Consider the following 51,227-nt stretch of genomic DNA (forward strand, 5'->3'; position numbering starts at 1 on the left):
TATAGGAAAAGAAAATGCGAATATTTTACTCGATAATGCTACTCATTTTATAAAAAAGGATTATTTTGCCAGAAAAAATGATGATACTCTTTCTAATTTAATTTCTTATTTTGTAGTTGAAAAACTAAGTGAGCTAAAAGAAAATTTCAGTATAGAATATGAAGGCCATAAAGGCATCTTAACTTCAAATATAGGCAATACTTCTGTTATTGGAAATGATTTTTTAGTAAAAAATCCTGATTATGACTTTTTTATTGATGTTAGTTCTAGAAAAACCTTAAGTTTTCGTGCAAATGGAAAAATAGATGTAAGTTTAATGGCTAAAAATTTAGTAGGTGGTGGTGGACATAAAAATGCTAGCGGTGGACTTTTTGCGACATTTAAAGATGGAGCAAATTATAATCATATTAAGGCTCAAATTATTGATTTAATTAAAAGCAAAGAACTTAAAAAGGAAAACAATGAATCAAAACAATAATAAAACCTTAAAAAATGAACTAGAAGATTTACAATATGAGCTTAGCATAGTTTTAGAAGCTATGCTTTTATACGCTGGAGTTAAAAGAGAAAAATTAGAAAATGCAATAGAAGCTTATATCGATAATATAGATAATGTGCTCGAAAATTCGAACAAAGAAGGGGTTGATGAAATTTTAGAAGTCGTGGAATTTCTAAAAAATAAATACAAAGATTTTTTTCAATGAAAAAGTGTATTTTATTTTTTTTTAGTTTATATTCTTTAAGTTTTGCTAATATTTACGAAAAATTAAATGATTTTGCTTATGAAAAAAAACCGAACAAAGATTTTAAGATTCAAGAAGTTAAATTAGTACAATTTTCACAAGAAAATAAAGATTGCCTTGAGCTTTTAATAGAAGCTGGTCAAGTTAGAATTTTAAATAGCTATAACTCTTGTCAAAAATTATCTAAAGATAAAAGTTTTCAAAAATTTCTTAATGAAGATTTTTTAAAACTTTATAAAAATAATGGATACTTGATTAATGAAAATTTACAAAATTTGAAAAATACCATGCAGGATATTATGATATATTATAAACTCCGATATTCTTTTAGTAAAGATGTAAAAGATATGAGTAAAGATAAGAATTTGGATGTTTTAAATATAGATGAAAAAGATGGCGGTACTTTGCTTTATAAAATCAACAATCAAGCTTGCGTTGGAATAGAACTTACAAGACATGACTCAAGAATGGCTATGAAAATATACGGAATAGAAAATTTGGATAAAGAGTGCAAACTATTTATCCAATCGCCTTCTTTTAAAGATCTTTCTTACACAAAAAAAGATTTTAAGTGGTATTATTTAGAATAAATAAATGCTTTAATTTTTAAATAAAAATTTTTAAAAATCACACTTAAAGTAAAAGTATCTTGCCTTCCAAGATTTTGAAAAACGCAGTTATCTAAGTCTTTTTTTTCTTGAATGCTTAAATTTTTCATTAAACCAACCTTTAAAAATATTGCAAGCTTCAATTTTATCAAAAAAAACTTTATTTTTATTTTAAAGTTTTAATTATAAGGCAAATAAATATTGTTTTAAGAATTTGAAGTTTTTTATTGAAATATTATTAACTTTTATTGACTTTTTTGAAGCAAAGTTATATACTGAATTCGAATTAGACAAATTTAAGGAGGAAAAACGATGAATAAATTTTCTATAGTTTTAACTTTGTTGTTATGTGGAAGTTGTGCTTTAGCCTTAGATCCAAATTTGGAAAAAACTAAGAGTGCAACAGGTATTGATCTACCTACTGCCAAATGGAATTTACCTAAGGCTTTAAATGAAGATGGTACTATAGATGAAACTAAAATGCCAAAAAATTCAGAATATAGCAAAATGGTTATTTTGGGAAATAAAATTCTTAATGAAACAAGTAAATATGTAGGTCCACAGGCCAAAGATCCTAAAAAAAGATTTGCGGGAAATAATCTTTCTTGTTCAAGTTGCCATGCTAATGGTGGAAGTGTACAAAATCAATCAGGTTTTGTAGGAATTTGGGCAAGATTTCCACAATATAATGCCAGAGGAGATAAAGTAATTACCTTAGCAGATAGGATCAATGGCTGTTTTGAACGCTCTATGAATGGCAAAAGAATGCCTAGTGATGCGCCTGAAATGAAAGCCATGCTAACTTATATGCAATGGTTATCTCAAGGAGTTCCAGTAGGAGCTAAGATAGAAGGGCAGGGGCTTAAGAAGATAGATTTCATCTCGAGAGCAGCTGATCTTAAAAAAGGTAAGGCAATTTATATGGATAAATGTGCCGTTTGTCATCAAGAAAATGGATTAGGGCTTAAAAATGAGGATAGTGCAGGGGCGTATTATCTTTATCCACCACTTTGGGGCAATGATAGTTATAATACAGGAGCTGGAATGTATCGTCTTATCAAAGCTGCTTCTTATATTAAAGAAAATATGCCTCAAGGTGCGCCTGACTTAAGTCTTGAAGATGCTTATGATGTAGCAGCTTACATGAATTCACAAGCTCGCCCTATTAAAGCAAATAGAGATAAAGACTTTCCAGATAGAAAGGTTAAACCTTTAGATATGGATGTAGGACCTTATGATGATAGCTTTTCTACAACCCAACATCGCTATGGACCTTATACAAATATGATCAAAAAATAATTTTAAGGCAATTTTTATTGCCTTAAAAAATTTATTATTTCATATTGCTTAATTTTTTAACTAGATCTTCTAAATCTTGCATCGAATTGATTGCACTTGGGTTAATTTGATATTTTCCATTAACAACAAAAGCAGGGGTGCCATAGGTTTTAGCTATATCATTAGCTCTTTGAAACTCGCTTAAAATTTCTTTAGCTTTTGGGGTATTTAAAAAATTTAATACTTCATTTTTATTTACATTCATAGCCTTTAAACCTATGTCGTAAAATTCATCTAAATTCGAAAAATTTCTTTGCTTGTTTAAAAAATAAGAAACAAAATAAACATCAGCAAGTTTATGAGATAAACTATCAGAATAACTCGCGTCTTTACCATTTTGCTCATCTTTGTATTGAGCAAAGGCAAAAAGATCATTCATTTCTTTGGAAAAATCTCCATTCATTAAACTTACAGGATAGAGTTTAAAATGCAAATTTGGAAAAGCTTCTCTTAGTTTTTCAAGGGTTCCAAATTTATGATGATTATAACAATGTATACATTTATAAGAAAATGCTTCTATTACACTATTTTCGGAGTTGGGTAAATTTGGATTAAGAGTAATAAAACTATTATTTGCTAACGCAAAACTTGAGCAAAATACAAGCGCTAAAACAAATTTGCAAAAAAAATTACGCATACTATATCCTTGATTAAATAAAATTTTCAGAGATAATTTTATTTAAAAAAAATAAATAAGCCCAAATTTATTTTTGGGCTTATTGTTTTATTTTTTAGGATTGAATGCTTGATCAACGCTAAAAGGCATTGCTTGATAACCCGTGCCTGAACCGCTAAATTGAATTTGAACCGAAGGCTCCTTAGCACCCCAGTTAAATTCATCAATTTCAGGTTTTGGCTCTCCAAGACTTACACCTTTGCTAAGATCAAAAGCCATTCCAGCTGTTGCGCTATAAACCATAATAGAATCTTTATCTGGTTCATATTGAGTTAGAGAAGTTACAGGAGAAAACCATTCATTTCCACGATTTTTACCATATTCCCAAATTTGTTCCACAGTTTTATTTTGCTGATCGATTTTATAAATTACAGCACGAGAATATTTTTGACTTGCAAACGCAGGTTGTTCAGCTCCTCTTGCATCACCATTATCAAAAACACTTATATAAATATAACGCTTGTTTGATTTACTATCAATTCTCCAGCCTGTATGTTGCGTCCAAGTGAAATCAAATCCACCATTGTCATTTTCATAACCTGGGCATTTGCTATAATCATCATCACAAACAATTTTTTTGCCATTTTTATCTACAGGTTGCAATAAATATTTTTGAAATTCTTTATTCCACCCTTTATGTGCCCCTAAAATCCATTTTATTTTTTTTATCACGACCAATTTTAACAACAGCACTTTGATGGCGACTAGAAATAATAATACTATCATCACTTGGATCATAATCAACGCTATTTACATGAGCCCAATTCCTACCTATACCTGTACCTGCTATATCTCCAAATTTGTCGCTTTCATCCATTTTGGCAAGTTCTTCATCGCTTAAAGTTTTACCCGCTTTGCTTGCATCTATATTTAAACACACTGCACCTTGATCTAAAGCTTTGATAATAGTACTTCTATAAGGATCTAAAATCTCATACAATCTCCAATCATCAACAACATTACCATTCTCATCTACTTCTATAATAGTATCACGCACTGTGCGTACATGCTTACCATCTGGACGCAAAGTATTTGCTGAAGCTACTCTTAATAAATAATGCCCATTTTGCATATTGTCCATAGCATGAGAAAAATCTATATAGGTAGCAGGTAATTTGCGATTGAAAATTTCTCTTCCTAAGATATCGTATTTTACATATCTTTGACCAAATCCCCAAGTTAAAGCTCCATCTTTGTTTTGATGAAAACCCATCATAATTCCACGATTGTAAATATTATCCCAGTTCATTAGTTTATCGTTATCAAAATACCATCTGATTTCACCCTTAGTATCTATGATAAAGACATTTGAATTTTCATCCCATTCCATAGCACCACCTACAGGATTATTCCATACAGATTGTGAGCCTTTGCCAGATTGTTTTCCAGGAGCATTATTTACTAAATATAGCCTATCTGAAAATTTTGGATCCATTTTTAATACTTTCACATTTTCAAAAGGAGTTCCTCTTTGATCAGTACTTCCACTTGGTTCTATGCTAACCCCTGGAGTTGTAATTTTATAAATCTCATCAATGACTTTTTGACTTTTACCATTTGCAGTTTTAGTATAACTTACCTTTACTGTATTTAAATAAGAAGGATAAAGTCCAAAAATAGGAATTCCACCATAAGTCTTAGCCATTTTAGAATTCACATTATAAGAAATAGTTTGACCATTTGGTTTAGGAACAATGGTTACTTTTATATCACTTAAGACATAACCATTATCCATAATAATAGCGGTCAAAGGAGACAATCCATAAGGATTCATTTTAATCGCACCTATTTGTCCTTGAATTTGCCAATCTATTTTCGCTCCACTAGGACCACCCATGGCCATTAAAGCATTAGGTGCAAGTAGGGTAGAACCCGCCAAAAGTGCCATACAAAGAGTTTTGCTAAGTCTCATGATCAATCCTTTAAAATTATTTAAGCCATCCTAAGATAGCTTAATAAAATTTTAATAATACACAACAAAAATAATTTGTTGCGTATTTTAAGAGTATCTTTAAATGATTTGATTTAAATGATTTAAACTAGCTATATTTTGATTTGGATTTTTTGGTTCGCCTATAAATTTAAGCATCAAAACCAAAATAACAATCACCAATGCAAAAATTTTAGCATTAGGTTTATTTTTATCTAAAACATAGACTATAAACATTGCAAAAAGCACAATAAAACAACATAAAAATGCTATAAGACAGCAAATTGCCATATTCATAAACTTTAAACTAGGAATCAAATACCAACCATTGCTATAAAGCCCATTTTCAAAATTAGGTGGAGTTCCTATAAAAAATTTTTGAAAAGCATTAAGATGATTATAAGCATTTTCTGGAACTACAGGGGTATCCATCCCACATTCTCCTGTTGGCAAAAACCAACTAGGAGCCCACTCATGCAAAGGTAAATTAAATGGATAAATAGGAATTTCACAACATCCATCTACACCTGCAAAAGGATTTTCAGAATGAACCACTTCATGAATATGATTTAAAGTTATACAATGCTCCAAGCCAAGCCAAATTCCATAAAAAGCTAAGCCATAAGAAAAAATTTTTATAATATTATTTTTAGGGTTGATTAATGCAATCATACCACCTATAGCCATAACAAGCATATCAAATCTTATATACACACATTGTTCGCAAGGTTCCATAAAAAGATATTCTTGAAATAAAAAATGCGCTATACAAGTAAGCCCTATAGTAACTATAATCAAAATTAACCAAGGTTTGCGCGTATCTTGCCATTTGGAAAGTGAAAAATTTCTGCAATTATCTTTCATTTTTATACAACTCATTTTTGCTTGCTAAGTTCTTTAGTAATTTCAATCAAAGCCTCTGGAGAGTTAATTGCACTTGGAACGATTTGATATTTTCCATTAACAACAAAAGCAGGGGTGCCATAATTTTGCGAAATAGGATTGGCAATTTCATAACTTTTTAAAAGCTCTGCAGCCTCTGGAGTTTTTAAGAAATTTTCAAAATCAGCTTTACTTACATTCATTGCTTTTAAACCGACACTATAAAAAGCTTCAGGATTTTTACCATTTTCCCATCTTTGTTTTTTCTTAAAATATGCATTAAAATAAGCTTCAGCAACTTTATGAGTTAAGCTATTTTTATCCGTAGGATCAGCTTTATTTACACCATCTTTAAATGCCGCAAAAGCAAAAATTTCATTAGCTTGCTTTCCATAATCTCCCATAGAACTTACAGGATAAAATTTATAAGTTAAATTAGGTAATTTTTCTTTAACTTTACCCATGGTATTAAATTTGTGATGATCATAGCAATGAGTACAGCGATAAGAAAAAATTTCAATCAATGAATTATCAGCGTTAGCAATAGGATTTTTAAGAATTACATATTCTTTACCTTCACTTAATGCACTGGCACTTATACCTGCTAAAAAAGCACATACAACAATAGATCTTGCTAATTTTACTGGAAATTTCATTACCTTCTCCTTGAAATTTGGTTTTGATAAAACTTTTTATTAAGTTTTTATGTAATAACCATTATAAAACTATTAAAATAAAAATATTCTTAAAAATTTTATAACTAAGAATATTTACTTTAACTAAAAATCAAGAATAGGGGATTAAAAAATTTAATGCACAAGTTATCATTTTTATGTATATTTTGATAATAATATAAAATCATTTAATTTTTAAATATTCTTTATAGTTTTCAAGAAAAATAAAATATAATTTTAATTTACAAAATAAAATTATCAATTTTTTACATTATATTTTATGGATAAGTTTATTTCACTCAAAAGGTAAAATCATAAAAGTATGTAAAAATAGTAGCTTAATCTATATCAAAGTAGAATAATCTAGGTGTATATAAAAAAGTTTGAAAATTACAGTTTTCAATACAAAATTATAAATTTTACATATTTTTACCTTTTATCATATCTTTTTATGATTGATATAAGATTTATTTAAAAAAATATTTCAATCTTTTTGGCTTGCATATAAAAACAAACTTTTTCCTAAAAAAGCTTTTTTTTACTAAGTTAATACTAAAATACCTTTTCTAGTTAAAAAGCTAAAATTTTAGATTTAGGAAAAGTTTTTATGAAATACCCTTTAGATTGTGAAGAAAATTTTGAAAAATCATTCTTATTTTGGCTAGCAAAATATGTAAAATTTAAACTCAACTCGCTATCTAACAAAGAATTAAAAAATCCACAAGCTTTAGCAGAAGTTAATTTTGCTCTTGCAAAAGGTGTAAAAAACATTGAAGAACTTGACGCTCTAGCAAAAAAAGCAAGAAATGCTGGTTTAAGTGGAATTAATACTTATTTTAATCCTTTAAAAAAAGTATTTGAATATTTAAATTTTTACAAGCTTTACTCTTTAAAACAGATTGATGAAGAACTCATTGTAGAAGTTTTAGCAAGTATAACAGGTGCTTTATCAGATGCAAGTAAAAAAAATTACCGTATTGCTGTGATTAATTTTTTTGATTTTTTAGACAAGCAAAATGAAGAAGATGAAAAAGCGCATATTTTCAATATCAATCTTAAAAACTGGGCAGGTATAGCGGGTTCTAAAGGGGTAAAATTACCTGAATTTATGAGTGAAGAAGAACTTAAAAAATTTCTTGATGCTATTGAAAATGCAGATTTTAAAAACAATACCATACGCAATAAACTTATTATTAAAATCATCATTTTTACAGGCATACGGGTAAGCGAAGCTATCAATATCAAAATGGGTGATATTAGCGAAGAAAACGATCTTTATATCATAAGAATAAGAGCTAAAGGCAATAAATATCGTGTTGTAATGATAAAAAAAGAACTTATTTACGATTTGCTTAAAAATGTAAGTATTAATTATATGAGCAAAGACGCCCTGCTTTTTGTCAATAAAAAAGGCACTCCACTGACCCAATCTTATGTCAGTCGCATAGTAGAACAGCTTTTATTTCGTGCAGGAATTCGCAAACAAAAAAATGGTGCTCACATGTTGCGTCATACTTTTGCCACCCTACTTTATAAAAAGCAAAAAGATTTAATTTTAGTTCAAGAAGCTTTAGGACATGCGAGTTTAAATACTTCAAGAATTTATACTCATTTTGATAATGATAAATTAAAACTTGCCGCACAGGTTGCAAAGGAATTAAGTGACTCTTGAAAACTATGCTGTTTTTGGTGGATATTTTTACTATGATTTAAAACACACTTTAAAAGCCTTTAACCACAAAGAAAGTAAAAAGTGCTTTAAATTTATAGAAAAATATAAAAATGATTTTTATATTTTAATGCTTGCTGATTATGAGCTATATAGATATTTTCAAGATAAAAATTTCACAAGTAAAAAAGCTTATTTGTCTATATTTGCTTTTAAAAAAAGAAAAAAATTTCAAAAAGAAGATATTGATGAAGAAAAATTTATTCCTGAATTTATAAATTTTTTAGATCAAGATAATTACAAAGAAAATTTCATCAAGGTTAAAGAGGCAATCTCCAAAGGAAGAGTTTATCAAATCAACCTCACTCAAAATTTTAAATTTCATAGCAAAATGGATTCTTTTGAACTTTTTAAACTTTTGCTTTCTAGACAAAATACTGAATTTAAAGCTTTTATAAAAGATGAAACAAGAGAAATTTTGTCCTTCTCACCTGAACTTTTCTTCAAGACCAAAAAAAGAAAAATATTTACAAAACCTATGAAAGGCACAATTAAGCGTGATAAAGATCCTATAAAAGATGAAGAAAATAAAACCTTCTTGCAAAATGATACAAAAAATCTAAGTGAAAATGTTATGATTTGCGATCTTTTACGCAACGATCTTTCAAAAATCATCACAAAAAAAAGCTTAAAAACCAAACTTTTTGAAATTCAAAGTCATCCTACTTTACATCAAATGACTTCAAGCGTACAAGGAAAACTTAAAAAAAATATTTCTTTATATCAAATTTTTAAAGCTCTCTTTCCTTGCGGTTCTATTACAGGTGCTCCAAAGCTTGAAAGTATCAAATTTATTAAAGAATTAGAACAAAGAGAGCGTGGTATTTACTGCGGAACCATAGGTTTAATACACAAAAATAAAAATAAATTTAGCGTAGCCATACGCACCTTAGAAAAACAAGATGAAATTTATACTTATAGCACGGGTAGTGGCTTGGTTTGGGACTCAAATTTCAAAGATGAATTTGAAGAATTAAAACTTAAAAGCGCGATCTTAAATCCTTGTGATTTTCATCTTTTTGAAACCATGTATTTTAAAAATTCTCAAATTTTATTTTTAAAAGAACATTTATTAAGGCTTATAAATTCAGCTCTTAAATTTAATTTTAATACTCACAACATCTTTAAAGATTTTTATAATATTTTAAATCAAAAAAATTCTTATAAAGAATATCAAAATTTTACACTTTTTAAACTCGATGAAAAAATTTTCCATAAAAAACACTCTTTATTTTATAATTTTCCCCTACCCTTTAAAAATCCACACAAAGAAGGAATTTTAAAGCTTATTTTATACAAAGACGGAAGATACGAATTTCAACAAAGTGCCTTAAAACAAAATTCAAACGATATTTTGCTTTTAAGTGATGATAAAATTAACTCAAAAAGTGACAATCTCTATCACAAAAGCTCTTTGCGTACTTTTTATAATCAACACTCATACAAATGGCATCAAAACTTGTGTTATGACATAGCTTTTTTTAACGAAAAAGATGAACTTTGCGAAGGTTCAAGAACCAATCTCATCTTAGAAAAAAACTCTCAATTTTATACTCCACAAATTCAAAGCGGTATGTTAAATGGCGTATATAGAAATTTCTTAATCAATCTTGGTTTGATAAAAGAAAAAGCATTATTTAAACAAGATTTATTTGAAGCAGAAAATATTTATTGTATTAATTCCGTGCGTGGTTTAAAAAAGGTAAAATTACAATGAAGAAAATTTTATTTATAGATAATTATGATTCTTTTAGTTATACCATCATCTATTATCTTAAAGAACTTGGTTTTGAATGTAAAGTGATAAAAAATGATACCTTTAAAAAAGCTAAAGAATTAGAAAAATTTGATTTCACTCATCTTATCATCTCTCCTGGCCCTCATTCTCCCAAGGAATCTAAATTAAGCTTAAAAGCAATCAAATATTTTAAAAAAAATAAAAAAATTTTAGGTATATGTTTAGGACATCAGTGTATAGCTGAAGTTTTTGGCGGCAGGGTTTCTAAAATACAAAATCCCATGCATGGTAAAATTTCTAAACTTTATTTTAAAAAAGATCCTATTTTTAAGGGTATTAAAAAAGAAATTGAAATTTGCTTATATCATTCTTTGTATATTAGTTCTATGCCTAAAAAATGCAAAATTTTAGCTCATAATTCAGAAAATATTATTATGGCAATTAAACATAAAAAATATCCTATTTATGGATTGCAATTTCACCCCGAAGCGGTTTTAACTCAAAAAGGTAAAAAAATACTTAAAAACTTTATGAAGCTTTAGTCTTTTTTGCATTTAAAATATAAATATGAAAATCTAAAATAAAATATCCTTAAAATAATTATCATTAATATAAATTTATAAATAAAAAAACCGATAACAATATAAATTAATTTAAAAAGATTTAAGATGAAAATAGATACTTTGACAAAAAATTTTAGCAATTATCAAACACAAATAAACAAAGACAATGATTTGGTAAGTAATGTTCATAGTGACAATGTGGTTAAAATTCAAATTTCAGATGAAGCAAGAAGTTTAAGTCAAACAAATTCAAAAAATGAAAAAGAATATGAAATCAAAGTAAGTCAAGAAAAAATAGAAAACCACAAAGACCAAAATTCCATCCAAAGTAGCAAAGGTGGCGTAAATCCCGCATTAGAGGCTTTAATAGCAAAATTAGCTGAAATTTTAGCTAAAATTGCAGAACTTACTCAAAAAATGACAAACGCTAACGAACAAATGAAAACGACATTTCAAAAACAAATTGATGTGCTAAAATCTCAAGCAGATGTAATTCAAGCTCAAATTCAAGAACTCCAAAGCCAACAAGCTTGATTATATTTTTTCAAAAGTTTAAGAATGCTATAATGATGCATTTTTAAACTTTTTCAAGGAAAAATATGACTTATCTAGAAATCGAAGGCACAAATCATCTAAGCGGAAATGTTACAATAAGCGGAGCAAAAAATGCCGCCCTACCCTTGATCGTTTCAAGCATACTTGCCAAAAACGAAGTAAAAATCAACAATGTTCCTAATGTTGCTGATATAAAAACTCTTATATCTTTACTAGAAAATTTAGGAGCTAAGGTCAATTTTGAAAACAATAGTGCTTTATTAAACACAATCACTCTTAATCAAACTATAGCCAAATATGACATTGTGCGTAAAATGCGTGCTTCCATACTTACTCTAGGGCCTTTACTTGCTCGTTTTGGACATTGTGAAGTATCTTTACCTGGAGGATGCGCTATAGGACAAAGACCTATTGATTTACATCTTTTAGCCTTGGAAAAAATGGGGGCAAATATACAAATCAAACAAGGTTATGTCGTAGCTAGTGGAAATTTAAAAGGCAATGAAATTCTTTTTGATAAAATCACGGTTACAGGTAGCGAAAACATCATCATGGCAGCAGCTTTAGCTAAAGGTAAAACTAAACTCTTAAATGTTGCAAAAGAACCCGAAGTAGTTCAACTTTGCGAAGTTTTAAAAGACGCAGGACTTGAAATCAAAGGCATAGGTGCAGATGAGCTTGAAATTTATGGTAGTGATGGGGAACTTTTAGAATTTAAAGAATTTAGCGTTATACCTGATAGAATTGAAGCAGGAACTTATCTTTGTGCAGGGGCTATTACAAATTCTAAAATTACTTTAGATAAAGTTAACGCCACTCATCTTAGTGCAGTTTTAGCAAAACTTCATCAAATGGGTTTTGAAACTCTGATTGCAGAAGATGGTATCACCCTACTTCCTGCTAAAGAAATTAAACCTGTAGAAATCATGACAAGTGAATATCCAGGCTTTCCAACCGATATGCAAGCGCAGTTTATGGCATTAGCCTTAAAAGCTAATGGAACTAGTATTATCGATGAAAGACTATTTGAAAATCGTTTCATGCATGTAAGTGAACTTTTAAGAATGGGTGCGGATATTAAACTCAATGGTCATATTGCTACTATAGTAGGCGGAAAAGAACTTAACGCTGCTGATGTCATGGCTACAGATTTGCGTGCTTCCTCAGCCCTTATCTTAGCAGCTCTTGCAGCTAAAGGTACAAGCAAAGTCCATAGAATTTACCATCTTGATAGGGGGTATGAAAATTTAGAAGAAAAATTTAAAGGTTTAGGTGTAAAAATCACAAGGCTTGAAGAATGAAAAATATCTTTGAAACCTTAAAAGACTTAGAAAATCAAATTTCATGCTTAGATGAAAGTGAACTTATTAGCCTTGAAAAAGCAAAAGATAGAATTTTAGCTAAAGATTTATATGCTAGAAAAAATCTACCCAGTTTTGACAATGCTGCTCTTGATGGCTATGCTTTTAATTATGCTGATATCAATGAGGCTTTGGAAATTAAAGGAACTATTTTTGCAGGAGATAAAAATTTTTATACAGTTGCTAAAAATGAATGCTATAAAATCATGACAGGGGCTAAAATGCCCAAAAATGCTGATACTATCTTAATGCTAGAAGATGAGTATATAGAAGAAAATAAACTCATCATTAAAAAAGCTCCTAAACAATACAATGCCTATCGTTATAAAGGCGAAGAATTAAAAAAAGGTGAACTTTTACTTCAAAAAGGCACTAAACTTAATGATAAACATATCGCCCTACTTGCTTCTCAAGGGCTTTATAAAATAGAAGTCATAAGAAAAATTCGCATAGGTATTTTTTCAAGTGGAAATGAGCTAAAAGAACCTTGGCAAGAATGTGATGAAGAAAGTATTTATAATGCCAATGCTTTGCCTTTACTAACCATGCTTCAAAATGCTTCTTATTTAGGTATTATCAAAGATAATTTTAAAAGCACTAAAGAGGCTTTAAAAAATACAAATTTTGATCTTTTAATCACTTCAGGAGGTGCAAGCGTTGGCGAGGCTGATTTTATGGAAAAAGCTTTAGATGAATTAGGCTTTACTCCGCTTTTTAAAGGTTTAAAAGCACGCCCTGCAAGGCCTACTAAGCTTTATCAAAAGGGTAAAAATTTCGTATTGATTTTACCAGGAAATCCTATGGCAGCTTATCTTTCTTGTTTTATTTTTACTAAAAAAATCATTGATTTATTAAGTGGAAACCTAGATAATCCTTTAACATTTTACGCCAAAATGGGTATGGATTTAAAGCTTAAAAGTGGAAGAAATAATCTCATCTTAGGAAATTTAGAAAAAGATATTTTTACACCATTTAATGAAAATAAATTTGGATCTGGTATGATACTTCCACTTATTAAAAGTGAGTTTTTACTTATAAGCGAAGAAAATACAAGTGAATTAAAAAAAGGTGATGAAATCACGCTTTTAAAAATATAATGTTTGTGTTTTTCACAAACATTAGCTTAATTTATCCTCATCATCATGATCATGGATATATTGTTCATCATTTTCCAAGGTGTCAACAAAACGCCCTATCCTTTCCCAGCGAACATTTTTATCTTTATCCCAAGAGAAATATACAAACCAAGGTTTACCTACTATCAACTTATAAGGAACAGAACCCCAAAAACGACTATCATAAGAATAATCGCGATTATCACCCATCATGAAATACTCATTTTCAGGTACATCAAAAACATAAGCATTTCCGCCGCTAAAACCTATATGATTTCCAAGTTCTTTAATATAAGTTGGAGACATAGCAAAATCACCTATGCTAAGAAAGCGCAAGATATCACTTTCTATATCTTTTTTTGGATCATAATGAATGCCTTTTTGTTTATAAGGTTCTTTTACATAAATTTGCCCTCCAAGAGTAACAAGATCATTTGGATAATGTTCTTTCATAAAATCATCACCTTCATGCATTCTTACATAAAGTGTTTTATTTGCATAAACTATCCTATCTCCTCCTGTACCTACACAACGCTTTACAAAGTGTTCTTTTTCATTTCTAGGGTTTCTAAAAACAACTATATCTCCTCTTTGTGGCCCTTGTGCTTTTATCAAATGTCCATTTTTATTAAAATCTGGCAAAACAGGAATTTCCAACCAAGGAATATGAGGAGTTGGGATACCATAGCTAAATTTTTTAACAAATAAAAAATCCCCCACTAATAAGGTGTTTTTCATAGAACCAGAAGGAATAACAAAAGCTTGTATAAAGAAAAAAATCACCAAAAGAACAATAACTACAGTTCCAGTCCAAGACTGCGAAAATTTATATAATCTCTTTAAAAATTCCATAGATTTTTCCTAATTAAGTCTATTTTTAGCAGATTTAACTGTATTTTCTAAAAGCATGGCTATAGTCATAGGACCTACTCCACCTGGAACAGGAGTTATATAACTAGATTTTTTAGATACTTCTTCAAAATCTACATCTCCAACTATCTTTCCACTTTCAAGACGATTGATTCCAACATCAATAACAATCACTCCTTCTTTTACCATATCTGATCGAAGTAAATTCACACAACCTGCTGCTACTATAATCAAATCAGCCTGTCTAGTATAAAAGCTCAAATCTTTGGTTTTGATATGACAAACGCTTACTGTAGCTCCAGCATTTAAAAGCATAGTAGCCATAGGACGACCTACTATATTTGAAGCACCTATAATAACAGCGTCTTTTCCTTCTAAATCAATTTCATAAGCCCGTAAAAGCTTCATAACTCCAAGTGGAGTACAAGGCAAAAACCCAGTTTCTAAGCCTAAATTTAAATATCCTACATTAATAGGATGAAAACCATCAACATCTTTACTGCTTATAATGCTTTCAAGTATTAAATCTTTACAAATATGATCAGGCAAAGGAAGCTGAACCAAAATTCCATGAACACTATCATCGTGATTTAAGGTATTAATCAATGCCAAAAGTTCATTTTGCGTAGTATTTTCATTAAGATGATAAACTAAAGATTTAATTCCACATTCTTCGCAGGCTTTAGCCTTAGATTTTACATAAGTTTGACTTGCAGGATTATCTCCAACCAAGATAACAGCTAAACAGCTTTCAATCCCTTTGCTTTTTAAAAATTGATTTTTTTCTTTTAATTCTTCTTTAATTTTTGCGCTCAAAGCTTTACCATCAAGCAAAGTCATTATTTTCCTTCTATAAATTTAATCACTTTTTTAAAGTAAAAATTGTATCATATTAAAACTTCATTAACAAGGTGAAACTTTGAAAATTGTTTTAATGTTTTTTTTATTTAGTATTAGTCTTTTTGGTGCTGATTTTATCACTCTTAAAGAATACTCTAAAATGCTTTATGAAAATCCAAGGGGTATTAGTTGTAAAGAATGTCATGGAGCAGATGGAAGCGAACAAATTTTAGGATATTATATGAAAAATGGTATTAAAACAGCTTATAAAGTTCCAAGTATACAAAATCTTAGTTTTGAGAATTTTAAAAATTCTCTTAATCAGAGTAAAGACGCAAAATCAATCATGCCAAATTACTCTTTAACAAATGATGAAATTGTAACTTTATATAATTACATCAAGCAATTTAGCAAGGAAGAAAAATGACAAACAAAAAAGCTTTTAAAGAAGCGTGTAAATTCATCGCAGGTGGTGTAAATTCTCCAGTTCGTGCTTTTGCAAATGTTCAAAGTGAGCCAAAATTTATTTCCCATGGAAAAGGTGCTTATATTTTCGATATAGATGGAAATTCTTATATAGACTATGTTCAAAGCTGGGGGCCTTTACTTTTTGGACATTGCGATAAAGATATACAAAAAGCTTGTCAAAAAGCACTTCATAAAGGTTCAAGTTTTGGAGCTCCGACTTTATTAGAAACTGAACTTGCCAAACTTGTTTTATCTGATTTTCCTCATTTAGAAAAAATCCGCTTTGTAAGTAGTGGAACAGAAGCAACCATGAGTGCTATTCGTCTTGCCCGTGGCTTTACTAAAAAAGATAAAATTTTAAAATTTGAAGGATGTTATCACGGGCATTCTGATTCATTATTGGTGAGTGCAGGAAGTGGTGCTGCTACTTTTAACTCTCCTAGCTCCTTGGGTGTTTTAGAAGATGTAGCTAAACACACTTTAGTAGCAAAATATAATGATATAAATAGCGTTAAAGAGCTTTTTGAAAAAAATAAAGATATTGCATGTGTTATCATTGAGCCTATTGCTGGAAATATGGGGTTAGTTCCAGCTAAACAAGATTTTTTAGAAGAACTTGCTAAGATCTGTAAAAACAATCAAACTCTGCTGATTTTTGATGAAGTAATGAGTGGATATAGAGCATCTTACCTTGGTTCCTATGGAATCAATCATATCCAAGCAGATATAATTACTTTTGGCAAAGTAATAGGAGGCGGTCTACCTGCAGCAGCATTTGCTTCTAGAGCTCAAATTATGGATATTTTAAGTCCTTTGGGTGGAGTCTATCAAGCAGGAACTTTAAGTGGAAATCCTTTGGCAATGGCTGCAGGTATAGCAAGTCTTACAAAAGCCAAAAAGAAAATCAAGCTTTATGACAAGCTTGGAAAATTAGCAAAAAAACTTACCCAAGGAATGAAAAAATTAGCAGATGAAAAAGGACTTCCGCTACAAGTTTGTCATGTAGGTTCTATGTTTGGATACTTTTTCACCAAAAATCCTGTATCAAACTACCAAGATGCATTAAAATCTGATCTAGCATTATTTTCAAAATTTCACAAAAATATGCTTGAAAATGGAGTTTATTTAGCGCCTTCTCAATTTGAAACAGGCTTTATATGTTCAAAAATGGATGATAAAATTATAGATACAACATTAGAGGCTGTTAGGGAAAGCTTTAAAAGAATATGAGCAATATTTTAAAAGAAGAAAAAAATCACTTAGAAAATTCCAACAGCAAAAGACAAAAAATCATTCGCAAAACTCTTGAAGCTGCGGATGGTTTAAGTCTTGGTATCTCTATGGTTATTGCTGTATTTATAGGTGTGGGAATAGGATATTTGCTTAAAAAATTTACTCCTTATCCTTGGCTTTTTTGGCTTGGAGTTTTTTGGGGGATCAGTGCTGCTATACTTAATGTTTATAAAGCTTATAAAGTTCAAGTAAAAAGCTATGAAGAATTTAAAGAAAGAGATGAGTTGATCAAAGAAAAAATTCAAAAAGAAAAGAACAAATAATGGAACATAAAAAAGCTCTATTTTGTATTTTTGCCATTATTCATTTATTTTTTTGGATCATATTTTTATCGTTAAATCATTTTAAATTAGACACATTTTTAAGCTATGAAATAGCTTTTTTTAGTGTTTTATTGATTATTTTTGCTTCTTATTTAAATTATAAAAAAGTCATTATAAAAAAATCAAAAAATTATGAAAAAGATTTTAATTTCATTTCATCGCTTTTTATCAAAAAAAAACAAAATTTATCAAAAATTATTCATTTTAAAGTTCTAAAAGACGATTTAAAGCCAAATATTAAAGAGAAAATCCATTTTTTTACTATGTTTTTTACTCTCTTTAAATTGATGGCTTATGTAATATTGGTTGCTGGATTTTTATTTTTACATCGCCAAGATAAATTAGATATCTTTGCTTATATTTGTGGAATTTCATCCTTGCTAGTTTGTGTGTTTATTTTTATTTTATATATAAAAAAGTATGAGTCCAAAAAAAATTATTAAATCAATGACAGCACTTTTTGCTGGTATGGCATTTTTATTTGCAGGTAATGCCTTGATAGTAAGCTCTATAGGTGTTATATTAAAAGAAAACGGAGAAAGTTCTTTAGCTGTTGGAGTAGTAAGTTCTTGTTTTTTTATAGGCGCTCTTGTTGGAACCATCAGTGCTCATAAAATTATTTCTCGTATAGGTCATATACGCTCTTTTGGGCTATTTGGGGCTATTTTTGGAATTTCAGCTATGCTTCATACAGTAAGCGAAAATCTTATTTTTTGGGCTGTTTTAAGATTTTTCATAGGAATTTGCTACTATGGTCTTTTAATGGTCATAGAATCATGGCTTAATGAAAAAAGCAAAAATGCCATTCGATCTAGAATTTTAGGTTTTTATGAAATTGTTTTTTATCTTGCATTTGGTATTGGAGTTTTAATCATAGCGTTAAATTTAAGCAAACATAGTGTATTTATCCTCAGTGCAACTTTAATTTTACTTTCATCTTTACCTTTAAATCTAATTAAAATCAAAGAACCTGTTTTGCCCGCATCAAGTCCTATTTCTATACCTAAAATTTTTGATATAGCTCCTTTAGCTATCGTCACAAGCTTTATAGCCGGAATGCTTATAAATGGCTTTTTTTCTATGGCATCTTTATTTATACTTTTGCAAGGTTTTGATACAAAAGCGGTTTCTTATTTTATATTTTGTGGGGTTTTAGGTGGTTTTATTGCACAAACCATCATAGGAACTATTTCAGATAAACTTGGTCGCAAATTTGCCATTATCACTTGCGCAAGCATAGGATTTATCACTATGCTTATATTTATCTTTTTTAAACTTCATTTGTATATGCAATATTTTTTAGGAATTACTCTTGGTATAGGAATATTTTGTTTATATGCTTTAGCACTTGCTAGAGCAAATGATGTTTTAGTAAGCAAAAATAAAGGCGTAGAGTTAGGTCGTGGGGTTCTTTTTTGCTATTCTTTGGGCTCTTTGTTTGGCCCTTTAATTTTAGGTTTTTTAATGCAATACTTTGAAATCAAAGGTTTTATATGGTTTTATATAGTTTCTTTAGCATTTTTAATTCTTTTTGCTATCAATAAACCAAATATTTTAAATAAAAAATTTAAGAAAAAGCCTGGAAATATGGTGATATTTGATGATTAATACTCAACTAGCAAGTCAAATTGCCAATACGCAAAAAAATGATTTAAAAGTAGATAACTCTACTTCAAAAGATAAAACAAATTTAAAGGACAATCCAAAAGAAGCACTTGCGCAAGCTTTAAAGCAAAATTTAGGTTTAAGCAAGGACGCTAGCAGTGAAGAAATACTAGCAAAATTTGTTCAAAATGAAACAGGCACCAAATTAAAAGAACTTGTTAATAAACTTTTAGATCAAATCAATGCTCAAAAAAACCCCGATTCCCCTGTGCTTAAACAAGGAAAAAATTTAAATTTAGCTCCTAATTTTGCTAATGAATTAAAAACTTTAAGCACAGAACTTGCAAAAAGCGATACTTTTACACAAGTTTTAGACAGATTAAATCAAATTTTAAAACCTGCCAGTGAAATAAAAAACAACAACTTAGCTCCTTTGTTTAAAAATTCAGGCGTATTTTTAGAAGCTAAATTAAAAGATGCCCTAAACGAAGAATTGCTGCCCAAAAGTTTTCACTCTCTTTTAAGTACAATCAAAGGTCTTAGTAGTGAAAAACTAAGTATTCAGATAGCCCAACTTGCAAATGCAAATTTAAACCCAAAAGAAACTTTAAAAGAATTAAAAAATATTATTAATTCTAGCAAAAATGAAAATAAGCAAATTTTAAATCAAAGTTCTTTTAAAGCACTTTTAAATTTAAGTTCTAAATTGGAAAATTTTAAAAATTATATAAGTAAAAATCCCAGTCATGCTCAAGAAAAAATCACCCCTATGGCTAATAAAATTTTAAAAGAATTAAATTCCATCAAAAATGATTTTTTCAAAGCTCTTAATAAGCCAGAAAATTTAATGATAAAAGATCCAAACATCCTTAAGCAAACTGCTACCGCCTTTGAAAAACTTGAAAATACTTTAAAAAATATACTAGGCAATCAAGCTTCTAAAATACAAGATAAAGAAAATATTTTAGAAAATCTTTTAAGTAACAAAGAAAATATCAAAGAAGAAAAACTTAATCATAACACAAAAAACCAAGATGAAGAAAAACATATAAAAGCATCAAAAGAAGAAAATCTCACAGATGATACCAAGCAAGATTCAAAATTAGATTCTGATATAAAAACCCACGAAGAAGATACCCAAGATACAAAAAATGATATTCAAAACAATGAAACAGAAAATAATCCAGACAATGATATAAAAAATTCTACTCCAAACCAAGAAAAAATTAAAGATGAAAAACAAGAAAAATCAAAAGAAAATATCAAAGAAAATCCAAAATTTTATGAAACAAAAACAGAAAACAAAACTTCAATCAATACAAATAATCCTAACACAAACAATATGCAAAATTTAAATAATTCTCAAAATATTCAATCTAACAATAACCAAACTATGCAAAATATTTTTAAAAATCAGGAATTTATAAAACAAAATATTGTAAAAAATTTAGCATTTAATGTAGAAAATTTAGATCTAGAACAAGTGCAAGATTTAAGTAAAAATTTAAGCAATCTTTCTCGTAGACTTAATGAAAGCTTAAAAGAACTTGAACCCTATACTCAAAATGCCAAGCTTAATCAAGCAGAACTTAAAAATCTCGAACACAAACTCAATCTTTCTATCAAAGATCTAGCGCAAATTAAACCAAAAACAGAACAAGATATAGCTGAATCTTTACATCATGATGTAAAATCAACACTTTTGCAAATTTCAAATTTAGCTAAAAATGAAGGCAATGAAGCTGTATACAATCAAGCTAATCGTCTTTTAGCGCAAATTGAAATCAATCAGCTTATGTCTTTAGCTAATGATTCTATCAATACTTATCTGCCTTTTTCTTGGGATGATTTAAATGATTCTAAAATTATGTTTAGACGCGGAAAAAAGGACAAATTTTTTGCTCAGATTAAACTCGAATTTGCAAAACTTGGGGATTTGGAAATTCTTATTTCTTTAAATAATGAAAAATATATAGATATTAATATTATGGCAGAAAATATTGAATTTAGAAAAACCATCTATGAAAATGCCCATGAGCTTAAAAGAAATATCAATAAAGCAGGACTTTTAAGTGCAAATTTCTTTGTAGGTGATATCATAAGAAGTAAATTTGATACTAGAAATATGAAAAATTTAGATCTTGAAATGGGTATGGATAAAAAAGTATGAGCAAAATCAAAAGATCGATTAAAAAAGCTGTAGCTCTAGGCTATCAAAAAGAAAAAAACTCTGCACCAAAAGTGCTTGCAAGTGGCAAAGGCGAAAGTGCTGCTAAAATTATTTCTTTAGCCAAGGAACACGGAGTTCCTATTAAAGAAGATGAAGATTTAATAGAAATTTTAAGCAAGCTTGACTTAGGTGATGAAATTCCACCTAATATGTATAAAGCTGTAGCTGAAGTTTTTGCCTTTATCTATCAAATGGCAAATAAAACTCCTAAAAACTAATCCGCTATTTTTTCTCCAAATTTAATACCCTGCCCTACTTTTAAATTAAAAGTTAAAAGTCCTTTTTGAGAGATTAAAACTATAGTAGAACCTAGCTCAAAATTTCCTAGTTCTCCGCCTTTTTTGAAATTTAAATTTTCATATTTTCTAGTAAAATTATGAGAAATTTTAGCATTGGTTTGTATGCTTGCATCAAAATTAAAACGCATTTTTCCTACATTTTGCGCTCCTACAAAAACAAGCCAAAAAATACCTTTTTCATTTTGACATTTTAAACTCACTCTTTCATTTTTTACATATAAATTACTAATGCGTTCTAAATGTTTTTCATTTACGCTATAAAGCACTCCACTTGTGTAAGTTGCACTTAAAATTTGCATATCACAAGGGCTGTGATAACGATGATAATCTTTTGGAGAAAGATAAATATTGACATAATCAAGCCCATTTTTAAGTTCATCTTTTTCAAAGCTATCTTTTAAAAGCTCCTCAACGCTATAAGCATGTCCTTTTATAGAAAAAGCAAAATGTTCTTCATTTGCTAAAAAAGTACTTCCACACTCTAAAATTTTACCATCACTTGGACTGATAAAACCTTCTTCAAGTTTCCTTGGAATTTGCAAAGTTCTTGTAAAAAGAGCATTTAAACTCTCGTATTCACAAGGAGCTTTAAATTCACTCATATCGATATTAAAATACTTAACATAATTTTCATTAATAACTTTTTGTATCATTTTGGGAAATTTAATCCCCGCTACAAAACCAAAAAGCCTCGAACTTTCTTTTGAAAAACTCATTTTTTTCCTTTTAAATTTAAAATCACTATTTCACTCGGAGCAAAAACTCTAAGACTTAGCCCCCAAAATCCTGCTCCACTACTCACATAAAGCTTAGTTTTTTCTCCTAAATCATAAAGCCCATGAACAAAACCTTGCTGAAGTTTAACTAAAAACATAAAAGGGAAAATTTGCCCTCCATGCGTATGCCCACTTAAAACAAGGTCAAAATCACTTAAATCATAAAGCAAAGCTGTTTTGGGTTGATGTGTGAGTAAAATACTAGCTTTACTTGTATTTAAATCCACTTTTATTCTTGCTAAATCAGGAGCATATAAACCCTTATCAAGTCCGGCTAAATCTCCAAGTCCAGCAATATTTATAAAACCTAAATCTAAATTTTGATTGACTAAAATTTTCATATTAGTATGTTTTCTAAGTAAATCCAAAACTTTATTGATACCATGATAATACTCATGATTTCCCAAGGCATAAAAAGTTCCATAAGTGGAATTAAAATCATTAAGTTTTGAGATGTAATTTTTTAAATCTTTAGGATTAGTATCAATCAGATCTCCTACTATTACAACCATATCAGGACTTTGCAAATTCACTTTAGTGATGAGCTTATCTAAAAAATTTTCATGCAAATTTTTACCCAAATGTATATCAGTAAGCATGACAATTTTTAAATCTTGTTTAAGATTTGGTATTTCAACATCAACACTCTTTACTTCAGGTGTTTTTAGAGCATTATTTATACTTATATAAATTAAAAACACACTTAAAACTATAAGAGAAAGCTCAAAAATCAAACGCAAAATAAGATTATATTTTTTATCTCTTTTACCCATAAGAGCTAAAATCAATTTAATAAAATCCCAAGCTAAAGTCATAAAAAACAAACAATAAGTCGGCGCATAAAGCATGGCTAAAATTTCATACCAAGTATCACTTAAATATTCATCTCTACGAAATATTAAAAACACAGCTTGGGCTAAAAAAAGCACAATAAAAATAAAAGCAAAAATTTTATAAAAATACTTGAAAAGAGTAATTTTCTTGATTAATCTTTTATAAATATAAACATTTGCTAAGCCAAAAATCAATAATACAATGAAAGAAAAAATTAAAAATATCATAAAAGTATTATAACCAAGTAAAATTAAATATCCGTATAAATTTTTCTGTTATAATAAACTTTTAAATAATTTTAAAGGCTATAAAATGTACCGTTTTGCACCTTCTCCCACAGGTGATATGCACATAGGAAATTTACGCGCAGCAATTTTTAACTATATCTGTGCAAGACAAAAAAATATGGATTTTATCTTACGTATTGAAGATACTGATAAGGCTAGAAATATAGCAGGAAAAGAAGAAGAAATCAAAGAAATTTTAAATCTTTTTGGTATTTCATGGCAGCATTACTATATACAAAGTGAAAATTTAAAATTCCATCGCCAAATGGCTTTAAAACTTGTAAGTGAAAAAAAAGCTTTTGCTTGTTTTTGTACTGAAGAAGAACTTGAAGCAAAAAAAGAGCTAGCTAAAAAACAAGGTAAAGCTTATCGCTACGATGGCACTTGTGAAAAACTAGCCGATATCGATGTTTTAGAATGTGAAAAACCCTTTGTTATCCGTCTTAAAAAACCTACTCACACTATGAAATTTACAGATTTTATCAAAGGTGAATTAAGTTTTAAACCTGAAAACATAGACTCTTTTGTGATTATGAGAACGGATAAAACTCCAACTTATAATTTTGCTTGTGCGGTTGATGATATGCTTGAAAATGTTACTTGTATTATACGCGGAGAAGATCATGTTTCAAACACTCCAAAACAAGAACATATCCGCGCAAGTTTAGACTATAATAAAGCCATAACTTATGCGCACTTGCCTATCATTTTAAACGAAGAAGGTGTTAAAATGAGCAAAAGAGAAGCACATTCTTCTGTAAAATGGCTACTTGAAAGTGGAATTTTACCTAGTGCAATCGCAAATTATCTGATCATGCTAGGCAATAAAACTCCTTGTGAAATTTTTACCTTAGAAGAAGCTATAAAATGGTTTGATATTTCTAAAGTTTCAAAAGCTCCCGCAAGATTTGATCTTAAAAAACTCTTACAAATCAATCGTGAACATATCAAAATGATCAAAGATGATGAGCTTAATAAAATTTTAGATTTAAACAAAGATCTTGCACAACTTACTAAATTTTACACTCAAGAAGCAAGCACCATAAAAGAACTTAAAGAAAAAATGCGAGCTATTTTTAGCACAAAAGACTTTGGCGAGTTTGAAGTAGAATGTAAAATTTTAAAAGAACTCTTAAAAGATATTGAACTTTTTGAAAACTATGAAGATTTTAAAAATGAACTTTTAAGCAAAAGCGACTTAAAAGGTAAAAAATTTTTCATGCCTTTAAGGATAATTTTAACAGGAAATATTCACGGACCTGAGCTTAGCGATCTTTATCCTTATATTAAAAATTTTATTCACGAATTAGCAAGGATTTAACTATGGTTATAGACTCTTTTATTATTTCTATTTTTCAAGTACTACAAATTGTCATTAACATTTATACTTGGATTATTATCATCACAGCACTTTTAAGCTGGGTAAACCCTGATCCTTATAATCCCATAGTGCAAATTTTATATAAATTAAGTTATCCTGCTTACGCCTTAGTTAGAAAAATTCCAACACGCATTGGTAATATTGATCTTGCACCTTTGATTATAGTCTTAGCATTGCAGTTTCTTGGTATTTTTCTTGGGAATATCTTAAGGAGTATATTGTGATAAAAAAAATACTCATTTTTTTATTTATTTTTTCAAGTTTAAATGCTACACAATATAGCATAGAAAAACTCAAAAAAGAAGAAAATTCACTTGCTAAGGATTATTATATTTATAGGCTTTTAGAAAAAAATAAAATCAGTAAAAAAGATGCACAGGATTTAAATTCTCATATTTTTCGCTATATAGGAAAAATTAAATCCGAACTTGAAAAAATCATTCCTTTAAAGCCTTATATCAACCCAAAATATGCTAAATGCTATACCTATACAGCAAATACTATCTTAGATGCAAATTTAACTTGTCAAAGTGTGCGCTTAAATTCATTAGTTTTTATAGCAAGTTTAAATTCCAAAGACCGAACTACTTTAGCTCAAACCTTTAAAAATCAAAGACCTGATTTGACAAATTTATTGCTAGCTTTTAATACTTCTGATCCTATGAGCTATATAGCACAAAAAGAAGATATTAATGGTTTTTTTAAACTTTATAATTATTCTAAAAAATACGACTTAGATTTAAATACAAGTTTAGTCAATAAACTACCAAACCACATTGGTTTTAAAGATTTTGCACAAAATATTATTATTAAAAAAGAAAATCCAAAATTTAGACATTCTATGCTAGAAATAAATCCTGAAAATGTAAGTGAAGATTCTGCTTTCTATTTAGGAGTCAATGCCTTAACTTATGATAAAACAGAGCTTGCTTATGACTTTTTTAAAAAGGCGGCACAAAGTTTTAAATCGCAAAGTAATAAAGACAATGCTATATTTTGGATGTGGTTGATTAAAAACAATGAAGAAGATTTAAAAACTTTATCGCAAAGTTCTTCTTTAAATATTTATAGTCTTTACGCAAAAGAACTTACTAACACACCTTTTCCAAAGATAGAAAGCCTTAATCCAAGCAAGAAAAAAAATAATTTTAATATGCAAGATCCTTTTGCTTGGCAAAAAATAAACAAACAAATTCGCGATGCTAACGCAAGTCAACTAGATGTCTTGGCAAAAGAATTTGACACACAAGAAACCTTGCCTATTTATGCTTACATATTAGAACGCAAAAATAATTTTAAAAAACATTATTTTATAATGCCTTATTATGACAATATAAAAGACTATAACAAAACAAGACAAGCTTTAATTTTGGCTATTGCCAGACAAGAAAGTCGTTTTATTCCAACTGCTATTTCAGTTTCTTATGCTTTAGGCATGATGCAATTTATGCCATTTTTGGCCAATCACATAGGGGAAAAAGAATTAAAAATTCCAAATTTCGATCAAGATTTTATGTTTAAACCTGAAATAGCATATTACTTTGGAAACTATCATCTAAATTACCTTGAATCACGTTTAAAATCTCCACTTTTTGTCGCTTATGCTTATAATGGCGGTATAGGATTTACTAACCGTATGCTTGCAAGAAATGATATGTTTAAGACAGGCAAATTTGAACCTTTCTTGTCTATGGAGCTAGTTCCTTATCAAGAAAGCCGAATTTACGGAAAAAAAGTTCTAGCTAATTATATTGTGTATCGACATCTTCTGAACGATAGTATAAAGATTTCGGATATTTTTGAAAATTTAATTCAAAACAAGGCAAATGATCTAAACAAATCTTAGCTACAAGCCTAGTCTCTTCCTTGACACTAGGAAGAGATGCTTTAAAATAATCAGTATAGTTGTTTTGTATTATATATTTTAAATACTCATCATCCAATTTTTCAATATTGGCTTTTTTATTATTGATAAAAACTTCTAAATTTTGAATTTTTAATGTATTTGGAGTAAAAGATAAAGCTAATACATCATCTTTACTTGTCTTGTCTAGAATTGGGTTTAAATAAGACATAGTTATAATGGCATTAATCTTATCTTGTGTGATTTTGTATTTTTGAGTAAACATTAAAGTTTGAGATTTTAAATTTGTATCCACAATCGCCTGATCTTTTAAAGAACAAGCTCCAAGCAAAAAAGTACCTAAAATTACACTATAAATTTTCATTCTTTTTCCATATTTTTTAGTATTATTGTAGCCTTTTAACCCTATTTTTTGGTTTAAAAAGATATAATTTTACAAAAAAAATTAAGAGTATATTTTATGAAACAACTTATCATAGCTTTTAGCGGGCCTTCAAATTCAGGAAAAACTACACTCATCACCAAAATAGCTGATAATTTTTTGCAACAAAATTTAAAAGTTTTAATCATTAAACATGATCCTGCCGATAAATCTCAATTTGATTTTAACGGTAAAGATAGTTTTAAATTTTTTCAAAGCGGAGCTGAAGTCATGGTTTTAAGCCCTACAAGAACAACTTTTTTTTCTCATGAAAATAGAGATATTTTAAAAGCTTTAAAATTAAGCCCTGATTTTGACATTTGTTTGGTTGAAGGATTGAAAACTCTTGATTTACCACGCATTAGCGTATTTTGCAAAGAAATTGATGAAAGTTATTTTACTTTTTCAAACGCCATTGCAAGCTATGAAAAAATTTCTCACCCTTATCTTACTTGGCTTGATTTAAACGATATACAAGCTATTTGTCAATATATACTTAAAAATGCTAAAAATTTACAAGGAGAATTATAAAATGCAAGAAGTGATTTCTTATATACAAAAAGCTGTTTTAGAAATTTCTAACGCTTTAAAATTTCCCGATACAAGCTACAGTCAAAATCAAAATTTTACAGGCGATACCCAACTCAAATTTGATGTTTTAAGCGATGAAATCATCACAAAAACCCTAAGTCAATGTTCAAGCATTAAAGCCATCATAAGTGAAGAAAAAGACGAAATTTTAACGCTTAATAAAAAAGCAAATTTTATCGTAGCTTATGATCCTTTAGATGGTTCTAGCTTAATGGATGTTAATTTTGCTATAGGTTCTATTTTTGCCATCTATGAAGAAAAAGCAAATGCCAAAAATTTAAGAGCTGCACTTTATAGTATGTATGGAGCGCGCTTAGAACTTGTGATTTGCAAAGATCAACCAAAACTTTATCGCCTAAATGCAAATAATGAATTTATTTTTATAAAAGATCTTAAAATGAATGAAAAAGGCAAAATTAATGCTACAGGCGGAACGCAAAAATTTTGGGAAGAAAAACACGCTAAATTTGTCAAAAGTCTTTTTGATGAAGGATATCGCTTAAGATATTCTGGGGCTATGGTAAGCGATATCAATCAAATTTTATTAAAAGGGGGTGGGATTTTTAGTTATCCTGCAACACAAGATGCGCCTAATGGCAAACTTCGTGCTTTTTTTGAAGTCTTTCCTTTAGCCTTTATTATAGAAAAAGCAGGCGGAAAAACCACAAATGGAAAAAATCACTCCTTACTTGAACTTGAATTTGATAAAATCCATGCTACAACTCCTTGTTTTTTTGGCTCAGAATATGAAATTTCAAAACTTTTAAAGGCTTACAATGAGTGAGATTAGAGATGAATTTGAACTTGATATGGATAAAAAGAAAGAAATTTTACTTTCATGTCAAAACTCAAAAAACCTAAACTCTTGTTATAATTGCAATGAAATTTTTAACTGCCAAACTAGAAAAAATTATGTTGATGCAGTCTATAATAGTATGTCTAAGGGTAAAACCGAAGGCGGATTTGACTTTTAAAGGAAAAAAATGCGTTATATTACAACACCAATTTATTATGTAAATGATGTACCTCATTTAGGTCATGCTTATACTACCATCATAGCCGATACTTTAGCAAGATTTTATCGTTTGCAAGGACATGAAACAAGATTTCTAACAGGAACAGATGAGCATGGACAAAAAATCGAAGAAGCTGCCAAACTAAGAAATTCCACTCCTCAAGAATATGCTGATAAAATCAGTTTTGAATTTAAAAAATTATGGGATGAATTTGAAATCACCTATGATATTTACGCAAGAACAACTGATACAAGACATATTGAATTTGTTAAAGCTATGTTTTTAAAAATGTGGCAAAAAGGTGATATTTATAAAGATGAATACGAAGGACACTATTGTATTTCTTGTGAAAGCTTTTTTACTCAAAGTCAGCTTATCAATGATTGTTCTTGTCCGGATTGTGGCAAACAAACTAGAATTTTAAAAGAGGAAAGCTATTTTTTCAAACTTTCAAAATATCAAGATAAAATTTTACAATGGTATGAAGAAAAAGATCCCATCCTACCAAAAAACAAAAAAAACGAACTTATAAATTTTGTCCAAAGCGGCCTTAAAGATCTTTCTATTACAAGAACAAGTTTTGATTGGGGGATTAAACTGCCTCAAGAAATTAATGATGATAAACATATTATTTATGTATGGCTTGATGCACTTTTTATCTATATAAGTTCGCTTGATTTTCAAAGCAAGGGAGAAAATGCTAAATTTTGGCCTGCGCATGTGCATTTAGTAGGAAAAGATATCTTGCGTTTTCATGCCATTTATTGGCCAGCTTTTTTAATGAGCGTGGATTTGCCTTTGCCAAAATTTATAGGTGCACATGGCTGGTGGACTAAAGAAGGTGAAAAAATGAGCAAATCTAAAGGCAATGTTGTAAAACCTAAAGAAATAGTTGATGCTTATGGAAGCGAAGCTTTTAGGTATTTCTTGCTTAGAGAAGTACCTTTTGGTAATGATGGGGATTTTAGCGAAAATATGCTGATAAATCGTATCAATGCTGAACTAAGCAATGAATTTGGAAATTTACTTAATCGCATTATAGGTATGAGTACAAAATATTCTCAAGGAAATATTTCAAAAGAAAGTGTTTTAAAATTTTACAATGCTGAATTAAATCAAGTAAAAGAACACTTAAATTTAGCGGTAGAATTTTTAGAAAACTTACAGTGTAATCGTTATTTAGAAGAACTTTTTAAAGCCTTAAGTGTGGCAAATTTAGCCATTAGCAAATACGAACCTTGGAATTTAATCAAAGAAAACAAACACGAACAAGCTAATGCTTTAGTAGCACTTTGTGCAAATATTTTAGCTAAAACAAGTCTTTTGCTAAGCCCTGCTCTACCAAAATCTTGTCAAAAAGTAGCTTTGGCTTTAAATTTTGAAATTTCGTCTGCAAATTACGCAAAAATGATACTTGATAATAAACTTTTAGATTTTAAAGCAAATCCTTGTGAAGCTTTATTTCCAAAAGTAGAAAAAGCTCTTTTAAAACAAGAAATTAAAGAAGAACCTAAAAAAGAAGAAAGTCCTAAAATAAAAATCGATGATTTTGCAAAAATTGAAATCAAAGTTGCTAAGGTACTTGATTGTCAAAATATAGAAGGGAGTGAAAAACTTTTAAAATTTCAACTCGAACTTGACAATAAAGAGATCCGTCAAGTACTCTCAGGCATAGCAAAATACTATAAAGCCAGTGATTTAATCGGTAAACAAGTATGTGTTATAAGTAATCTTAAAAAAGCTAAAATTTTTGGACATGAAAGCGATGGTATGATACTTTCTGCAAAAAGCGGAGATAAACTTGTTTTAATCACCCCTGAACAACTTGTGCAAAACGGTTCTTTAGTAGGCTAAAATATGCAAATTAGCAATTTAGGTGAACTTTTAAACGCGACACTCGTTCATGAAGGTAGCGTTTTAAGCGTGGAAGGTTTTGCCATAAATTTAAACGAACTTAAAGCAGGCTTTGCCTTCTTTAATAACGATAAAAAAGAAATTACCCAAGCTGTAAAAAAAGGCGCTTATGCTATAATTACAGAAAATGACATTACTATTGAAGATAAAGACATTTTTTACTTTAGAGTAGAAAATCTAGAACAAGCTCTTGTAAGATTTTTACGCTTTTTTTGTGAAGATAAAGAATGTGAATTTTTACTTTTTAAATCTTACGAACTAAGTCTTTGCAAGGCTTTTTATTTTAACATTTTAAAAGGAAATATTTTTGCTGATTTTGAAAAACTAATCAAAGCAAAAAAGGGTGAAATTTTTTGCTACTGTGAAGAAAATTACTTAAATAAACTTTGTGCCTATTCTCATAGTCTAAAAGATGCTAATTTTACTTTATTATCGCGATCTAGCTTTTTTTTTACAACTTTGATTTGTGAAAATTTATATTTTAAAAATCTTAATTTACCTTTTTTTTACGCAAATAGTTTTGCAAAAATTATTTCTTTTTTAAAAGAAAAAAATCAAAAAATAATATTTGACTTTAATAAGATTGATGATTTTAAAATTTATTTTATTGATGATAAATTTGAAATCACTCCTTTTGGTTCAAGCTCTCAAGCGTTTATTGTAAGCAACAACCAAAATACCTTTGAATTCTGGAAAGAAAAATTTAAAAACATAAAAGACTTTAAAATTGCTTCTAAAAATTCTTTATTTTGTGATTTTTCCTATAATCAGCTTTCAGATTTAAGAAAATTAAAAAATTTTAAATATTGTTTAATTCTTGAAAATTATGATATTTTTGAACAAGAATTTGAAAACAAAGAAAATCAAACCCCAAGCTTATTTTAAATTCACTCCTTCATTTTCAAGCAAAAATCTTTTTATTTCAAGCCCTCCATTATATCCTCCTATGCCATTGCTTGCAATAACTCTATGACAAGGTATAAAAATAGGAATTTGATTTTTAGAATTTGCATTTCCGACAGCTCTAAAAGCTTTTGGATGATTAATTTTTTCTGCTATATCTTTATAAGTAGCTATTTTACCATAAGGAATTTTCATTAAAGCCTTATAAACCTTTGATTCAAAATCTGTACCTTGTATCAAAACAGGAATGCTAAATTTTCTAAGCTTATGAGTAAAATATAAATCAAGTTCATATTTTGCTAAGTCAAGCAAACTACAATTTTTTTCTGATCTTTTATTATCACAAAAATCGACTCTAGTTAAAAATTTTCCATCACTATGTAAAGATAGGTAACATAAAGGCATTTTATAATAAACTTTAAACATTTTTTATCCTTCAAAGAGCTACAATTATAATAAAAAATATTTAAGGAGTAGAAAATGTCTTTTATGCAAGAATACAATAAACTTGTTGAAGAAAGAGCCGCTTTGGGTATACCACCCCTTCCTTTAAATGCAAATCAAACTAAAGAACTTTGTAAACTACTTGAAAATGAAAATAATGAAGAGCTTGCAAATCTTTTAGAAAATAGAGTAAATCCTGGTGTTGATGATGCAGCTTTAGTAAAATGTGAATTTTTAGATTCTATACTTAAAGGCAAAATCAGCGCTCCAAATATAGACAAAAAAAGAGCCTTAAGAATGCTTGGAACTATGCTAGGCGGATATAATGTTAAAGTTTTAATTGATGCCTTAAAAGATGAAAACATAGCCAAAGATTCTGCAGAAGTGTTGAAAAATATTATTTTTGTTCATGATAATTTTCATACCATAGCTGAACTTAGCAAAAACAATCCACACGCTAAGGAAGTTTTACAAAGCTGGGCAAATGCGGACTGGTTTAACAAAAAAGAAAAATTACCTCAAGTGATTAAATGTATAGTTTTCAAAGTAGCAGGTGAAACAAATACCGACGATCTAAGCCCTGCAGGAGATGCTTTTACAAGAAGCGATATTCCTTTGCATGCAAATGCCATGCTAAAGGTAAGACAAGCAGGATCCTTAGAAAAAATCAAAGAGCTTAAAAAAAGCGGTCGCGAAGTAGTTTATGTAGGTGATGTTGTAGGAACAGGTTCAAGTAGAAAATCAGCAATAAATTCTATACAATGGCATTTAGGAAAAGAAATAGAAGGTGTGCCAAACAAGCATAGCGGTGGTATAGTAATGGGTTCAACTATAGCACCGATTTTCTTTAACACTGCTCAAGATAGCGGGGCTTTACCTATTATCTGTGATGTAACAAACTTAGAAATGGGCGATGAGTTTGAAATTCATCCTTATGAGGGAAAAATCATAAAAAATGGCTCTACAATTGCAGAATTTACACTCAGTCCAAACACTCTCTTAGATGAAGTTAGAGCAGGAGGAAGAATCCCACTTATCATAGGTCGCGGGCTTTGTACTAAGGCTAGAGAATTTTTAGGAATGGAAAGTGAAAATATCTTTACCAAACCTGAACAACCTAAATCTTCAAGCGGTGGTTATACCTTGGCTCAAAAAATGCTAGGTCGTGCCTGTGGAGTTGAAGGCGTGCGTCCAGGTATGTATATAGAACCTATAACTTTAACTGTAGGCTCTCAAGATACCACAGGTCCTATGACTAGAGATGAAATTAAAGAACTTGCAAGCCTAGGTTTTAATGCAGACTTTGTGATGCAAAGCTTTTGCCATACAGCTGCTTATCCAAAAGTAAGCGATTCAAATTTACATAAAACCTTGCCCAATTTCATGACAAGTCGTGGTGGGGTAAGTTTAAAACCAGGTGATGGGGTTATTCACTCTTGGCTTAATCGTTTTGTATTGCCAGATACCGTAGGAACGGGTGGGGATTCTCACACACGCTTTCCTATAGGAATTTCTTTCCCTGCGGGAAGTGGACTTGTGGCTTTTGCTGCAGTTACTGGTTCTATGCCTTTAAATGTCCCTGAAAGTGTTTTAGTGCGTTTTAGCGGGGAATTACAAGCTGGAGTTACCTTAAGAGATTTGGTTAATGCTATACCTTATTACGCAATCAAACAAGGACAACTTACCGTTGAAAAGAAAAATAAGAAAAATATTTTTGCAGGAAAAATTTTAGAAATAGAAGGCTTGCCAAACTTAAAAGTCGAACAAGCTTTTGAACTTAGTGATGCAAGTGCTGAAAGATCTGCAGCTGCTTGTAGTGTGGATTTAAGCATAGAAAGTGTAAGCGAATATATCAAATCCAATATTTCTTTAATTGAAGCTATGATAGAAGCAGGATATGAGAATAAAGCTACCCTTGCTAGAAGGGCTGAAAAAATGAGAGAATGGCTTAAAAACCCTACTCTTTTAAGAGCAGATAAAGATGCAAAATACGCTTATATTATAGATATTAACCTTAATGACATTAAAGAGCCAATCCTAGCTTGTCCAAATGACCCTGATGATGTAGCAACCTTAAGTGAAATTTTAGCCGATGATAAGCGTCCAAAAAATATAGATGAAGTTTTTGTAGGTTCTTGTATGACAAATATAGGACATTATAGAGCTTTGGGAGAAATTTTAAAAGATAAAGGCATACTTAAAACCAGACTTTGGGTAGTGCCTCCAACAAAAATGGATAAAGCACAACTTACCAATGAAGGTTATTACAGCATCTTTGGTGCAGCAGGTGCTAGAATAGAAGTTCCTGGTTGTTCTTTATGTATGGGTAATCAAGCTAGAGTAAATGATGGAGCTGTAGTTTTCTCAACTTCTACAAGAAATTTTGACAACCGTATGGGAATGGGTGCTAAAGTATATTTAGGCAGTGCAGAACTTGCGGCAGTTTGTGCGATTTTGGGTAAAATTCCAAGCAAGGAAGAATACTTACAAATTGTCAGCGAAAAACTAAGTGATGAGCATAAGGCAAATATCTATAGATATTTAAATTTTAATGAGATTGAAAATTTCAAACTTGAAAATTAATTCAAATTTAATACTTATTTGGATTAAATAACAAAATTAAAATTTTCAAAGGAAAAATATTGAAGTTATTATTCACTTCCTTTTGTTGTTTTGCAAGTTTAATGGCTAGCGATGCCATTAACTGCGACAACATTAAAAATAATAAAACATTGCTAAATAAAAGTTCAAATTTAGATTATTTAAATATAGCTTCAAGCTGTAAAGAATCTTTAAAAAATCAAGATTTTACAAAAAAACTCTATGCGATTTCCAATGAAATTCGCGGAAGCAATAGCTCTTGTAATGGTGTGGCTTATTTGCCCAAATTACAACAATTTGATTTTTTATTATTAAAAATAGCTATCGATCCCATCGCTTATCAAAAAACTTTAGATACACCCGAAAATTTAGAAAAAAAATATGATATTTTAAAATCTTATTTTAGATATTGGGCATATCAAAGTATAGGAAATTTTAGACTTTACAAAGCTTTTTGGAAAGAATATAACAATGCTATAGAACCTTTAGAAAAGTATTTTGAAAGTAATTTTAATTTTGACAAAGGTAGTAATATTTACTATACTAGCAATGCTTTAAACGAATTTTTAAATTGGGCTGTTGGTGAAACAAAAATTTACAAAGACATTAGTCCTTTAGCAAAAATCATGTCAAATAAAAATTATTCGGTATCTTATATACAAGATTTTATTTTTTCAAATAATCCAAGCCAAGATGATCTTACGATAGCCTTGCAAGCAGCGCTTCTAAATCAAAGAGAAAAAGAAATTTTAGAACTTTTGATTCGTTTTGGTGCTAGGATTGACGAAGGTTATGAAAGTGCTATTTTTTACGCATTGGAAAATTATGAAAATACAAATTTTTTAATCCAAAATGGAGCGAATGTTAATCAAGCCAATGCCTTTGGTAAAACCCCACTTTTTTATGCCATAGAGTTTAATCGCCTTGATATCATAAAACTACTTCTTGATAATGGAGCAAATTTTAATCAAAAATATATTAATAACAATGAAAAATTAGCATTAAGTGCGAACATAGGTTCAAATACGCCTTATTTTATTACATTTTGTGCTCTAGAGCACACTTCAAAAAATGTTTTAATGCATGCTGCAGCCTATGGAAATGTTGAAATTTTAAAACTTCTTATTTCAAAAGGAGCAAATTTTAATGCTGTTGATGATCTTGGTTTTAATGCGCTTGACTTTGCGCTAGCAGCAGGTAAAAAAGAAAATGCTGATTATCTAAAAAGCTTGGGTTTAAAAGCAAACGAAAATCTATTTTACGGAGGTAGTTTAGAATGAAAACCGCATTTATTACAGGAGCTAGTTCAGGTTTTGGTAGAGCTTGCGTTGAAGCTTTTATACAAAAAGGCTACAAAGTAATCGCCCTTGCTAGACGCAAAGAGCGTCTAGAAGAGTTAAAAAATGCTCACAAAGATAAGATTTATACGCTTTGCATAGATGTAAGAAATCAAAAAGAAATCTTTGAGGCTATTGAAAATTTACCCAAAGAATTTCAAGAAATTGATGTGCTTTTTAATAATGCAGGTTTAGCTTTAGGGGTAGATGAATTTGATAAATTAAACCTTGAAGATATTAACACTATGGTAGATACAAACATCAAAGGATTTTTATATGTTGCAAAAGCTGTTATTCCTATACTTCGTAAACAAAAAAATGCTTATATTTTTAACTTAGGTTCGGTTGCAGGACGCAATCCTTATTTTGGAGGCAATGTGTATTGTGGAACCAAAGCCTTTGTAGGACAATTTTCATTGGCCTTAAGAAATGATCTTAGAGGAAGCAATATCAAAGTAACAAACATTGCTCCAGGACTTTGCAAAACTGAATTTAGTGAAGTGCGTTTTAAAGGAGATATCCAAAAAGCTGATGCAGTGTATGAAAATACGCAATTTATCAGTGCTAATGATATTGCCAAAGTGGTAATGTCTATTATTAACCTACCAAGCCATATTAATGTTAATGAAATCGAGCTTATGCCGGTAACACAAACTTGGAATGGATTTTATATAGAAAGAGATGAATGAATAAATTTTTAGTTTTATTGTTTTTACCTTTAGTTGCATTTGCAAACTCCTCAGAAGCAGCTGCAAATGCTAATTTATTTGGAGTTTTTACGCTTATACCACCTTTAGTTGCTATTGCTTTAGCCTTTATCACAAAAGATGTTATTTTGTCACTCTTTGCTGGAGTTTTAAGTGGAACTTTTCTACTTAGCCTTTCTGCAAATATTTTCAAAGCACAACATTTAGCTTTTGTAAATTTTTATAATACTGCAGTAGAATCTTTTTCAAAGATTATTTCTTATATCTTAGGTTCAACTTCTGATCCAGTAAATGCGGGAATCATTTTACAAATTCTTTGTATAGGTGGTCTTGTGGCGCTTATCACAAAAATGGGTGGTGCAAAAGCTGTAGCATTAAAATTTGCCAAAAGAGCCAAATCAGCTGTATCAGCTCAAGTTAATACTTGGTTTTTAGGGCTTTTAATATTTTTTGATGATTATGCTAATTTACTGATCGTAGGTCCAATTATGCGTCCTTTGACGGATAAATTTAAAATTTCTCGTGAAAAATTTGCCTTTATTATCGATTCTACTGCCGCTCCCGTAGCAGGAATAGCTGTAATTTCTACTTGGATAGGCTTAGAAGTTTCCTTAATTAAAACCGCTTATGAACACATAGGCATTAGCGATATTAGTGCTTTTGGAATTTTTGTCGAAACCATACCTTATCGTTTTTATAATATCTTCATGCTTTTTTTTGTAATCATGACTGCAATCATGGGGCGTGAGTTTGGTTCTATGTACAAGGCTGAAGTGCGTGCAAGAACCACAGGGCAAATTGCTCCTCTACCTAAATCAGGCACACTAGATACTGCTGAATTAGAAGATCAGTTTTTAGCACCAAAAGAAGGTATTAAAATTCGTGCTTTTGATGCTATTATTCCTATTTTTACTTTAATCATTTTAGCTATATTAGGATTTTATTTTAATGGACTTAGTACTTTAGAAGGCGAAGAACTTGCAAAAGCAAATGCCAATCCTTTGTCTTTTGAAACTTTTAGGGCTGCTTTTGGAAATGCTGATTCTTCTGTGGTGTTATTCCAAGCTGCTTTGTTTGCTGCTATTGTAGCGATTTTTATCGGGGTGCGTCGTAAAATTTTCAATCTTAAAGAAGCGGTAGAAACTTGGATATATGGCTGGAAAACCATGATTTTTACTATAGTCTTACTTTTATTTGCTTGGTCGCTTTCAAGTATAATAAAAGATCTAGGAACTTCTTTATTTATCACCAGTCTACTTGCAGATAAATTGCCTGAGTTTATTTTACCTGCTACTATTTTTGCTTTTGCTTCAGCCATTTCTTTTGCCATAGGAACAAGCTATGGAACTATGGGGATTTTAATGCCTTTGGCTGTGCCTTTAGCTCATGAAATCGCCAAAATCAATGGTATGGATGCAAATGCTATGCATCATTATATGGTCATTAATATAAGCTGCGTTTTAACAGGTGCGATTTTTGGAAACCATTGCTCACCAATTTCAGATAATGTAATCCTTTCATCTATGAGTGCAAAATGCGATCATATGGAGCATGTAAGAACACAAATTCCTTATGCTCTATTTATCTGTGGTATTTCTTTAATCGCTGGATATATTCCTGTATCTTTAGGACTTAGCGTTTGGTTTGTCTTGCCTTTAAATTTTATACTTATTGCGCTTTTACTAAGACTCATCGGAAAGAAAGTTCCATGAGTCTTGAAAATTTTGGAAATTTTCTTACTTTAGATGAAAAACACTCTTTCATAAAAAAATATTTTAAAGAATTTTATACAAAGGAATTTAAACTTTTTGCCTCAAAAGATAAACATTATCGTACAAGAGTTGAACTTTCATTTTATCATGAAAATGATACTCTTTTTTATGCAATGTTTGATCCAAAAAGCAAAAAAAAGTACATTATAGAATATTTAGATTTTGCTGATGAAAAAATTTGCGCTTTTATGCCAAAACTTCTAGAATGCTTGCGTCAAGATAGCAAATTAAAAGAAAAACTTTTTGGCGTGGAGTTTTTAACCACAAAGCAAGAACTTAGCATAACTTTACTTTATCATAAAAATATAGAAGATATAAAGTCAAATTTAGAAAATTTAAGCAATATTCTTCATATCAACCTTATAGCAAGAAGTAAAGGCAAAAAACTTATTTTTAAAACAGAAAATCTAAGACAAACTTTAAATATTCAAGATAGAAAAATATTTTATGAATTTAACAACGATTGTTTTATTCAGCCTAATACTGCTATAAATGAAAAAATGATTACTTGGGTATGTGAAATTTTAAGCACTCAAAAAAGAATGGATTTACTTGAGCTTTACTGTGGATATGGAAATTTTACTTTAGCTTTAGCACCATTCTTTTTTAAAATTTTAGCCACTGAAATTTCAAAAAGCAATATTAATTTTGCTTTAAAAAATTGCGAGCTTAACAATACAACAAATATCCACTTTGCAAGACTTTCAAGCGAAGAATTAAGTCTTGCTATCAAAAAAGAAAGAGAATTTTTTCGTTTAAAAGATATTCGATTAGATGATTTTAATTTCTCTCATGTTTTAGTTGATCCACCCCGTGCAGGACTTGATAAAAGCGTAATTGACTTAATAAAAAAATATGAAAATATTATTTATATTTCTTGCAATCCTATCACTTTAAAAGAAAATTTAAAAGAATTAAGTCTAACACATAGAGTGGAAGAGTTTGCTCTTTTTGATCAATTTGCCAATACTCCACATCTTGAATGTGGAGTATTTCTTAGCAAGGTATAAAAAAATAATTCATTAATTTAGCCAGTATTACTATCGCGATACAAAGCACAAATACAAAAGGATGGATAAAAGCACCAAGCGGGTTTTTCTTCTTTAATATAAAATGACAAAATAAAGAAAAAACAACTAAAGATAAAATTCCAAAAGCCAAAATAATTTTTATAGCAAAAAGTAAATTTAAAGGTTTAAAATGAAAACCTGCCAAAGCACCTCCGCTTAAAAAAAGCAAAAGAACCACAAAAGGCATTATTTTAACCCCAGTAGCACTAAAAAGACTTTTGTCAAAATTAGGATTTTTCTTTTTAACTACGCCCAAAACAAATACATCAACAAACAAATAACCTATAAACAAAATAGCACAAAGAAGATGGATTGTTAAAGTATATGGATAAAATTCTTCCATTTTTCCCTCCTTATTAAACTTCGGAATTTGCTATATTATAACACTTTTTTCATTTTTTGAATTCACTTTAGTTAATTTTTTAATCATTTAAGATAAAATACCAAAACAAAGGTTAATAATGAATGAAAAAGAAACTATCTCTTATATTATAAATACAAGTAAAAATATTGCCATATTTGCTTTAAGTCCAGATAAGACAAAAGCTTCTTATAGGGTAGCAGAATTTTTACAAAGAAAAAATTATAAAATTTTTCCTATTTATCCTAAAGAAGAGTTTATTTTAAATGAAAAAGTTTATAGAAATTTAGATCAAATAGAAGAAAAAATCGATACACTTATACTTTTTAGAAAAGGCGAAGCGGCACTAGAAATTCTTCCTAAGCTTGTTGAAAAAAATATTAAAAACCTATGGCTTCAACTTGGTATTAGTAATGAAACAGCCAAAGAAGAATGTAAAAAATTAGATATAAATTTTATACAAAATCGTTGCATTATGCTAGAATATCCGTATTTTAAAACAAAGGAAAAATAGTGTTAGAGCTTAATAAAATTTACAAAGCAAAACAACAAATTTCAGGGTTTGTAAACAAAACTCCTTTCATATACTCTTCTTTTTTAAGTGATATTTGTCAAAGTGAGATTTATCTTAAAAATGAAAATTTACAAATTACAGGTGCTTATAAAATTCGTGGAGCTTATAATAAAATAGCCAATCTTAGCGCTGAACAAAAACAACATGGAGTCATTGCCGCAAGTGCGGGAAACCATGCTCAAGGCGTGGCCATTAGTGCAAAAAAATTTGGCATTAAAGCGGTTATTGTAATGCCAGAATCCACTCCGCTCTTAAAAGTTTCTGCTACAAAAGCCTTAGGAGCAGAGGTGATACTCAAAGGGGATAATTTTGATGAATCCTATACTTTTGCAACCTCTTATGCTAAAGAAAATAATCTTAGTTTTATCCATCCTTTTGAAGATGAATTTGTAATGGCAGGACAAGGAACTTTGATGCTTGAAATGCTTGATGAAATAAGTGATCTTGATATGATTATCGCACCTGTTGGAGGTGGAGGACTTATAAGTGGTATCGCAAGTGCAGCTAAACAAATCAATCCAAACATTAAAATCATCGGCGTTGGAGCCAAAGGAGCTCCTGCAATGTATGAAAGTTTTCATGCTAAAAAAATCAAAAATGCAAAAAGCGTACGCACTATAGCCGATGGTATTGCTGTGCGTGATGCAAATCCTATTAATTTTAATATTATTTTAGAATGCGTAGATGATTTTATCCAAGTTGATGATGAAGAAATCGCTAATGCGGTATTGTTTTTACTTGAAAAACATAAAATCATAGTTGAAGGCGCAGGAGCTGCGAGTGTAGCCACCCTACTTCATCAAAAAATAAATACACAAAATCATAAAAAAATTGGCGTAGTTTTAAGCGGAGGCAATATCGATGCACAAATGCTAAATATCATCATAGAAAAAGGTTTATTTAAATCTTACAGAAAAATGCAAATTCATGTTACTTTAGTAGATAAACCTGGGGCATTATTACACCTTACAGACAGCTTAAAAATAGCCAATGCAAATATAGTAAAAATCGACTATGATAGATTTTCCACCAAGCTTGATTATGGCGATGCGATGATTTCAATTACCCTAGAAACCAAAGGCAAAGAACATCAAGAAGAAATAAGAAAAATTTTAACCCAAAAGGCGTTTAATTTCTATGAAAGTTTTTAATAACATATACGGCTTAAATAAAGCCCATTTGGCGGTGCTAAAAAGTGATTGTATTGCTTTTTAGCCTCAATCTGTTCTTTGAGTTCTTTTTCACTCATTTTTCCTTCTAAAACCTTTAAAACGCTTGCTACGCTTAATCTAATTTGCCCTCTTAAAAAACCATTAGCTTTAAAATGAAAAATGCTAAAATCTTTATAAGCATAAGCTCTAGCAATAAAAATTTCTCTTAAAGTCGTTTTATTATCCCCTCCACTTTTACAAAAAAACTTTAAATCCTTTTTTCCTACAAAAAAACCCAAAAGCTCATTAGCTTTACCTAGGTCAAATTTAGGATAAAAATGTACATAAGAAGCCATAAAAGGACTATAAGAAGAGTGAGAAAATATATAGCGGTATTCTCTACTTTTTACATCAAATCTTACCTCAAAATCATCTTTTACTTTTTCAATTTTTTTGATATGGATAAAAGGATGGGAAAATTTATTAAGTTGTTTTTGAAGATATTCTAAATTTACAAAATGATCTCCACATTCTACACTAGCTACAGCATAGCTTGCATGTACTCCTTTATCCGTACGAGAAGCCATCAAAAGAGGTGAAAAAATACCCAAATGCGATAAGACCCCACTTAAAGCATCTTGAACACCTTTTTTATGAGGCTGAGTAGCAGAACCTAAAAAAGCAGAGCCATCATAAGAAAATATAATTTTTATTTTCATCAATAACGACTCAAAATCATTTTCTTAAAACAATAAGCCGAAACAAATAAACTTAAAGAAAAAATTCCAAGGCAAGCCAAAATTGGAGGTTGAGAAAAAGAACTTAAAAGTCCAAAATATATAGCAATCACTCCAAACATACCTAAATACACATAGCCTTTTTCATAACGATAAGTAACCAAACCAAAACAAAGTGCAAAAAGCGTACTAGCAAGTGGAAACAAGGCTATAGTTGTATAAATCACAAATTCTCTTGCTCTTTGTGGATTTTCGTTTAAATCATTCCAGTATTCATAAAATTTCTTTGTTTGAAGATTGTCTGTATTAAACTGAGTATTTACTACTAAAGTGTCAAATTCTCCACTAAAAATACTTTGACCTTGCTCAAAATTATACATTTTGCCTTGATTTAAGCTAAAAGCAAAGCTATCGTCTTTTCTTTGCACATGCGCTTCTTTGGCTATGATAAGCTGTTCTTTATCATCAGCTTTATGTTTAGGGCGATACATAATTATGTTTTCATACTTATCACTATCTTGTTTTTCTATAAAAATCATCCAGTCTAAAAATTTTTGTCCAAATTCTCCTGTTTTGTAGTTAAATTTCACTTGAGTGCTTTTATAGTTTACAAAGTTATCCTGAAGCTCAAATACTATAGGTATCATTACCAAAGCCACAACAAGCATAAAAGCACTAATCAAGCTTGCAATTTTAAGGAAAAATTTTGCCAAAATCATTGGTGAAAATCCCAAAGTAAAAAGTACTATGCTTTCATTTTCCTTAGAAAGTCTAAACAAAGCCAAAGTTAAAGAAATGAAAAAAGATATAGGCAAGGTAAAAATTAAAATTCTAGGCAACATAAATCCATAAAGCTTTAAAAGATCCAAAAAACTAATCTCTATGCTTGAAGTAAGTTTTGCAAGTTGAATAAAAAACACCATAGATACAATAGCAAAAAGTACGAAAAATATAGACAAATTCGTACTTAAAAATTGATTTAAAACATATCTTAAACTAAGCTTCATTAGAATAATCCTAAGTTTTTATAAAATAAAACTGCCACAAAAGCGATATTTAAAAAGGGTATCATAGCAAGTTCTCGCTCTTTTATTGCTTTAATTTTAAAAAAAATAAAAAAAGGCAAAGTTAAAATAGAAGCTATAAATAATACTAAAAATCCATACTCAAAACCTAAAATTCCACCTATACAAGACATAATGATAATATCAGCATCACCCAAATTTTCTAAAATTTCATCTTTTTTTTGGAAATTCATTAGAAAAAAAACTAAACTTTTTAATAAAAAAACAAATCCTCCAAAACTAAAAGCATTTAGTAAAAAACCTCTGCTAAACTCTTTAAAAATCAAAAAATGTAAAATTTCACTTTCCCTAAAGGCGTAAAAAAAAGCAAATAAAAAAGCACTCCAAAGTAAGATTTGTGGTACGGCTTTGAGTTTAATATCAATTAAAGAAAGCAAGAAAAGATTAAATAAAAATAGAGATAAAAATAAAAAATCATAAAAATTTTGACTTAAAAAATAAACCAAAATAAGCAAAATTATGCCTAAAATTTCATTGATTAATAAAGAAATAGGCAAATGACATTTGCAAGTTTGACATTTTGCCTTTAAAAAAATATAAGAAAAAATAGGAATAATTTCATAGTATTTTAATTTTGCATCACAAGAAAAACAAAAAGAGCGCGAGATAAAAAAAGGCTTTTTTTCAATTATCCTACTTGCCAAACTTGTGCAAAAAGAACCCAAACAAGCCCCTAGAATTATTATGAAAAGTATCATTTTCCAAAAGTTCTTTCTCTATTTCTAAATTCTTTAATAATCCTTTTAAATTCTCTCTTGGTAAGAGATGGAAATAAAGTTTCACTAAAATAAATTTCAGCATATGAACACTGCCAAAGTAAGAAATTTGAAAGTCTTTTAGCATTTCCAACGCGAAGCATCAAATCCACATCTAAAGGTAAATCTAAATTTTGCGTTAAATTTTCTTCATTTAGCTCAAGTTTTTTTTCGATCACACGCTTAGCAGCTCTTATAATTTCATCTCTTGCACCATAACTTATAGCCAAATTAACACAAAGTGCGTCACAATGCTTTGTTTTTTCTTCAACTAAGGTAATTTTTTCTCTTACTTTATCTTCCAAACGCGATAAATCACCTATAGCTCTTAAACGCACATTATTTTTTTCAAATTTTTCTAAAGCTTCATCCAAACAACGATCTAAAAGTTCAAAAATAAAATCAATTTCATCTTTAGGGCGCTTCCAATTTTCCGTACTAAAAGCAAAAAGGCTTAAATTTGAAATATTTTCTTCCATGCAAACTTCCATCAATTTTTGCATAGTTTTGACTCCTTGGGAATATCCAAGTTTTGCCAAAAAACCCTTAGCCCTAGCCCAGCGCCTATTACCATCCATAACAACAGCAAGGTGTTTTAATTCATTCATTTTTCATCCTTTAAAATCAAAAAGCCTTTTGAAAACAAACAAAGGTTCAATCTTGTTTTCTTGCGATACATTAAAATCTAAATGTTCGTTTAAAAATTTTTGTACCTTGGCAAAAGGTGTAAAAACGCTAACACCTTGTAAATCTATTAAAATTTTCAAAGCTCCAAAAACACTAAAATATAAGTAAATTTCTAAATATTTTGCTCTTTTACGCATTTGAAACAAGCAAGATTTATTTTCAAAGATAAAAGGAATATGATAAATATTTTCAAAACTTGCAAAAAGCATTTCTTTTAATATCTGATAACGCTCTATATCTTTACAATCTAAAAGATTTTGTATGATGAATTTTTTATAAGAAATTTTATCCTCTAAAATAGCGATTATTAAAGCCAATCCCTCTTCAAAAGGTTTGAAATTAGGACGCTTTGAAAGATGTTTAAATTGTATAACTCCACCATTTTGCATATAAAGTTCGGCTAAATATTCAGCGCCAATTTCAAGCTCTATCATGCTTTTGGTTTGAATCTTTTTGTGATTTAACAAAAGCGTATAGTGTCCATAGCCTGATTTAGCCAAAACTTTCATTTGTATAGGCAAGGTAGAATTAATCATACTCATAATTTTTCACACCATTTTACTAATTCAAATGCCAATTTTTCTTTGCTTTGCAAGGTGCTTTTATTTTCATTGTTGAAAGTGATAAAATAAAGTTCATTTTGATAGCTTCCAAAATAATTTTTTTGACCAATGATATTAAGGCAAACCATATCAAGTTGCTTATCTTTTAAAGATTTTTTCGCATTTTCTAAGGCATTTTGAGAATCAAATTCCATCTTAAAACCTATCTTTTTGCCTTGAAATTTGCAAGTTTTAAGCAAATCTTCATTTAAAGATAGATGCAAGTTTAAACCCTGTAAATGCTCATTTTTTTTAATTTTTCCTTTTACACTTTGAGGGATAAAATCACTCACTGCAGCCGTCATAATCAAAAAGTCATGACTTAAATTTTTATCCAAAAGCTCTTTTAGTTCCTTAGAACTTTCAAATTTGCAAAGCTCATAAGGCGTATCAAATTCCACAGAGCTTAAAAGTTTTACCCTAGCTCCTAAAAAATAAAAAGCATCAGCTATGGCTTTTGCCATTTTTCCACTTGAAAAATTACTCACACAACGCACATCATCGATCTTTTCTTTTGTGCCACCACCTGTGATAACTACACTTTTATCACACCAAAACTTTTCTTTTAAAAGCTCTCTTTTGGTGATATTAAAAATATCCTTAACTTCAGCTAAGGCTCCTACGCCTTCATCTTTACAAGCTAAAACTTTACAAATAGGCTCTATAATCGAAGCTTTATTTTCTTTAAGTATCTTTAAAGAATTTTGCGTGCTAAAATGATGAAACATATTTGTATTTGCCGCAGGAGCTATGATAAGAGGTTTATTTGCTGCGATTAAGGTTTGGATAAAAAGATTATCCGCTATACCAAAAGCAAGTTTATTGATAGAATTAACACTTGCAGGGGCAAACAAAACAAGGTCTACATCCTTGCTAAAAACTATGTGATTGTTTGAGTTTTGCCAACTTTCATTTTCCTCGCATAAAATCTCATCAGCCAAGGCTTCAAAACTCATTTTGCTAGCAAATTTTAACAAACCATTAGAAAGCAAAACTTTTACCCTAAAGCCTTCTTTTTTAAACAAAGAAATAAGCTCGTAAGATTTATAAAAAGCTATACTGCCACTAATAGCCAAAAGTATGGTTTTCATTTTTGAAATTTTTTGTAATAATAATCTTTTATCATCTTATGCTCTGCTCTATTGATAAACAAAGCACCTTTTTCTACATTGATACCTACCGTGCTTCCTGCTGCTATGATCACTTCATCTTCGATTTTTACAGGCGCGATAAATTGCGTATCAGAACCTACAAAAACATTTTTTCCTATGATGGTTTTATGCTTTTTTACCCCATCATAATTGCATGTAATAGTCCCACAGCCTATATTAGTTCCACTATCTATCTCACAATCTCCTAAATAGCTCAAATGTCCTGCTTTTACGGTATTTAACTTTGCATTTTTACATTCTACAAAATTTCCTATATGAGTGTTTTTTAACTCACAATTTGGACGCAAATGTGCCAAAGGCCCTACATCGCTATTTTCTACGATGGAATTTTCTATCACACTTGAGCTTTTAATGATAGAGTTTATAATCTTACTTTTACCCTCTATCCTTACATTTTCATATACTTCGCATTCACCTACAAATTCAACATCTGCACCTATAAAAGTGCTTTGCGGTAAATGAAAAATCACACCCTGTTGCATCCAGTATTTTTTAATTTTTTCTTGCATGAAATTTTCAGCTATACTGAGTTCAAATTTATCATTAATCCCCATAAATTCATCTTCATCTACAAAAACCGCTTTAATCATCACATCTTTTTCTTTTGCTAGTTTTACAATGTCGGTTAAATAATACTCTTTTGCCGCATTATTGTTATCAATCAAAGGTAAAAGCTCTTTTAAAAGTCTCGATTCAATCACATAAACCCCAGCATTGCAAGTATTTATCTCTTTTTCTTGTGTATTTGCATCTTTAAATTCAACAATTTTTTCAACGCTATCGTTTTTTATCACCACCCTACCATAACTTTTAGGATCTCTTGCTTTAAAAACTGCTAGATTTAATTTTGCATTATTACCTAACAAAGCTTCCAAACTTGTTTGCTCAACTAAAGGCATATCGCCACAAAGAATCAACACTCTTTCATTTTTAGGCTCAAACCCCCTTAAAGCTCCTGCAGTTCCTGGATAATTTTGCAAGTCTTGCTCTAAAATTTGTGTTTTTGGAAAATGTTCTAAAATTTCTTTTTCAACGCGTTCTTTTTGATGCGATAAAACTACACTTACATCATCACTTAAAGCAAAAGCCTTTTTTAAAATGTGTAAAATCACACTTTTTTGACAAAGCTCTTGCAAAACCTTTGGCTTTTGTGATTTCATTCTAGTGCCCAATCCTGCCGCTAAAATCAAAATAGAAGTTTTCATTTTTTACCTTTGTTATTAAGAAGTCTAAAAGACTATTTTAGCAGTTTAAAGTTAAAATCCTAATACCCTTAAACTAGTTTTTAGTCATCAAAAGATAAAATTTAAATTTCTTTAATAAAAAACAAAAAAGGTTTTTAAATTTTGAAAAAAATATTATTATTTTTACTTTTAAGCATGAGCTTATTTGCTGCTGAAGCAACTATCCCTACAGTAAATTTAAGCTTAAGTGCACCCAATACGCCTAATCAGCTTGTTACTACTTTAAATATAGTGATTGTTTTAACCATACTTGCGCTCGCTCCAAGTATAGTTTTTGTTATGACTTCTTTCTTGCGTCTTATTGTGGTATTTTCATTTTTGCGACAAGCTATGGGGACGCAAAGTATGCCACCTAACACTATTTTAGTAACCTTGGCTTTAATTTTAACTTTTTTTATCATGGAACCTGTAGCTACAAAATCCTATAATGAAGGTATAAAACCTTATTTAGCAGAAAAAATAGGCTATGAAGAGGCTTTTATAAAAGGAGCAAAGCCTTTTAAAGATTTTATGCTTAAAAATACTCGCGAAAAAGATTTAGCCCTTTTTTATCGCATACGCAATCTACCCAATCCCAAAACCATAGATGATGTTCCCCTTACGGTTTTAGTTCCTGCTTTTATGATTTCAGAGCTTAAAACCGCTTTTGAAATAGGATTTTTAATCTACCTACCCTTTTTAGTCATAGATATGGTTGTAAGCTCAGTTTTAATGGCTATGGGTATGATGATGCTACCTCCTACTATGATCTCTTTACCTTTTAAACTCTTGATTTTTGTATTAGTGGATGGATGGAATTTGCTAGTGCAAAGGCTTGTGGAAAGCTTTGTAACCTAAGAAGGAAAATCCTTCTTAGAAAAAGAATTCTAAATTATTCTTTTTAAAAGTATCTTTAACATCTTTAAGATATTTTTCTCCTAAAGAATCAAAAAGCCCATCTTTTTTGCTTTCTGCAATAAATTCATCAAGCTCTTTTTTAAGTTCTGCATTACCTTTTTGCACTGCTATACCCCAAAACTCAGGATTTTCTTGAAAAGGTGCCAAAATGGCTCTAGTTGTATCTTGATGTTTTTGCCAAGTGCGATAAATCGTAAGTTGATCATAAAAAAATCCATCAGCCTTGCCTTGAATCACTTCCAAAATAGCAGCATTTTCTTTATCAAATAAATTAATAGTTGCATTTTTTAAATTTTTAACCGCATATAAATGCCCTGTAGAACCACGCTTTAAAGCCAAAACTTTGCCCTTTTTATCTAAATCTTTGATATTTGTAATATCAGAGTTCAAAGGAGTTAAAATAGCCAAATTTGCCTTAGCATAAGGAATGCTAAAATCCACCACTTTCTTTCTCTCATCGGTAATTGTCATAGAAGACATTATAAGATCTATCTTGGCTGTTTTTAAAGCAGGTATTAAACCATCCCAAGCGATATTTTTTACTACAAGTTTATAGCCGTTTTTCTTTGCAAAAGCTTCTAAAAAATCCACGCTAATTCCACTTGCTTTGCCTGTTTTATCGCTCATTTCAAAAGGCGGATATCCAAGCTCCATTCCTACAACCAAATCTTTTGCACTCAAATTTAAAGCAAAAAAAGAGATAAAAATCAAAATAATTTTTTTCATAATTTCCTTTCAAATTTTTTGTAAAAAATTATACTAATTTTATCTTATTTTGTTATTAGCAATTTGTTTTAAACTTAAAAAATTAAAACCTTTAAACCCTAGTCTGCCCTATAAGATTATTTAATCTATCCATTATAGAATTAACATAAGAGTCTATACTTTGGTTACTTGCTTTCCAGCCATTAGCTTTTGCTTGATTAAACTGATTATCAAACCAAGCTCCACCATAACCTATGCTTGTATTTTGCCAAGCAACTCCTTTTTCCATTGCATATATATCTGCATCAAGCCAGCCATCTTGTGCATAACCTTTTAATAAACCGCAAAATCCACTTTGCCTGTCATGATGTCATTTAAAGCAATGCTATCACCATTAAAACTTTCTTTAGCCATAGCCCTATTGTAAGCTTCTACTTTTGGGTTAAGTGTAGTTTCTGAACTCTCAACGGGTTGTCCGCTACCATATGATTTTAAAAAACTCATAAACAAAGCTTCTTTAGAATAACTTCCATCTTCATTTTTTGGATAAACTGACATATCAGGATTAAATTGCCAATCTTCACCTTTAGAAACATTTTTGATTTCTTCCAAAGATAAACCAAAACTATGTCCATTTATGCCATCTATTAAAGATCCTGATTGTATATATAAACTTTCAGCTTCTTTCATTTGTTCAGGGGTTTGATAAATATTTGTAATAGAAGAATTTGAAAAATCTCTTAGGTGAGTGATATTCATTCTATTGCTTGGATCATTAAAATCCACCATTTATAGCATAACCCTTAGGCATAGAATTTATATCTGCTTCAGTGAAACTTGTTTTATTGGTATCATTAAAAGTATGATTAACAATTTGATTAAATTGATTATAATATTGTTTTATGGTATCAGCCATATCGATATTGGTAAAATAGCGAGAAATTCCTAGCTGTTCTCTTATATCTTGATATTGTGCTTCATTAAAGTTATATATCTCATCCAAAGTAGATTTATGTATCTTAAAATCTTCAGGCAATCCTGCGGCTTTGTTAAAATCACCATCTTTATCTACACTATAACCATAGGCTGTATTATTACTTATATCTGCTTGTTTGTATTTTAGAGTATAAATAGAGTTTTTAAATTCACTTGATATATCATAATTAGGAGAACTTGTCTTACTACTTATACTAAAATTAGTATTATTGCTAGTATTTGTTGTATTAGTAGAATTTAATATTTCACTTCTTGCTAGAGTTTGTGAATTTTTACTTTCTATATCACTTAACTTGCTGGCATTTTGTTTTAAAAAAGCATTAGCAAAACTTATTTTAGAATTTTCTTTACTTTCTTTATTAGCTTTACTTTGTGAAAGTATAGAATTATAGTTTGAGTTATCATTGATGCTAAAGATACTCATATTAATTCCTTAATTTAGATTTTTCTGCCTTCAACCTAAATATATTAAAATAATATAAGCAAGATCTGTTCCGTTTTGG

At 29.7% G+C, this 51,227-nt stretch carries 52 protein-coding genes and 2 pseudogenes (1 of these 54 only partly in view); 33 read left to right on the top strand and 21 right to left on the bottom strand.

The window, feature by feature from the left end; genetic code table 11:
• The 3 genes in view from AJ886_RS02235 to AJ886_RS02245 are tightly spaced (each overlapping or abutting the next) and all read left to right on the top strand, a layout consistent with a single transcriptional unit that may run on beyond the window.
• Positions 1-478 carry the final stretch of a DHH family phosphoesterase gene (locus AJ886_RS02235; protein WP_002861508.1) on the top strand. Its footprint begins 569 nt before the window's first position, so 478 of the gene's 1,047 nt are visible here — the last part of the coding sequence; its start codon lies off the left edge, out of view; its stop codon occupies positions 476-478.
• The gene (locus tag AJ886_RS02240) at positions 462-704 is read left to right on the top strand and encodes a hypothetical protein (RefSeq protein ID WP_002852415.1); all 243 of its coding nucleotides are present in this window, start codon (positions 462-464) and stop codon (positions 702-704) included. Before AJ886_RS02235 ends, AJ886_RS02240 begins: the two co-directional genes overlap by 17 nt.
• Complete coding sequence (locus AJ886_RS02245; protein WP_002861507.1) at positions 701-1,333, top strand: hypothetical protein; 633 nt, start codon at positions 701-703, stop codon at positions 1,331-1,333. Before AJ886_RS02240 ends, AJ886_RS02245 begins: the two co-directional genes overlap by 4 nt.
• Here AJ886_RS02245 and AJ886_RS10430 read toward each other — a convergent pair.
• Complete coding sequence (locus AJ886_RS10430; RefSeq protein ID WP_053872213.1) at positions 1,321-1,461, bottom strand: hypothetical protein; 141 nt, start codon at positions 1,459-1,461, stop codon at positions 1,321-1,323. The genes AJ886_RS02245 and AJ886_RS10430 overlap by 13 nt on opposite strands.
• A 202-nt stretch (positions 1,462-1,663) precedes the next feature.
• Between AJ886_RS10430 and AJ886_RS02255 the strand changes: the two genes are divergently transcribed.
• Positions 1,664-2,650, top strand: coding sequence for a c-type cytochrome (locus AJ886_RS02255; protein ID WP_070287067.1), 987 nt, complete (start codon positions 1,664-1,666; stop codon positions 2,648-2,650).
• A 34-nt stretch (positions 2,651-2,684) separates the two neighbouring features.
• Here AJ886_RS02255 and AJ886_RS02260 read toward each other — a convergent pair whose 3' ends face one another.
• The 4 genes and pseudogenes from AJ886_RS02260 to AJ886_RS02275 all read right to left on the bottom strand — a co-directional run bounded on the left by AJ886_RS02260 (position 2,685) and on the right by AJ886_RS02275 (position 6,833).
• A complete protein-coding gene (locus AJ886_RS02260) occupies positions 2,685-3,326 on the bottom strand; it encodes a thiol:disulfide interchange protein DsbA/DsbL (protein WP_044779244.1) in 642 nt (213 codons plus the stop codon).
• A gap of 87 nt (positions 3,327-3,413) precedes the next feature.
• Positions 3,414-5,277 (bottom strand): annotated as a pseudogene (locus AJ886_RS02265) (aryl-sulfate sulfotransferase).
• A gap of 99 nt (positions 5,278-5,376) precedes the next feature.
• Positions 5,377-6,174 (bottom strand): protein-disulfide oxidoreductase DsbI, encoded by a 798-nt coding sequence (gene dsbI, locus AJ886_RS02270; protein ID WP_070287068.1) that lies wholly within the window; start codon positions 6,172-6,174, stop codon positions 5,377-5,379.
• Positions 6,171-6,833: a thiol:disulfide interchange protein DsbA/DsbL gene (locus tag AJ886_RS02275; protein WP_052780819.1), complete on the bottom strand. Its 663-nt coding sequence runs from the start codon at positions 6,831-6,833 to the stop codon at positions 6,171-6,173. Before AJ886_RS02275 ends, dsbI begins: the two co-directional genes overlap by 4 nt.
• A gap of 625 nt (positions 6,834-7,458) precedes the next feature.
• On the opposite strand from AJ886_RS02275, the gene AJ886_RS02280 reads away from it, so the two are divergent.
• From AJ886_RS02280 to AJ886_RS02305, 6 genes are all read left to right on the top strand, one after another.
• Positions 7,459-8,523, top strand: coding sequence for a tyrosine-type recombinase/integrase (locus AJ886_RS02280; RefSeq protein WP_002861500.1), 1,065 nt, complete (start codon positions 7,459-7,461; stop codon positions 8,521-8,523).
• Entirely contained in the window at positions 8,513-10,297 is a 1,785-nt protein-coding gene (locus AJ886_RS02285) for a bifunctional chorismate-binding protein/class IV aminotransferase (protein WP_044794263.1), read from the top strand. The genes AJ886_RS02280 and AJ886_RS02285 overlap by 11 nt, the downstream gene beginning before the upstream one ends.
• Positions 10,294-10,860 (top strand): anthranilate synthase component II, encoded by a 567-nt coding sequence (locus AJ886_RS02290; protein ID WP_070233344.1) that lies wholly within the window; start codon positions 10,294-10,296, stop codon positions 10,858-10,860. The genes AJ886_RS02285 and AJ886_RS02290 overlap by 4 nt, the downstream gene beginning before the upstream one ends.
• Positions 10,861-10,986: 126 nt before the next feature.
• Positions 10,987-11,415: a flagellum-secreted nonflagellar protein FspA2 gene (gene fspA2, locus AJ886_RS02295; protein WP_070233343.1), complete on the top strand. Its 429-nt coding sequence runs from the start codon at positions 10,987-10,989 to the stop codon at positions 11,413-11,415.
• 65 nt (positions 11,416-11,480) lie between these two features.
• The gene (gene murA, locus AJ886_RS02300; protein ID WP_070233342.1) at positions 11,481-12,737 is read left to right on the top strand and encodes a UDP-N-acetylglucosamine 1-carboxyvinyltransferase; all 1,257 of its coding nucleotides are present in this window, start codon (positions 11,481-11,483) and stop codon (positions 12,735-12,737) included.
• Positions 12,734-13,894 carry a molybdopterin molybdotransferase MoeA gene (locus AJ886_RS02305; RefSeq protein WP_070233341.1) on the top strand — a complete coding sequence of 387 codons (1,161 nt, stop codon included), beginning with the start codon at positions 12,734-12,736 and terminating at the stop codon, positions 13,892-13,894. The genes murA and AJ886_RS02305 overlap by 4 nt, the downstream gene beginning before the upstream one ends.
• Before the next feature lie 21 nt (positions 13,895-13,915).
• Here the strand turns inward: AJ886_RS02305 and lepB are convergent, their stop codons facing one another.
• Together lepB and folD are read right to left on the bottom strand one after the other, a co-directional pair.
• Positions 13,916-14,764 (bottom strand): signal peptidase I, encoded by an 849-nt coding sequence (lepB, locus tag AJ886_RS02310; protein ID WP_070233340.1) that lies wholly within the window; start codon positions 14,762-14,764, stop codon positions 13,916-13,918.
• Between the two features lie 9 nt (positions 14,765-14,773).
• Positions 14,774-15,622 (bottom strand): bifunctional methylenetetrahydrofolate dehydrogenase/methenyltetrahydrofolate cyclohydrolase FolD, encoded by an 849-nt coding sequence (folD, locus tag AJ886_RS02315; protein WP_052950044.1) that lies wholly within the window; start codon positions 15,620-15,622, stop codon positions 14,774-14,776.
• 79 nt (positions 15,623-15,701) lie between these two features.
• On the opposite strand from folD, the gene AJ886_RS02320 reads away from it, so the two are divergent.
• Genes AJ886_RS02320 through AJ886_RS02350 form a run of 7 tightly spaced genes read left to right on the top strand, consistent with a single transcriptional unit; the run spans position 15,702 to position 21,759 of the window.
• Entirely contained in the window at positions 15,702-16,049 is a 348-nt protein-coding gene (locus AJ886_RS02320; protein ID WP_002852485.1) for a c-type cytochrome, read from the top strand.
• The gene (hemL, locus tag AJ886_RS02325; RefSeq protein ID WP_070233339.1) at positions 16,046-17,320 is read left to right on the top strand and encodes a glutamate-1-semialdehyde 2,1-aminomutase; all 1,275 of its coding nucleotides are present in this window, start codon (positions 16,046-16,048) and stop codon (positions 17,318-17,320) included. Before AJ886_RS02320 ends, hemL begins: the two co-directional genes overlap by 4 nt.
• Entirely contained in the window at positions 17,317-17,646 is a 330-nt protein-coding gene (locus tag AJ886_RS02330; RefSeq protein ID WP_044780763.1) for an AtpZ/AtpI family protein, read from the top strand. The genes hemL and AJ886_RS02330 overlap by 4 nt, the downstream gene beginning before the upstream one ends.
• Positions 17,646-18,149: a hypothetical protein gene (locus AJ886_RS02335; protein WP_070233338.1), complete on the top strand. Its 504-nt coding sequence runs from the start codon at positions 17,646-17,648 to the stop codon at positions 18,147-18,149. The genes AJ886_RS02330 and AJ886_RS02335 overlap by 1 nt, the downstream gene beginning before the upstream one ends.
• Entirely contained in the window at positions 18,127-19,314 is a 1,188-nt protein-coding gene (locus AJ886_RS02340) for an MFS transporter (protein WP_070233337.1), read from the top strand. Before AJ886_RS02335 ends, AJ886_RS02340 begins: the two co-directional genes overlap by 23 nt.
• Entirely contained in the window at positions 19,307-21,481 is a 2,175-nt protein-coding gene (locus tag AJ886_RS02345) for a flagellar hook-length control protein FliK (RefSeq protein ID WP_070278579.1), read from the top strand. Before AJ886_RS02340 ends, AJ886_RS02345 begins: the two co-directional genes overlap by 8 nt.
• Positions 21,478-21,759, top strand: coding sequence for a FlhB-like flagellar biosynthesis protein (locus tag AJ886_RS02350; protein ID WP_002852641.1), 282 nt, complete (start codon positions 21,478-21,480; stop codon positions 21,757-21,759). Before AJ886_RS02345 ends, AJ886_RS02350 begins: the two co-directional genes overlap by 4 nt.
• Here AJ886_RS02350 and AJ886_RS02355 read toward each other — a convergent pair.
• A complete protein-coding gene (locus tag AJ886_RS02355; protein ID WP_070233335.1) occupies positions 21,756-22,556 on the bottom strand; it encodes a phosphatidylserine decarboxylase in 801 nt (266 codons plus the stop codon). The two genes, AJ886_RS02350 and AJ886_RS02355, sit on opposite strands and share 4 nt — an antisense overlap.
• A complete protein-coding gene (locus tag AJ886_RS02360; RefSeq protein WP_070287069.1) occupies positions 22,553-23,677 on the bottom strand; it encodes a metallophosphoesterase in 1,125 nt (374 codons plus the stop codon). The genes AJ886_RS02355 and AJ886_RS02360 overlap by 4 nt, the downstream gene beginning before the upstream one ends.
• An 85-nt stretch (positions 23,678-23,762) precedes the next feature.
• On the opposite strand from AJ886_RS02360, the gene gltX reads away from it, so the two are divergent.
• From gltX to AJ886_RS02375, 3 genes are read left to right on the top strand one after another with little or no spacing between them, the layout of a single operon-like run.
• Positions 23,763-25,058, top strand: a complete 1,296-nt coding sequence (gene gltX / locus AJ886_RS02365) for a glutamate--tRNA ligase (RefSeq protein WP_070239618.1) — start codon at positions 23,763-23,765, stop codon at positions 25,056-25,058.
• A gap of 2 nt (positions 25,059-25,060) precedes the next feature.
• On the top strand, positions 25,061-25,342 hold the full coding sequence (locus AJ886_RS02370) for a YggT family protein (RefSeq protein ID WP_002852501.1): 282 nt from the start codon (positions 25,061-25,063) through the stop codon (positions 25,340-25,342).
• On the top strand, positions 25,339-26,964 hold the full coding sequence (locus AJ886_RS02375) for a lytic transglycosylase domain-containing protein (protein WP_079860508.1): 1,626 nt from the start codon (positions 25,339-25,341) through the stop codon (positions 26,962-26,964). Before AJ886_RS02370 ends, AJ886_RS02375 begins: the two co-directional genes overlap by 4 nt.
• Here the strand turns inward: AJ886_RS02375 and AJ886_RS02380 are convergent.
• On the bottom strand, positions 26,861-27,346 hold the full coding sequence (locus AJ886_RS02380) for a hypothetical protein (protein ID WP_002872845.1): 486 nt from the start codon (positions 27,344-27,346) through the stop codon (positions 26,861-26,863). The two genes, AJ886_RS02375 and AJ886_RS02380, sit on opposite strands and share 104 nt — an antisense overlap.
• A gap of 96 nt (positions 27,347-27,442) precedes the next feature.
• Here AJ886_RS02380 and mobB point away from each other — a divergent pair, with 96 nt between their 5' ends.
• The 5 genes from mobB to AJ886_RS02405 are packed head-to-tail and all read left to right on the top strand — an operon-like array spanning position 27,443 to position 31,809.
• Positions 27,443-27,934: a molybdopterin-guanine dinucleotide biosynthesis protein B gene (gene mobB, locus AJ886_RS02385; protein WP_070233331.1), complete on the top strand. Its 492-nt coding sequence runs from the start codon at positions 27,443-27,445 to the stop codon at positions 27,932-27,934.
• Between the two features lies 1 nt (position 27,935).
• Entirely contained in the window at positions 27,936-28,778 is an 843-nt protein-coding gene (locus tag AJ886_RS02390) for a class 1 fructose-bisphosphatase (protein ID WP_002861480.1), read from the top strand.
• A complete protein-coding gene (locus AJ886_RS02395) occupies positions 28,771-28,968 on the top strand; it encodes a hypothetical protein (protein WP_070248169.1) in 198 nt (65 codons plus the stop codon). The genes AJ886_RS02390 and AJ886_RS02395 overlap by 8 nt, the downstream gene beginning before the upstream one ends.
• A 9-nt stretch (positions 28,969-28,977) precedes the next feature.
• Positions 28,978-30,864 (top strand): methionine--tRNA ligase, encoded by a 1,887-nt coding sequence (metG, locus tag AJ886_RS02400; RefSeq protein ID WP_070233330.1) that lies wholly within the window; start codon positions 28,978-28,980, stop codon positions 30,862-30,864.
• A 3-nt stretch (positions 30,865-30,867) separates the two neighbouring features.
• The gene (locus tag AJ886_RS02405; RefSeq protein ID WP_002861477.1) at positions 30,868-31,809 is read left to right on the top strand and encodes a hypothetical protein; all 942 of its coding nucleotides are present in this window, start codon (positions 30,868-30,870) and stop codon (positions 31,807-31,809) included.
• Here AJ886_RS02405 and AJ886_RS02410 read toward each other — a convergent pair.
• On the bottom strand, positions 31,801-32,253 hold the full coding sequence (locus tag AJ886_RS02410) for a methylated-DNA--[protein]-cysteine S-methyltransferase (protein ID WP_002856786.1): 453 nt from the start codon (positions 32,251-32,253) through the stop codon (positions 31,801-31,803). The two genes, AJ886_RS02405 and AJ886_RS02410, sit on opposite strands and share 9 nt — an antisense overlap.
• 54 nt (positions 32,254-32,307) lie before the next feature.
• Here AJ886_RS02410 and AJ886_RS02415 point away from each other — a divergent pair, with 54 nt between their 5' ends.
• From AJ886_RS02415 to trmA, 5 genes are read left to right on the top strand one after another with little or no spacing between them, the layout of a single operon-like run.
• Complete coding sequence (locus AJ886_RS02415) at positions 32,308-34,854, top strand: bifunctional aconitate hydratase 2/2-methylisocitrate dehydratase (RefSeq protein ID WP_070278581.1); 2,547 nt, start codon at positions 32,308-32,310, stop codon at positions 34,852-34,854.
• A gap of 59 nt (positions 34,855-34,913) precedes the next feature.
• Positions 34,914-36,152, top strand: coding sequence for an ankyrin repeat domain-containing protein (locus tag AJ886_RS02420; RefSeq protein ID WP_032603315.1), 1,239 nt, complete (start codon positions 34,914-34,916; stop codon positions 36,150-36,152).
• The gene (locus AJ886_RS02425; RefSeq protein ID WP_002861474.1) at positions 36,149-36,898 is read left to right on the top strand and encodes an SDR family NAD(P)-dependent oxidoreductase; all 750 of its coding nucleotides are present in this window, start codon (positions 36,149-36,151) and stop codon (positions 36,896-36,898) included. Before AJ886_RS02420 ends, AJ886_RS02425 begins: the two co-directional genes overlap by 4 nt.
• Positions 36,895-38,628, top strand: coding sequence for a Na+/H+ antiporter NhaC family protein (locus tag AJ886_RS02430; protein ID WP_070287070.1), 1,734 nt, complete (start codon positions 36,895-36,897; stop codon positions 38,626-38,628). The genes AJ886_RS02425 and AJ886_RS02430 overlap by 4 nt, the downstream gene beginning before the upstream one ends.
• A complete protein-coding gene (gene trmA, locus AJ886_RS02435; protein WP_002861472.1) occupies positions 38,625-39,698 on the top strand; it encodes a tRNA (uridine(54)-C5)-methyltransferase TrmA in 1,074 nt (357 codons plus the stop codon). Before AJ886_RS02430 ends, trmA begins: the two co-directional genes overlap by 4 nt.
• Here trmA and AJ886_RS02440 read toward each other — a convergent pair.
• Positions 39,685-40,101, bottom strand: coding sequence for a membrane protein (locus AJ886_RS02440; protein ID WP_002861471.1), 417 nt, complete (start codon positions 40,099-40,101; stop codon positions 39,685-39,687). The two genes, trmA and AJ886_RS02440, sit on opposite strands and share 14 nt — an antisense overlap.
• A 118-nt stretch (positions 40,102-40,219) precedes the next feature.
• Here AJ886_RS02440 and AJ886_RS02445 point away from each other — a divergent pair, with 118 nt between their 5' ends.
• Positions 40,220-40,633: a CoA-binding protein gene (locus tag AJ886_RS02445; protein WP_002861470.1), complete on the top strand. Its 414-nt coding sequence runs from the start codon at positions 40,220-40,222 to the stop codon at positions 40,631-40,633.
• Positions 40,633-41,844 (top strand): threonine ammonia-lyase, encoded by a 1,212-nt coding sequence (gene ilvA / locus AJ886_RS02450; protein ID WP_002861469.1) that lies wholly within the window; start codon positions 40,633-40,635, stop codon positions 41,842-41,844. The genes AJ886_RS02445 and ilvA overlap by 1 nt, the downstream gene beginning before the upstream one ends.
• Here the strand turns inward: ilvA and truA are convergent.
• The 7 genes from truA to glmU are packed head-to-tail and all read right to left on the bottom strand — an operon-like array spanning position 41,841 to position 48,087.
• Positions 41,841-42,566 (bottom strand): tRNA pseudouridine(38-40) synthase TruA, encoded by a 726-nt coding sequence (gene truA, locus AJ886_RS02455; protein WP_079264422.1) that lies wholly within the window; start codon positions 42,564-42,566, stop codon positions 41,841-41,843. The genes ilvA and truA overlap by 4 nt on opposite strands.
• Entirely contained in the window at positions 42,563-43,588 is a 1,026-nt protein-coding gene (locus AJ886_RS02460) for an LptF/LptG family permease (RefSeq protein WP_002856798.1), read from the bottom strand. The genes truA and AJ886_RS02460 overlap by 4 nt, the downstream gene beginning before the upstream one ends.
• Positions 43,588-44,364 (bottom strand): A24 family peptidase, encoded by a 777-nt coding sequence (locus AJ886_RS02465; RefSeq protein WP_070278583.1) that lies wholly within the window; start codon positions 44,362-44,364, stop codon positions 43,588-43,590. Before AJ886_RS02465 ends, AJ886_RS02460 begins: the two co-directional genes overlap by 1 nt.
• Positions 44,361-45,029, bottom strand: coding sequence for a polyprenyl diphosphate synthase (uppS, locus tag AJ886_RS02470; RefSeq protein WP_002852565.1), 669 nt, complete (start codon positions 45,027-45,029; stop codon positions 44,361-44,363). Before uppS ends, AJ886_RS02465 begins: the two co-directional genes overlap by 4 nt.
• Positions 45,030-45,032: 3 nt before the next feature.
• Positions 45,033-45,650, bottom strand: a complete 618-nt coding sequence (locus tag AJ886_RS02475; protein WP_070278584.1) for a hypothetical protein — start codon at positions 45,648-45,650, stop codon at positions 45,033-45,035.
• Complete coding sequence (gene coaBC, locus AJ886_RS02480) at positions 45,647-46,801, bottom strand: bifunctional phosphopantothenoylcysteine decarboxylase/phosphopantothenate--cysteine ligase CoaBC (RefSeq protein ID WP_070278586.1); 1,155 nt, start codon at positions 46,799-46,801, stop codon at positions 45,647-45,649. Before coaBC ends, AJ886_RS02475 begins: the two co-directional genes overlap by 4 nt.
• The gene (gene glmU / locus AJ886_RS02485; RefSeq protein WP_070278588.1) at positions 46,798-48,087 is read right to left on the bottom strand and encodes a bifunctional UDP-N-acetylglucosamine diphosphorylase/glucosamine-1-phosphate N-acetyltransferase GlmU; all 1,290 of its coding nucleotides are present in this window, start codon (positions 48,085-48,087) and stop codon (positions 46,798-46,800) included. The genes coaBC and glmU overlap by 4 nt, the downstream gene beginning before the upstream one ends.
• Positions 48,088-48,228: 141 nt before the next feature.
• Here glmU and fliP point away from each other — a divergent pair, with 141 nt between their 5' ends.
• Complete coding sequence (fliP, locus tag AJ886_RS02490; protein ID WP_002852529.1) at positions 48,229-48,963, top strand: flagellar type III secretion system pore protein FliP; 735 nt, start codon at positions 48,229-48,231, stop codon at positions 48,961-48,963.
• A gap of 15 nt (positions 48,964-48,978) precedes the next feature.
• Here the strand turns inward: fliP and AJ886_RS02495 are convergent, their stop codons facing one another.
• A complete protein-coding gene (locus AJ886_RS02495) occupies positions 48,979-49,749 on the bottom strand; it encodes a transporter substrate-binding domain-containing protein (protein WP_002859503.1) in 771 nt (256 codons plus the stop codon).
• A gap of 91 nt (positions 49,750-49,840) precedes the next feature.
• A pseudogene (locus AJ886_RS02500) lies at positions 49,841-51,148 on the bottom strand (Cj0814 family flagellar-dependent secreted protein).
• Positions 51,149-51,227 lie beyond the last annotated feature (79 nt).

Source organism: Campylobacter sp. BCW_6465 (assembly GCF_001762815.1).
In the GTDB taxonomy this organism is placed as follows: domain Bacteria; phylum Campylobacterota; class Campylobacteria; order Campylobacterales; family Campylobacteraceae; genus Campylobacter_D; species Campylobacter_D jejuni.

What these genes read in the sequence shown, in the direction of transcription:
- AJ886_RS02240 (WP_002852415.1), top strand. Translation starts at nt 462, where the DNA reads ATGAATCAAAACAATAATAAAACCTTAAAAAATGAACTAGAAGATTTA.
- AJ886_RS02245 (WP_002861507.1), top strand. Translation starts at nt 701, where the DNA reads ATGAAAAAGTGTATTTTATTTTTTTTTAGTTTATATTCTTTAAGTTTT.
- AJ886_RS10430 (WP_053872213.1), bottom strand. Translation starts at nt 1,461, where the DNA reads ATGAAAAATTTAAGCATTCAAGAAAAAAAAGACTTAGATAACTGCGTT.
- AJ886_RS02255 (WP_070287067.1), top strand. Translation starts at nt 1,664, where the DNA reads ATGAATAAATTTTCTATAGTTTTAACTTTGTTGTTATGTGGAAGTTGT.
- AJ886_RS02260 (WP_044779244.1), bottom strand. Translation starts at nt 3,326, where the DNA reads ATGCGTAATTTTTTTTGCAAATTTGTTTTAGCGCTTGTATTTTGCTCA.
- dsbI (WP_070287068.1), bottom strand. Translation starts at nt 6,174, where the DNA reads ATGAGTTGTATAAAAATGAAAGATAATTGCAGAAATTTTTCACTTTCC.
- AJ886_RS02275 (WP_052780819.1), bottom strand. Translation starts at nt 6,833, where the DNA reads ATGAAATTTCCAGTAAAATTAGCAAGATCTATTGTTGTATGTGCTTTT.
- AJ886_RS02280 (WP_002861500.1), top strand. Translation starts at nt 7,459, where the DNA reads ATGAAATACCCTTTAGATTGTGAAGAAAATTTTGAAAAATCATTCTTA.
- AJ886_RS02290 (WP_070233344.1), top strand. Translation starts at nt 10,294, where the DNA reads ATGAAGAAAATTTTATTTATAGATAATTATGATTCTTTTAGTTATACC.
- fspA2 (WP_070233343.1), top strand. Translation starts at nt 10,987, where the DNA reads ATGAAAATAGATACTTTGACAAAAAATTTTAGCAATTATCAAACACAA.
- murA (WP_070233342.1), top strand. Translation starts at nt 11,481, where the DNA reads ATGACTTATCTAGAAATCGAAGGCACAAATCATCTAAGCGGAAATGTT.
- AJ886_RS02305 (WP_070233341.1), top strand. Translation starts at nt 12,734, where the DNA reads ATGAAAAATATCTTTGAAACCTTAAAAGACTTAGAAAATCAAATTTCA.
- lepB (WP_070233340.1), bottom strand. Translation starts at nt 14,764, where the DNA reads ATGGAATTTTTAAAGAGATTATATAAATTTTCGCAGTCTTGGACTGGA.
- folD (WP_052950044.1), bottom strand. Translation starts at nt 15,622, where the DNA reads ATGACTTTGCTTGATGGTAAAGCTTTGAGCGCAAAAATTAAAGAAGAA.
- hemL (WP_070233339.1), top strand. Translation starts at nt 16,046, where the DNA reads ATGACAAACAAAAAAGCTTTTAAAGAAGCGTGTAAATTCATCGCAGGT.
- AJ886_RS02330 (WP_044780763.1), top strand. Translation starts at nt 17,317, where the DNA reads ATGAGCAATATTTTAAAAGAAGAAAAAAATCACTTAGAAAATTCCAAC.
- AJ886_RS02335 (WP_070233338.1), top strand. Translation starts at nt 17,646, where the DNA reads ATGGAACATAAAAAAGCTCTATTTTGTATTTTTGCCATTATTCATTTA.
- AJ886_RS02340 (WP_070233337.1), top strand. Translation starts at nt 18,127, where the DNA reads ATGAGTCCAAAAAAAATTATTAAATCAATGACAGCACTTTTTGCTGGT.
- AJ886_RS02345 (WP_070278579.1), top strand. Translation starts at nt 19,307, where the DNA reads ATGATTAATACTCAACTAGCAAGTCAAATTGCCAATACGCAAAAAAAT.
- AJ886_RS02350 (WP_002852641.1), top strand. Translation starts at nt 21,478, where the DNA reads ATGAGCAAAATCAAAAGATCGATTAAAAAAGCTGTAGCTCTAGGCTAT.
- AJ886_RS02355 (WP_070233335.1), bottom strand. Translation starts at nt 22,556, where the DNA reads ATGAGTTTTTCAAAAGAAAGTTCGAGGCTTTTTGGTTTTGTAGCGGGG.
- AJ886_RS02360 (WP_070287069.1), bottom strand. Translation starts at nt 23,677, where the DNA reads ATGATATTTTTAATTTTTTCTTTCATTGTATTATTGATTTTTGGCTTA.
- gltX (WP_070239618.1), top strand. Translation starts at nt 23,763, where the DNA reads ATGTACCGTTTTGCACCTTCTCCCACAGGTGATATGCACATAGGAAAT.
- AJ886_RS02370 (WP_002852501.1), top strand. Translation starts at nt 25,061, where the DNA reads ATGGTTATAGACTCTTTTATTATTTCTATTTTTCAAGTACTACAAATT.
- AJ886_RS02380 (WP_002872845.1), bottom strand. Translation starts at nt 27,346, where the DNA reads ATGAAAATTTATAGTGTAATTTTAGGTACTTTTTTGCTTGGAGCTTGT.
- mobB (WP_070233331.1), top strand. Translation starts at nt 27,443, where the DNA reads ATGAAACAACTTATCATAGCTTTTAGCGGGCCTTCAAATTCAGGAAAA.
- AJ886_RS02390 (WP_002861480.1), top strand. Translation starts at nt 27,936, where the DNA reads ATGCAAGAAGTGATTTCTTATATACAAAAAGCTGTTTTAGAAATTTCT.
- AJ886_RS02395 (WP_070248169.1), top strand. Translation starts at nt 28,771, where the DNA reads ATGAGTGAGATTAGAGATGAATTTGAACTTGATATGGATAAAAAGAAA.
- metG (WP_070233330.1), top strand. Translation starts at nt 28,978, where the DNA reads ATGCGTTATATTACAACACCAATTTATTATGTAAATGATGTACCTCAT.
- AJ886_RS02405 (WP_002861477.1), top strand. Translation starts at nt 30,868, where the DNA reads ATGCAAATTAGCAATTTAGGTGAACTTTTAAACGCGACACTCGTTCAT.
- AJ886_RS02410 (WP_002856786.1), bottom strand. Translation starts at nt 32,253, where the DNA reads ATGTTTAAAGTTTATTATAAAATGCCTTTATGTTACCTATCTTTACAT.
- AJ886_RS02415 (WP_070278581.1), top strand. Translation starts at nt 32,308, where the DNA reads ATGTCTTTTATGCAAGAATACAATAAACTTGTTGAAGAAAGAGCCGCT.
- AJ886_RS02425 (WP_002861474.1), top strand. Translation starts at nt 36,149, where the DNA reads ATGAAAACCGCATTTATTACAGGAGCTAGTTCAGGTTTTGGTAGAGCT.
- AJ886_RS02430 (WP_070287070.1), top strand. Translation starts at nt 36,895, where the DNA reads ATGAATAAATTTTTAGTTTTATTGTTTTTACCTTTAGTTGCATTTGCA.
- trmA (WP_002861472.1), top strand. Translation starts at nt 38,625, where the DNA reads ATGAGTCTTGAAAATTTTGGAAATTTTCTTACTTTAGATGAAAAACAC.
- AJ886_RS02440 (WP_002861471.1), bottom strand. Translation starts at nt 40,101, where the DNA reads ATGGAAGAATTTTATCCATATACTTTAACAATCCATCTTCTTTGTGCT.
- AJ886_RS02445 (WP_002861470.1), top strand. Translation starts at nt 40,220, where the DNA reads ATGAATGAAAAAGAAACTATCTCTTATATTATAAATACAAGTAAAAAT.
- AJ886_RS02460 (WP_002856798.1), bottom strand. Translation starts at nt 43,588, where the DNA reads ATGAAGCTTAGTTTAAGATATGTTTTAAATCAATTTTTAAGTACGAAT.
- AJ886_RS02465 (WP_070278583.1), bottom strand. Translation starts at nt 44,364, where the DNA reads ATGATACTTTTCATAATAATTCTAGGGGCTTGTTTGGGTTCTTTTTGC.
- uppS (WP_002852565.1), bottom strand. Translation starts at nt 45,029, where the DNA reads ATGAATGAATTAAAACACCTTGCTGTTGTTATGGATGGTAATAGGCGC.
- AJ886_RS02475 (WP_070278584.1), bottom strand. Translation starts at nt 45,650, where the DNA reads ATGAGTATGATTAATTCTACCTTGCCTATACAAATGAAAGTTTTGGCT.
- coaBC (WP_070278586.1), bottom strand. Translation starts at nt 46,801, where the DNA reads ATGAAAACCATACTTTTGGCTATTAGTGGCAGTATAGCTTTTTATAAA.
- glmU (WP_070278588.1), bottom strand. Translation starts at nt 48,087, where the DNA reads ATGAAAACTTCTATTTTGATTTTAGCGGCAGGATTGGGCACTAGAATG.
- AJ886_RS02495 (WP_002859503.1), bottom strand. Translation starts at nt 49,749, where the DNA reads ATGAAAAAAATTATTTTGATTTTTATCTCTTTTTTTGCTTTAAATTTG.